56 protein-coding genes and 1 tRNA gene (1 of these 57 cut by a window edge) are annotated in these 57,671 nt (G+C 41.5%); 39 read left to right on the top strand and 18 right to left on the bottom strand.

All coding sequences use genetic code 11. From position 1 onward, the window contains the following. Positions 1-196 precede the first annotated feature (196 nt). Positions 197-1,504: an NAD(P)/FAD-dependent oxidoreductase gene (locus tag O1D97_RS13680; RefSeq protein WP_269126406.1), complete on the bottom strand. Its 1,308-nt coding sequence runs from the start codon at positions 1,502-1,504 to the stop codon at positions 197-199. A 140-nt stretch (positions 1,505-1,644) separates the two neighbouring features. On the opposite strand from O1D97_RS13680, the gene O1D97_RS13675 reads away from it, so the two are divergent. Next, on the top strand, positions 1,645-2,643 hold the full coding sequence (locus O1D97_RS13675) for a LysR family transcriptional regulator (protein WP_269126405.1): 999 nt from the start codon (positions 1,645-1,647) through the stop codon (positions 2,641-2,643). A gap of 215 nt (positions 2,644-2,858) precedes the next feature. Continuing rightward, complete coding sequence (locus tag O1D97_RS13670; protein WP_269126403.1) at positions 2,859-4,070, top strand: Gfo/Idh/MocA family protein; 1,212 nt, start codon at positions 2,859-2,861, stop codon at positions 4,068-4,070. A gap of 67 nt (positions 4,071-4,137) precedes the next feature. On the opposite strand, the gene O1D97_RS13665 is transcribed toward O1D97_RS13670, so the two are convergent. Both O1D97_RS13665 and O1D97_RS13660 read right to left on the bottom strand, forming a co-directional pair. After that, positions 4,138-4,977, bottom strand: coding sequence for a 2OG-Fe(II) oxygenase family protein (locus O1D97_RS13665; RefSeq protein ID WP_269126401.1), 840 nt, complete (start codon positions 4,975-4,977; stop codon positions 4,138-4,140). Between the two features lie 83 nt (positions 4,978-5,060). Beyond that, positions 5,061-5,207: a hypothetical protein gene (locus tag O1D97_RS13660; protein ID WP_269126399.1), complete on the bottom strand. Its 147-nt coding sequence runs from the start codon at positions 5,205-5,207 to the stop codon at positions 5,061-5,063. 380 nt (positions 5,208-5,587) lie between these two features. Here O1D97_RS13660 and O1D97_RS13655 point away from each other — a divergent pair, with 380 nt between their 5' ends. The 11 genes from O1D97_RS13655 (at position 5,588) to O1D97_RS13605 (ending at position 14,200) form a co-directional block, all read left to right on the top strand. Beyond that, positions 5,588-6,154, top strand: coding sequence for a YqgE/AlgH family protein (locus tag O1D97_RS13655; protein ID WP_269126397.1), 567 nt, complete (start codon positions 5,588-5,590; stop codon positions 6,152-6,154). Next, positions 6,154-6,618 (top strand): Holliday junction resolvase RuvX, encoded by a 465-nt coding sequence (gene ruvX / locus O1D97_RS13650; protein ID WP_269126396.1) that lies wholly within the window; start codon positions 6,154-6,156, stop codon positions 6,616-6,618. Before O1D97_RS13655 ends, ruvX begins: the two co-directional genes overlap by 1 nt. A gap of 113 nt (positions 6,619-6,731) precedes the next feature. Next, entirely contained in the window at positions 6,732-7,172 is a 441-nt protein-coding gene (pyrR, locus tag O1D97_RS13645; protein WP_269126395.1) for a bifunctional pyr operon transcriptional regulator/uracil phosphoribosyltransferase PyrR, read from the top strand. Between the two features lie 237 nt (positions 7,173-7,409). Continuing rightward, entirely contained in the window at positions 7,410-8,435 is a 1,026-nt protein-coding gene (locus tag O1D97_RS13640) for an aspartate carbamoyltransferase catalytic subunit (RefSeq protein WP_269126393.1), read from the top strand. Between the two features lies 1 nt (position 8,436). After that, positions 8,437-9,705, top strand: a complete 1,269-nt coding sequence (locus tag O1D97_RS13635) for a dihydroorotase (protein ID WP_269126391.1) — start codon at positions 8,437-8,439, stop codon at positions 9,703-9,705. 167 nt (positions 9,706-9,872) lie between these two features. Next, entirely contained in the window at positions 9,873-10,979 is a 1,107-nt protein-coding gene (locus O1D97_RS13630) for a GGDEF domain-containing protein (RefSeq protein ID WP_269126389.1), read from the top strand. A 107-nt stretch (positions 10,980-11,086) separates the two neighbouring features. Further along, a complete protein-coding gene (locus tag O1D97_RS13625; protein WP_269126550.1) occupies positions 11,087-11,767 on the top strand; it encodes a YggS family pyridoxal phosphate-dependent enzyme in 681 nt (226 codons plus the stop codon). Positions 11,768-11,793: 26 nt separating this feature from the next. Then, the gene (gene proC, locus O1D97_RS13620; protein ID WP_269126386.1) at positions 11,794-12,642 is read left to right on the top strand and encodes a pyrroline-5-carboxylate reductase; all 849 of its coding nucleotides are present in this window, start codon (positions 11,794-11,796) and stop codon (positions 12,640-12,642) included. 12 nt (positions 12,643-12,654) lie between these two features. Beyond that, positions 12,655-13,197, top strand: a complete 543-nt coding sequence (locus tag O1D97_RS13615; protein ID WP_269126384.1) for a YggT family protein — start codon at positions 12,655-12,657, stop codon at positions 13,195-13,197. A gap of 212 nt (positions 13,198-13,409) precedes the next feature. Continuing rightward, positions 13,410-13,901, top strand: a complete 492-nt coding sequence (gene coaD, locus O1D97_RS13610) for a pantetheine-phosphate adenylyltransferase (RefSeq protein WP_269126374.1) — start codon at positions 13,410-13,412, stop codon at positions 13,899-13,901. Between the two features lie 47 nt (positions 13,902-13,948). Then, positions 13,949-14,200, top strand: coding sequence for a YfhL family 4Fe-4S dicluster ferredoxin (locus O1D97_RS13605; protein ID WP_269126373.1), 252 nt, complete (start codon positions 13,949-13,951; stop codon positions 14,198-14,200). Between the two features lie 94 nt (positions 14,201-14,294). Here the strand turns inward: O1D97_RS13605 and O1D97_RS13600 are convergent, their stop codons facing one another. Both O1D97_RS13600 and trmL read right to left on the bottom strand, forming a co-directional pair. Then, complete coding sequence (locus tag O1D97_RS13600) at positions 14,295-15,416, bottom strand: potassium channel family protein (protein ID WP_269126372.1); 1,122 nt, start codon at positions 15,414-15,416, stop codon at positions 14,295-14,297. Further along, a complete protein-coding gene (gene trmL, locus O1D97_RS13595) occupies positions 15,413-15,886 on the bottom strand; it encodes a tRNA (uridine(34)/cytosine(34)/5-carboxymethylaminomethyluridine(34)-2'-O)-methyltransferase TrmL (RefSeq protein WP_269126370.1) in 474 nt (157 codons plus the stop codon). The genes O1D97_RS13600 and trmL overlap by 4 nt, the downstream gene beginning before the upstream one ends. Before the next feature lie 129 nt (positions 15,887-16,015). Here trmL and O1D97_RS13590 point away from each other — a divergent pair. Further along, a tRNA-Phe gene (locus tag O1D97_RS13590) sits at positions 16,016-16,091 on the top strand. Between the two features lie 212 nt (positions 16,092-16,303). Here O1D97_RS13590 and O1D97_RS13585 read toward each other — a convergent pair. From O1D97_RS13585 to O1D97_RS13575, 3 genes are all read right to left on the bottom strand, one after another. After that, a complete protein-coding gene (locus O1D97_RS13585) occupies positions 16,304-17,386 on the bottom strand; it encodes a site-2 protease family protein (protein ID WP_269126368.1) in 1,083 nt (360 codons plus the stop codon). 168 nt (positions 17,387-17,554) lie between these two features. Next, a complete protein-coding gene (locus O1D97_RS13580) occupies positions 17,555-18,166 on the bottom strand; it encodes a TetR/AcrR family transcriptional regulator (RefSeq protein ID WP_269126366.1) in 612 nt (203 codons plus the stop codon). 10 nt (positions 18,167-18,176) lie between these two features. Next, positions 18,177-19,049, bottom strand: a complete 873-nt coding sequence (locus O1D97_RS13575) for a dimethylarginine dimethylaminohydrolase family protein (protein ID WP_269126364.1) — start codon at positions 19,047-19,049, stop codon at positions 18,177-18,179. A gap of 170 nt (positions 19,050-19,219) precedes the next feature. On the opposite strand from O1D97_RS13575, the gene O1D97_RS13570 reads away from it, so the two are divergent. The 13 genes from O1D97_RS13570 (at position 19,220) to O1D97_RS13510 (ending at position 33,252) form a co-directional block, all read left to right on the top strand. Next, on the top strand, positions 19,220-20,008 hold the full coding sequence (locus O1D97_RS13570; RefSeq protein ID WP_269126362.1) for an ATP-binding cassette domain-containing protein: 789 nt from the start codon (positions 19,220-19,222) through the stop codon (positions 20,006-20,008). A 51-nt stretch (positions 20,009-20,059) separates the two neighbouring features. Continuing rightward, complete coding sequence (locus O1D97_RS13565) at positions 20,060-20,836, top strand: transporter substrate-binding domain-containing protein (protein ID WP_269126360.1); 777 nt, start codon at positions 20,060-20,062, stop codon at positions 20,834-20,836. A 172-nt stretch (positions 20,837-21,008) separates the two neighbouring features. Beyond that, positions 21,009-21,740 (top strand): ABC transporter permease, encoded by a 732-nt coding sequence (locus O1D97_RS13560; RefSeq protein ID WP_269126358.1) that lies wholly within the window; start codon positions 21,009-21,011, stop codon positions 21,738-21,740. Then, complete coding sequence (locus O1D97_RS13555; protein ID WP_269126356.1) at positions 21,730-22,533, top strand: ABC transporter permease; 804 nt, start codon at positions 21,730-21,732, stop codon at positions 22,531-22,533. The genes O1D97_RS13560 and O1D97_RS13555 overlap by 11 nt, the downstream gene beginning before the upstream one ends. Before the next feature lie 206 nt (positions 22,534-22,739). Continuing rightward, positions 22,740-25,973 (top strand): ATP-binding protein, encoded by a 3,234-nt coding sequence (locus tag O1D97_RS13550; protein WP_269126355.1) that lies wholly within the window; start codon positions 22,740-22,742, stop codon positions 25,971-25,973. A 30-nt stretch (positions 25,974-26,003) separates the two neighbouring features. Beyond that, positions 26,004-26,363 carry an Hpt domain-containing protein gene (locus O1D97_RS13545; protein WP_269126353.1) on the top strand — a complete coding sequence of 120 codons (360 nt, stop codon included), beginning with the start codon at positions 26,004-26,006 and terminating at the stop codon, positions 26,361-26,363. 330 nt (positions 26,364-26,693) lie between these two features. Then, positions 26,694-27,989: a sn-glycerol-3-phosphate ABC transporter substrate-binding protein UgpB gene (ugpB, locus tag O1D97_RS13540; RefSeq protein WP_269126351.1), complete on the top strand. Its 1,296-nt coding sequence runs from the start codon at positions 26,694-26,696 to the stop codon at positions 27,987-27,989. A gap of 127 nt (positions 27,990-28,116) precedes the next feature. Next, on the top strand, positions 28,117-28,992 hold the full coding sequence (ugpA, locus tag O1D97_RS13535) for a sn-glycerol-3-phosphate ABC transporter permease UgpA (RefSeq protein WP_269126349.1): 876 nt from the start codon (positions 28,117-28,119) through the stop codon (positions 28,990-28,992). Continuing rightward, complete coding sequence (gene ugpE / locus O1D97_RS13530; protein ID WP_269126347.1) at positions 28,992-29,840, top strand: sn-glycerol-3-phosphate ABC transporter permease UgpE; 849 nt, start codon at positions 28,992-28,994, stop codon at positions 29,838-29,840. The genes ugpA and ugpE overlap by 1 nt, the downstream gene beginning before the upstream one ends. Positions 29,841-29,842: 2 nt before the next feature. Beyond that, positions 29,843-30,913 (top strand): sn-glycerol-3-phosphate import ATP-binding protein UgpC, encoded by a 1,071-nt coding sequence (locus tag O1D97_RS13525; protein ID WP_269126345.1) that lies wholly within the window; start codon positions 29,843-29,845, stop codon positions 30,911-30,913. A gap of 7 nt (positions 30,914-30,920) precedes the next feature. Then, positions 30,921-31,658 (top strand): glycerophosphoryl diester phosphodiesterase, encoded by a 738-nt coding sequence (locus tag O1D97_RS13520; protein WP_269126343.1) that lies wholly within the window; start codon positions 30,921-30,923, stop codon positions 31,656-31,658. A 15-nt stretch (positions 31,659-31,673) separates the two neighbouring features. After that, complete coding sequence (locus O1D97_RS13515) at positions 31,674-32,456, top strand: DeoR/GlpR family DNA-binding transcription regulator (protein WP_269126342.1); 783 nt, start codon at positions 31,674-31,676, stop codon at positions 32,454-32,456. Next, positions 32,437-33,252, top strand: coding sequence for an HAD-IIB family hydrolase (locus O1D97_RS13510; protein WP_269126340.1), 816 nt, complete (start codon positions 32,437-32,439; stop codon positions 33,250-33,252). The genes O1D97_RS13515 and O1D97_RS13510 overlap by 20 nt, the downstream gene beginning before the upstream one ends. 119 nt (positions 33,253-33,371) lie before the next feature. Here the strand turns inward: O1D97_RS13510 and O1D97_RS13505 are convergent, their stop codons facing one another. Then, on the bottom strand, positions 33,372-34,019 hold the full coding sequence (locus O1D97_RS13505; protein ID WP_269126338.1) for a peroxiredoxin-like family protein: 648 nt from the start codon (positions 34,017-34,019) through the stop codon (positions 33,372-33,374). Between the two features lie 212 nt (positions 34,020-34,231). On the opposite strand from O1D97_RS13505, the gene O1D97_RS13500 reads away from it, so the two are divergent. Next, positions 34,232-34,765, top strand: coding sequence for a TetR/AcrR family transcriptional regulator (locus O1D97_RS13500; RefSeq protein WP_269126337.1), 534 nt, complete (start codon positions 34,232-34,234; stop codon positions 34,763-34,765). A gap of 72 nt (positions 34,766-34,837) precedes the next feature. Here the strand turns inward: O1D97_RS13500 and phnE (O1D97_RS13495) are convergent, their stop codons facing one another. The 8 genes from phnE (O1D97_RS13495) to O1D97_RS13460 all read right to left on the bottom strand — a co-directional run bounded on the left by phnE (O1D97_RS13495) (position 34,838) and on the right by O1D97_RS13460 (position 44,160). Then, a complete protein-coding gene (gene phnE, locus O1D97_RS13495; protein ID WP_269126335.1) occupies positions 34,838-35,635 on the bottom strand; it encodes a phosphonate ABC transporter, permease protein PhnE in 798 nt (265 codons plus the stop codon). A gap of 21 nt (positions 35,636-35,656) precedes the next feature. Continuing rightward, on the bottom strand, positions 35,657-36,451 hold the full coding sequence (gene phnE, locus O1D97_RS13490) for a phosphonate ABC transporter, permease protein PhnE (RefSeq protein ID WP_269126333.1): 795 nt from the start codon (positions 36,449-36,451) through the stop codon (positions 35,657-35,659). Continuing rightward, entirely contained in the window at positions 36,439-37,224 is a 786-nt protein-coding gene (gene phnC / locus O1D97_RS13485; protein ID WP_269126331.1) for a phosphonate ABC transporter ATP-binding protein, read from the bottom strand. Before phnC ends, phnE (O1D97_RS13490) begins: the two co-directional genes overlap by 13 nt. A 99-nt stretch (positions 37,225-37,323) precedes the next feature. Next, positions 37,324-38,361 carry a phosphate/phosphite/phosphonate ABC transporter substrate-binding protein gene (gene phnD / locus O1D97_RS13480; RefSeq protein ID WP_269126329.1) on the bottom strand — a complete coding sequence of 346 codons (1,038 nt, stop codon included), beginning with the start codon at positions 38,359-38,361 and terminating at the stop codon, positions 37,324-37,326. A gap of 234 nt (positions 38,362-38,595) precedes the next feature. Beyond that, on the bottom strand, positions 38,596-39,948 hold the full coding sequence (locus tag O1D97_RS13475; protein WP_269126327.1) for a sigma-54-dependent transcriptional regulator: 1,353 nt from the start codon (positions 39,946-39,948) through the stop codon (positions 38,596-38,598). After that, positions 39,945-41,852, bottom strand: a complete 1,908-nt coding sequence (locus O1D97_RS13470; protein ID WP_269126325.1) for an ATP-binding protein — start codon at positions 41,850-41,852, stop codon at positions 39,945-39,947. Before O1D97_RS13470 ends, O1D97_RS13475 begins: the two co-directional genes overlap by 4 nt. 306 nt (positions 41,853-42,158) lie before the next feature. After that, the gene (locus O1D97_RS13465) at positions 42,159-42,659 is read right to left on the bottom strand and encodes a DUF1097 domain-containing protein (protein WP_269126323.1); all 501 of its coding nucleotides are present in this window, start codon (positions 42,657-42,659) and stop codon (positions 42,159-42,161) included. A 289-nt stretch (positions 42,660-42,948) separates the two neighbouring features. Further along, positions 42,949-44,160, bottom strand: coding sequence for an aromatic ring-hydroxylating oxygenase subunit alpha (locus O1D97_RS13460; protein WP_269126321.1), 1,212 nt, complete (start codon positions 44,158-44,160; stop codon positions 42,949-42,951). Between the two features lie 246 nt (positions 44,161-44,406). Here O1D97_RS13460 and O1D97_RS13455 point away from each other — a divergent pair, with 246 nt between their 5' ends. Further along, positions 44,407-45,390, top strand: coding sequence for a LysR family transcriptional regulator (locus tag O1D97_RS13455; protein WP_269126319.1), 984 nt, complete (start codon positions 44,407-44,409; stop codon positions 45,388-45,390). A gap of 88 nt (positions 45,391-45,478) precedes the next feature. Here O1D97_RS13455 and O1D97_RS13450 read toward each other — a convergent pair whose 3' ends face one another. After that, on the bottom strand, positions 45,479-47,257 hold the full coding sequence (locus O1D97_RS13450) for a BCCT family transporter (RefSeq protein WP_269126317.1): 1,779 nt from the start codon (positions 47,255-47,257) through the stop codon (positions 45,479-45,481). Positions 47,258-47,759: 502 nt separating this feature from the next. On the opposite strand from O1D97_RS13450, the gene O1D97_RS13445 reads away from it, so the two are divergent. The 10 genes from O1D97_RS13445 to O1D97_RS13400 all read left to right on the top strand — a co-directional run. Beyond that, positions 47,760-48,728 carry a dihydrodipicolinate synthase family protein gene (locus tag O1D97_RS13445; protein WP_269126315.1) on the top strand — a complete coding sequence of 323 codons (969 nt, stop codon included), beginning with the start codon at positions 47,760-47,762 and terminating at the stop codon, positions 48,726-48,728. A 3-nt stretch (positions 48,729-48,731) separates the two neighbouring features. Beyond that, positions 48,732-50,249 carry an aldehyde dehydrogenase gene (locus O1D97_RS13440; RefSeq protein WP_269126313.1) on the top strand — a complete coding sequence of 506 codons (1,518 nt, stop codon included), beginning with the start codon at positions 48,732-48,734 and terminating at the stop codon, positions 50,247-50,249. A gap of 94 nt (positions 50,250-50,343) precedes the next feature. Further along, entirely contained in the window at positions 50,344-51,507 is a 1,164-nt protein-coding gene (locus O1D97_RS13435) for an NAD(P)/FAD-dependent oxidoreductase (protein WP_269126311.1), read from the top strand. Continuing rightward, positions 51,447-51,692, top strand: coding sequence for a hypothetical protein (locus O1D97_RS13430; RefSeq protein ID WP_269126560.1), 246 nt, complete (start codon positions 51,447-51,449; stop codon positions 51,690-51,692). Before O1D97_RS13435 ends, O1D97_RS13430 begins: the two co-directional genes overlap by 61 nt. Positions 51,693-51,757: 65 nt before the next feature. Continuing rightward, positions 51,758-52,867 (top strand): FAD-binding oxidoreductase, encoded by a 1,110-nt coding sequence (locus tag O1D97_RS13425; protein WP_269126310.1) that lies wholly within the window; start codon positions 51,758-51,760, stop codon positions 52,865-52,867. Between the two features lie 62 nt (positions 52,868-52,929). Next, positions 52,930-53,922, top strand: coding sequence for a LysR family transcriptional regulator (locus O1D97_RS13420; RefSeq protein WP_269126308.1), 993 nt, complete (start codon positions 52,930-52,932; stop codon positions 53,920-53,922). A gap of 427 nt (positions 53,923-54,349) precedes the next feature. After that, positions 54,350-55,612: a serine hydroxymethyltransferase gene (glyA, locus tag O1D97_RS13415; protein WP_269126305.1), complete on the top strand. Its 1,263-nt coding sequence runs from the start codon at positions 54,350-54,352 to the stop codon at positions 55,610-55,612. An 81-nt stretch (positions 55,613-55,693) separates the two neighbouring features. Further along, positions 55,694-56,947 (top strand): sarcosine oxidase subunit beta family protein, encoded by a 1,254-nt coding sequence (locus tag O1D97_RS13410; protein WP_269126303.1) that lies wholly within the window; start codon positions 55,694-55,696, stop codon positions 56,945-56,947. Between the two features lie 15 nt (positions 56,948-56,962). After that, a complete protein-coding gene (locus O1D97_RS13405) occupies positions 56,963-57,250 on the top strand; it encodes a sarcosine oxidase subunit delta (RefSeq protein WP_269126301.1) in 288 nt (95 codons plus the stop codon). Positions 57,251-57,260: 10 nt separating this feature from the next. Next, positions 57,261-57,671 carry the 5' portion of a sarcosine oxidase subunit alpha gene (locus tag O1D97_RS13400; protein ID WP_269126299.1) on the top strand. 2,607 nt of this gene lie beyond the right edge of the window, so only the first 411 of its 3,018 coding nucleotides appear in the window; the start codon lies at positions 57,261-57,263; its stop codon lies beyond the right edge, outside the window.

Raw genomic sequence — 57,671 nt, 5'->3', positions numbered from 1 at the left:
TCCCTAGTTGTCTAGTTGTCCTGATTTTATTCCTCCCTTTCCTTATTACTTTCCCATCGTTTTATTCTGTGTTGTGTGTACGTGGCTTAACATAATGGGTTACATCAAGTGTGCTTTGATTGTTATATATAGAAGGGCAAAAAAGCAGGCTAGTTGACTAACCTACTTTTTTGTAACAAAGAGGAAATGGGCGGTTTTAAAACTCGGAGCGACTGATGAAACGTTCATACTCTAATCGTGCTGGTACGCCAATTCTCATTAACGCTTTTGGTGGCAACTTAGATGGGTTTCCTGACACCTTTTCTATAATGGCCAAATCTGGGCTGTTAGTCGCCGCTACTTTTTCCGCTAGCATAAGACCTGAGACAGTGCCTCTTGCTGCTCCCACGCTCTGGTCGCAATTTGCACTAAAAATACCATCCTGTAGCTCGCCAAAGAAGGTTTCAAAATTACGAGATAGAGCACTGGCTCCACCCCAAGTATAGGCGAAAGCAACCTCCTTTAGATGAGGGTAACGAGCATCGAAACTTTTTCTATGACGTTGTTTTACTGTCGGTAAAATATCTTGAGGTGTATTGTAGTCATGAGCATATCGGTATGAATTACGAATAATAATGCGCTTGTCTTGAGTCATGCGTAATGTGGTTCCCCCATGATCGGCAGGCGTAATTCCCCAGTCTAACTGGCCGCCGTAGGCTTGCATCTGGGTATCTGTTAAAGGTGCTGTCATACTAGCGAACGTCATAATAGGTAAAATGCGATCTTTCAGGAAACCAAATTCTTGCGCAAAAATATTATTCGCGAGGATTACTTTCTGACAACGAACACGACCGTTTGGGGTGATCAGTATATAGCCAGATGCTTCCTTATTTATTTCTGACACCGGTGTATGCTCAGCTAAACGAACATTTTCTGGTAGATTTTTCGCTAAGCCCCGCATTAAGGCTGCCGGCTGCATTAAGGTCCCACCCGGTGTGTAGATGGCTTCGGAATAATAGCTTGTGCCAAAGGTGGATTCTCTTTCCTGCTTACTTAAACGGGAATAATTCTCTCCAAAGCCTTTTAACAGTGTTTCATAATGATCTAAAAAGGCTTCCCCTCGAGGTCCGACGGCACCTTGATATTTTCCAGCCCTTGACCATTGGCAATCAATTTGGAATGCGGCAATTTTTTGCTCTAAAAACTGAATCGCAAGACGGTTTAAATGCAGCAGGTGACGCTTATTTTCATCTGATGATAATTCAAGGTCACGTTTATGTGGTTGGTCAATGACAAAGCCCGAGTTCCGGCCAGATGCACCTTGTCCTATTCTAAGAGCATCAAGTAAAACGAATTGCTTATCAGGTAAGAGTTCCGCCAATCTGTGGGCGGCAGCCATACCGACAAATCCCCCACCAATTATTGCGGTATGCACGGTCAAATCCGAAGTGAGTGGGGTGACTTCTTCTGGTTTTGGTAATACTTCGTACCAGCCACAGCCACCATCATATTGTGGAAAAATCATATCTGCCTCGCCTGCGCGTTAAAAGTTACGCTGTTTAGTGTTGTTAAATGACGCTATCAAGGATTTTCTAGGTTTTTATAAAAAATTCTATTTTTTTGTTTATAATTAAGTGAATTTAATTATTTTCATAAGATTAATTTATGACTAGCCATGCCCTTTTAGATACGAACCAGTTACATACTTTTGTGATTTTAGCGGAGTCAAATTCCATTACTGAAGCTGCGCAGAAGTTAAAAGTGACTCAACCAGCGATTTCCCAGTGTCTGCGCCAGCTGGAGAGTCAACTTGGTACTGAGCTTATTGTTAGACGTAAAAAGCCGGTGCAACTGACCATGGCGGGAAGAGCATTGAAGCAAAAGGCGGATGTCATTATTGGCGAGTTAACACGACTGAATGGCTTAGTGCGTGATGCATCCAATCAAAGAGCACTTCAGTGTCGTCTGGGACTGGTGACCTCATGCTCAGAAGTGTTCGGTAGTTTGCTGATAACAGAGTTGTGTGAAACCACAGAGCAAATCATGTTGAAAAGTGGCAATACATCTACTTTGGTCGAACAATTGTTGAATCGAGATATCGATATTCTAGTTTCAGATGATCCGTTATTGGAATTGGATGCCTATAGTCAATGGGAGCTGTTTCGTGACCCTTTAGTTATTGCGGTTCCTGAAAATTATCTAAAAACCTTAGCGTTTGATGCTAAGGGGCGAGTGAATGTACACACATTGGCTAAAAATAAGCCACTTATTAAGTTTGGTAAAAATACCAGTATTGGGACGTTAAGTGAGCTCGCTCTTAGACGGATGAACTTGATGACAGACGTTCGGTTTGAAACGGATGACACTCACACCTTAATGAATTTCGTTAGAGATGGTCATGGATGGGGGATTTTAAGTTCATTGTGTGTCGCACAAAGTATTCATAGTCTCGATCAAGTGCACCTTTTTGAACTGGATTCCAGTCGACATGCTCGTACCCTCTATCTCGTTTACCGAGGTTCTGAAATGGGATCGATTCCAGCTAAAATTGAAGCCAGTATCAAGCAAATATTGACAGAATCTGTTGTCCCTAGCATTCAAAAAAATCCCCTTGGTTTTCTTGTCATGCTTTTGATGTTGTGGCGTAGGTGTGTAATGGTCTAATGATTCTAGGTGCTTATCAACGACGGCCAAAAGCCGTGCTTTTATGGGGAAAGAGACGTGGTTTAGTAAGCTTAGATAATAGTAGGCAAGTGGATGCGCGCTTAATATGTTTTTTATATTAAGCTATGCTGAAAGATATATTAGACATAATGAGAGACTTTTCCTATTGTTAGCCCATTAATACGATCCATTATTTATGTTAATCAGGAATCATCATGAGCAAAGAAAAAATCAACGGCCAATTATTCAGTTACTCAGGCCCTGCATTTCATTACTTAAACGAAGAAGAGCGTCATTTTTTTGCCAAAGCACCGGCTGATTTTCGAGTAAGTTTAATTGGTTGTGGCATGATTGGAATGGAACACATGCGAGTCGCCACTCGCGTGGGTCGTACCTCAATACACGGTGTCTTTGATACCAATGAACGCAGTATTAAAGTGGCGCGAGAGGAGTTTGCTAAAGTCACTGATGAAGATTTTATTGTGTATGATAGCTTGGAAGCCGCTTGTAATGATCCTGAAATTGATGGAATTATGATTTGTACTCCAAATTATACCCATTTAGATATTTTGAAAGTGGCGATTAAATCGGGTAAGCCCATTTTCATGGAAAAGCCAATGGCGACTAAGCTAGAAGACGCTTATGAAATCACCAAAATGGCGAAAGAATACGATTCTGTTCTGCAAATTGGTCTGCAATATCGTTACAAATCCATTTATGCTGAAGCCATTCATGAAGTATTAGAACGTCGTGCTGTGGGTGATGTAAAAATGATTAACATCATGGAGCATCGCATTCCATTCTTGGATAAAGTGAACCAATGGAATAAATTTTCTAAATATTCTGGCGGTACCTTGGTCGAGAAGTGCTGTCATTATTTTGATTTATTGAATTTATTTGCCCAGTCGCGTCCAGTACGTGTTCATGCAACGGGTTCTCAGTCTACTAATTTCATTGGGTTTGAATTTAAAGGTGAGAAGTCTGATATTTTGGATAGCGCTTTTGTGACTGTTGAATATGAAAACGGTGTGCGCGCCGGTTTTAATCTATGCATGTTTGCACCTATGTTTCATGAAGAAGTAGTGATTTGTGGTGATGAAGGTCGCGTGAAGGCGGCAGAAATGGAAGATTTCGGCGAGAGCGAACGCTTAAGAACAGAAATGGAAGTGTTCTGTGGTCAATATCGCCCATCTAAGACATCTAAGCCAAGTTACCCTAAACTGATCGAAGATTCAGGTCATAACGGTGCAACTTGGTTTGAACATATCGCCTTTGCGGATCAAATGGCAGGTAAGAAAACCAATAGTGCAACGGTTGAGGAAGGTTTCTGGTCAATTGTTGTGGGTAGCGCGGCGGAAGAGTCTGTGAATACGGGTAAAATCATTGAGATTAATGAATTCTTGCAATCGAAAGGTATCGATCTGTAATTTATTTCAAGAAGAAAAAAGGGGCTTAACGGCCCCTTTTTTGTGATCGTTACTTTTTTCAGCTTGGTTAGATAACACCTAATTCGACTAAACGTTCATGCAAATAGGAGCCAGCCGTATGGCGTTCTGAAAGCACGACTTCAGGTTTAGGGTGTAAAAATAAAGGTAAGGAAATACGAGATTTGGTTTTGTCCGCTCCATCAGGGTTGATGACGCGATGGGAGGTTGATGGAAAGTAGCCACCAGAGGCTTCTTGCAACATATCACCGATATTCACTATGAGTGTCCCGAAATCACAAGGAACGTCCATCCAACTGCCATCTTTGGCTTTTACCTGTAAACCAGGCTCATTCGCTGAAGGTAAAATTGTCAATAAATTGATGTCTTCGTGGGCTCCTGCTCGTATTGCGCCCAATTCTTCATCGCCTTTCAAAGGTGGATAGTGCAATACTCTTAATAGGGTCTGGTCTGATTGTTCTATCATGCTAGATAACGGTTGAGAATAAAGTGATGCCACTTTTGGTGGTGTACACTGCTCTACCCATGCAAGCAGTTCAGCGGCTAGAGAGTTAGACTCTTGATAATATTGCGCCAGCAAGGCTTTATGTTGATCAGGACACTGTCCCCAAGGATAGTAGTGAAAATATTCTTTTATGTCTTTTTTGGTGCTGCCTTTCGCGGTTTCGGAAACGGTTGGAGGAAAGTAACCGTCTTGTTTGTCTTTGTTATAAAGGTAGTTGTGTTTCTCTGGTGAATCGAAAAATGTTTGCCAATCGGTATAGATTTGGCTGACGAGATGTTTAGAAATAGGGTGGTTTTTTAGTACGCCGAACCCCGTTTCATGTAGGGAGCGAACAAAATCTTCTTTTGCGGTAGCAGATGTGTAGTCAACAGCAATAAGTTTCATATAAAAATAGTCTCTAAAATGTGAGTGTATACTCAATTAAATACGTTATGGATCGTCGTGTTTTGTATTAATCATTTTTGAGACTAAGATGACCAGCCGCTATGGAAAAAGTAACGTAAATCAACCGTCTCTGCAATGTAGTGATCTTGCCATTGAGATAAGCGTAGACGATCAACTCGATTGGCCGTCGTTTGCTGCTCTTGGTAAAATTCAAATTTGGTTAATATCATTTTTTTACTTTTAATTATGAAAAAAAGAATGCTAAGTTAATAACCTCACTTTAGTAAGGAGAAACAAATTAGTACAGATTGTATCGTTTGAAACCAGTGTTTTAAAGTTACTTATTCAGTAATTTTTTATTTGCACTAGTTTAATGTTCAATTTTATCTATACTGATAATGCTGGTGAACTTGATCTTTATAGAATTAATGTCGTTATTTCATTGATTTTATAAATATTCGACACTCTATCTTGCCAGACAATCTAACGTAATTATTATTACGAACACTATTGCACAAGCACAGCTCATTTATTTCACGATTAAAACTTCTATCTTTTAGCCCAGCACACTGCGGCTTAACATTTTTTGTCTAAGAGAGGGTACTAGTCTATGAAAACTGCGTTTGAGTCCTTAAAAAATCATTTTCTTATCTCTATGCCTCAGTTGAGCGATCCACAGTTTCAACAGACGGTGATTTATTTATGCGAACATACCCCTGAGGGCGCTTTAGGTATTACTATTAATAGACCTTCTGAGGTTTTATTTTCCGAACTCGCTGCCCATTTAGAGTTAGCGGTATGTGACCCTACCATTGCCCATACCTCTGTTTACCATGGTGGTCCTGTTGAATCAGAAAAAGGTTTTATTCTGCATTCGAGAGAGATACCTTGTCCTAATGAATTACCTGTTACCGCAGAAGTGGCCTTGTCGGCGTCATTTTCTGTGATTGAAGATTTAGCAAATGGGCATGGCCCTGAGTCGTTTCTTATTGCTTTGGGCTGTTCCGGATGGGATGCGGGTCAATTAGAAGCCGAGATAACTCAAAATCAATGGCTGGTATGTGAGGCCGATTTAGACGTATTATTTAACACTCCAAGCGACTTACAATTTTCAGCCGCCACGCGAGTGTTGGGTTTTGATATGTGTCGTTTATCACCTGATGTAGGACATGGTTAATGGTTCATTCTGAAACAGAGAATACGGGTATATCTGTTGAGTCAAAAACACTTTTAGGATTTGATTTTGGCACCACTCGTATTGGTGTTGCTGTTGGTCAAACATGGCTTGGTACAGCGACGCCTTTAGATCCAATTAAGGCGAAAGAAGGCATCCCTAATTGGGATGTCATCGAAGCACTGGTTGCCGAATGGCAGCCAGATGGCTTTGTTGTCGGTTTACCATTAAATATGGACGGCAGCGAGAATGAAATGTGTCTTCGGGCAAAAAAATTCGCTAATCGCCTGCAGGGACGATTTGGTAAACCACGCTATTTGATGGATGAAAGGTTATCCTCTTATGAAGCGAAAGGAATGGTTATTGAGTCTGGCGGTTCGCGTAACTTTAAAGAGAACTCTGTCGATGGTATTGCGGCTCAAATGATCCTAACCTCTTGGTTTGGTGAGTCTGCAAATACCCTATAACGAAATGAGTCGCGTCACTGATTAGATATTTTATTTGATATAAAGGTAGACCAATACATGAATTTGGATGTTGATAGTGCCTTATCCGTACTAGCCGATAACTTAGTAAAGCATTGCCAAAAAAATCAATCACCAATCCTATCGTGGTAGGTATTCATAGTGGAGGGGTGTGGGTTGCTGAAAAAATACTTGCACACATTCCAACGGATGAGCCTTTGTCTACGCTAGATATTACGTTCTACAGAGATGATTTTTCTCGTATGGGCCTACACCCGAAAGTGAAACAAACGGTATTACCATCAACGGAAGATCGACATGTTATTTTAGTCGACGATGTGTTGATGTCTGGTCGCACGATTCGTGCAGCGATGAACGAAATATTTGATTTTGGGAGACCTGCCAGTATTTCGTTAGCTATTCTGTATGATTTGCAGCAAACCGAATTACCCATTCACGCGGATGCTGTAGGAGAAGTCATCCGTTTAAGCTCAACACAAAGAATTAAATTGTCAGGGCCTCATCCTTTAACAGGGAGTGTGGTGGAATCTAGCTAATTTTGTTACATGCACCTGGCAGTAATCACGCTAGAGACGTAATTTTTGATGCCGTTACTTTCTTTTTATGAAGACAAGTAAGACAATAAGGCATGGAATAACATAGGGTAATAGGAGGCCTACTTCTGTTGCTTATTAATCGGTGCCCAGTTCGTATTTGATACCTCTGGGCATTTTCCTATCTTACATAATGATAGGCGACATTAATGACGCCTTACTGTTTGAGGAAAGCAAATAATGATGCAGTCCGAACCACGAGCATTGCAATTGAATGAACAGGGTCAGCTGAAGCACTTCTTAACCTTAGACGGTTTAGATAAAACGATTTTAACGGAAATACTGGATCGAGCCGATTCTTTCCTCAGTATGGGAGAGCAATCGGTAAAAAAAGTCCCCCTCCTACGCGGTAAAACCGTTGTTAACCTCTTCTTTGAAAACTCCACTCGAACCCGTACTACTTTTGAACTTGCCGCTAAACGCCTTTCCGCTGATGTTATTAATTTAGACATTGCTACTTCTGCTACCTCTAAGGGCGAATCTCTTCTGGATACGTTAAAAAATTTAGAAGCCATGCAAAGTGATATGTTTGTTGTTCGACATGGGGACAGTGGTGCGGCGCATTTTATTGCACAGCACTGCACTCCAAATGTGGCGATCATTAATGCCGGTGATGGTCGACACGCTCACCCAACGCAAGCGATGCTGGATATGCTGACGATTAGACGTCATAAAGGGCGTTTTGAAGGGTTGAAAGTCGCGATTGTTGGGGACATTTTACATTCTCGAGTTGCTCGTTCACAAATACATGCGCTGACAATTCTAGGCGTCGATGAAATTCGCCTCGTTGGTCCGAAAACACTGGTACCAGATTACTTTGAAGAAACGGGAGTCACCATTTGTCATGATCTACAAGCCGGGTTGACGGATGTGGATGTGATTGTCATGTTGCGTTTACAAAAAGAAAGAATGCAAGGTGCATTACTACCAAGTGAAAGTGAGTTTTATCGTTTGTATGGTTTGACCACAGAAAGCATGGCATGGGCGAAATCGGATGTCATTGTGATGCACCCTGGTCCAATAAATCGAGGGGTAGAAATTGCGTCCGAGGTGGCTGATGGAGAGCATTCGGTGATTCTTAATCAAGTTACCAATGGGATTGCTGTGCGTATGGCGGTGATGTCGATGGCAATGAGTGGGCAATTACAAAGCCAAGAAACAGCGGCAAGTAAAGTCGCTGAAACCGCTTCAGGAGAACACATCTAATATGAAATTATGTATCAAAAATGGTCGTATTATTGATCCTAGCCAAGGGCTGGATGCCGTTACCGACTTGTTTATTGAAGATGAAAAAGTGCTGGCTATTGGGGAGAACCCTCAAGGCTTTGTGGCTGACGAAGTGGTAGATGCGACTGGTTTGTGGGTGATTCCTGGCATGGTGGATCTTGGGGTCGCATTAAGAGAACCTGGGTTAACTCAAAAAGGTTCAATTGCATCAGAAACACGTGCTGCCGTGTCTGGTGGAGTAACAACGGTTGTGTGCTCTCCTGAAACCAGCCCTATTGTTGATACACCCGCCGTGGCCGCGCTTATTCAAGATAAAGCCTTAATGGCCGGGCAAGCGAATGTATTTCCTTTAGGGGCATTGACTCAAGGACTAAAGGGCAAAACCTTAAGTAACATGGTGTCTTTAACCGAGGCGGGCTGTGTTGCCTTGTCGAACCATAGACACCCCTTAGAAAGTACAAAAGTGTTATCAAGAGCCTTAGAGTATGCGGCTACTCATGATTTATTGGTGGTTTTCCATCCAAATGAAGAAAGTCTAGCGGATGGTGGCTGTGCTCATGAGGGCGTGATTTCTATTACTCATGGTTTAGCTGGTATTCCCGATATAGCCGAAACGGTTGCCCTAGCTCGAGATCTGATATTGGTAGAACGGACGGGTGTGAAAGCGCATTTTGCTCGTTTGTCTAGCGCCAAATCCATTGAGATGATCGCCGATGCAAGAATGTCGGGTTTAGATGTTACGGCGGATGTGGCCTTGCATAATTTGCTATTAACGGATCAGGTATTGAATGCGTTCGATGGCCATTACCATGTATTACCTCCTTTACGTTCAGAAGATGATCGCTTAACTCTAATTGAAGGCATTAAAAGTGGCGTTATTTCGGCGATTTGTTCTGATCATCAGCCCCATGAAAAAATGGCGAAAATTGCGCCTTTTGCGGCAACAGAGCCTGGGATGGCCAATATTGAAGTGTTATTACCTTTGGCAATGAAATTAGTCGATGATGGCATGATTGACCTAAGCGTGCTTTTGTCTTGTTTAACAATAGGGCCTGCGAGCTGCTTTGGCATTGATGCGGGTTCATTAAGTAAAGGCAGTTTTGCGGACTTCTTCTTGTTTGATAGTACTTGTCATTGGCAGTGGCGGCCTGAAAACAGAAGAACAAAGGGCCATAATTCACCCTTTTTCGGGGATGAAATGATCGGAAAAGTGCAAGCAACGTATGTTTCCGGTAACAAAGTGTTGTAAACTGAATAAATACACTAATTTATAACTTATTGATCTACGACTTTAATATGTATTATTAATAAGTTTTTTAGAACAAGGGCTATATAAGCTGACGGCATTTTTTATCTCAAGAAATACTCTCAGCTTATATAGATAATGTGGATATATAAAGCATAGACTATAGTATTTTGGATAATCTACACGAAAGAATTTCTACTTTAGAAACAGAGCTCACTCTGCTAAAGAAGCAAAAATCGGATTTTGAAGAAATTCAAGCTCATTGCCAAAAAATGATGATGCAGTTAACCCAAGGTGCTTCACAAATAAGCCTTTTAAATGAAATGGTAGAATGCTTTCAAAAAGCGGGGCAACCAAGTCATTTTTGTTTTGTCTCTTGCGATAAAGGTGGTGGTAATTGGCGAATTGATGCTGGAAGTGACTTAGTGAATGAATTGGCAACGCCATCTAAGATGATGGTCAGTGTCCCTGCTGAGCTTTGTTACCTTCAATCGGAGGCAAGCTTTGACATTCATGAAGTAGATTTACTTGAAAATAATAGTTGGACAGTATGGCAGCCGTGGTTAAGTCAGCATAATCTAGATAGTTGCTTACTAAAACCCATTATAAATACGAATAATCATGTGGTTGGGTTCGCCATTATTTTCACCCATTCATCTTATTTAAATGAGCAGCGTTATACTCTTGAGCTCATGTTAAACTCAGTTTGTAGCTTGATCCTGATGACATTTTCTCGAGATAAAATGGAAGAGGAATTACTAAACTCAACGTATGAAGATGAGTTAACGGGTTTAATGCAACCTAAACGCTTTAATTCTAATTTCTCCATAATGATGAAAGATGCTCGTAGATACTTTCAACGATTGGCATTGATTTCCGTTAATATTCACAGTGGTCAAGTCAGTTGGCGGAATCACGATATTGATGATTCTGATATTTTAGAATTAGCTAAAGTGATGAGAAGTTCCATACGAGAGAATGATCTTATCGGTCGATTTTCTCAAAGTGAGTTTGTCATGGGGATTCGGATTCGAAATTTAGAGGATGCAGAAACGGTTGCGGTGAAGTTATTGAGTCAGATTAATTTAATTCGTTCAAAGCTCTCGGAAAACACGCGCGTATCATTAGGCATCAGTTTTTATCCAGAGCATTCTAACTATGAGCCCATGTTTTTAGCCGCGACCAATGCCGCCAAAAATAACGGTAATGAAGACGGTTTTAAAATTGAATATCATGGTCGTTATTGTGGGTCCACTGCAGACTTATACGACTTTTAATATTAGTGCTATCATACCGACTTATAAATAAAGCCTAGACATTCAAACTAGGCTTTATTTTTGTGAAATACTTTATATATCAGTCATTTAAAACGGAGTTACTCAATATGGGAATCGCAACCAATTTAGAGCAAGTTCGTAAACAAATAGAAGATGTAAACTCTCAATACCAAAGGGAGTTAGGGGCGGTCCGTTTATTGGCTGTCAGTAAAACCAAACCAATTGCCGATATTATTACCGCCTATGAGTCGGGGCAGCGCTTATTTGGTGAGAATTATGTACAAGAAGCCATTGATAAATGTGCTGCCTTATCTCACTTAGAACACATTGAGTGGCATTTTATCGGGCCAATACAGTCAAATAAATCTCGTTTAGTCGCTGAAAATCTTGATTGGGTACACACCCTTGATCGAGAGAAAATTGCCATCAGGTTAAGCGAGCAAAGACCTGAGAGCCTTGCTCCACTTAATGTTTGTATTCAAGTAAACATAAGTGGTGAAGAGACAAAATCGGGAGTGCATTTAGAGGAACTACAAGCACTGGTTGATCTGGTGATTTCTTTGCCAAATTTACAATTGAGAGGGTTAATGGCCATCCCTGCGCCACAATCTTCTGAAGATGAGCAAATAAGAGTGTATCAACCCTTGCTGCAAGCGTATAAAAGCTTACAAGCGCAACTTCCTAATATCGATACACTTTCTATTGGTATGTCTGGTGACATGGAGGCGGCCATCGCTTCTGGTAGTACCATGGTAAGAATTGGAACCGCTATTTTTGGTTCACGTTAACAACGAATTTAATATAGGAGCATTGCATGCAAAAAACGTTAGGATCCGCTGTAAAAATTGCCTTTATTGGTATGGGAAATATGGCCAGTGCTATCATGCAAGGTCTTTTAAATAGTGGTGTTTCTGCAGACAATATAACAGGAACGGCTCGTACTGACTCAAAACGGGCTTATTTCTCTGACACTTTCGGTATTAACATGATTGCCGATAATAAAGTCGCCGTAGCAACCGCTAATATTGTTGTTTTATGTGTTAAGCCTATTCAAATGCAGGCGGTTATAGAGGATTTTTCCTCGGTAATTCAACCAAATCAATTATTTATTTCTGTTGCTGCCGGGCTTGAAGTAGCGAGCTTACAAGCTTGGTTAGGTGACGTTGGTATTGTACGTAGTATGCCAAATACACCGGCACAGTTGGGCGCGGGTGTGGCTGGGTTAATCGGCAATGATTTGATCACAAAACAACATAAAGAATGGACTGATATACTCTTTTCTAGTGTTGGTCGCTCTTTATGGGTGAATGATGAGCGTCATATGCATACTGTAACGGCGCTTGCTGGTAGTTCTCCCGCTTATTTCTTCCGTTTTATTGAGTCTATGGTGCGTTATGGTGTTGAAGACGGACTCACTGAGGAGGAAAGCCGATTCTTAGCGGCCCACTCAATGCTGGGTGCGGCAAGAATGGCGACCGAGTTGACTAACATCAGTGTGGAGCAGTTGCGTATTAATATAACCTCTCCAAAAGGCTCCACAGAGCAGGCGCTATTGTCGTTTGAAGCAAATGGTATTGAAAAAATGATGAGCGATGCTCTTTCTGCCTGTGCCAAACGTTCTCAAGAGTTTGCCGATCAACTTTCTGCTAAAGACCATGATTAAAGGAATGCACCAATGACTTCTGATCCGATTATATTTTTATTTAAAACACTGGCTAACTTGTATTTATTTGTGGTGTTGTTGCGTTTGATCTTGCAATTAACAAAAGCGGATTTTTACAACCCAATTAGTCAAGGTGTCGTAAAAGCCACAAATCCTTTATTACTGCCTATTCGTAAGCTAATTCCTTCTATTGGTCGTGTTGATACGTCCTCTATTGTATTGGCCTTAGCTGTCCAGTTCGCTACGATTGCGGTAATTTTGCTGATAAAAGGTTATCAGTTAGGGGCGGCTCAGTATGTGGTTTTTACCCTTGCAGGGACCGTATATCATTTGCTTGATTTATATTTCTGGGCGATGTTGATTTCTGTTATCTTAAGTTGGGTTGCTCCGGGAGCTAATCATCCAGGTGCTATGCTGGTTCATCAGATCACGGAGCCTTTATACAGCCAAGTTCGTAAAGTAATTCCTAATTTAGGTGGTTTGGATATTTCACCTATCTTTATCTTCTTGGCGATTAGTGTATTAAAGCAATTCATTGCACCTTTTGTAATCTAGTCCAGAGACCTCAGTTTAGATATTTTCATCTACACTGTTTTATTGAAAGGCATGATGGGTACGTGCTTATTAAATAGACAATATTCACAGGTGTTAATTGAGAACATGGGCATTATTCGATATGATGCGTGCCTTTGTTAGAAATTAGAGCGTAAAAGTAGGGGTATTCTCTGCTGTTATCGCCTTCTTTAATTACAGTTCGGGTGAGAGCTATGAGTACAATTGCGGTTTATCCAGGGACATTCGATCCTATAACGAATGGTCACACCGACTTAGTAGAGCGTGCAGCAAAGCTGTTTAGTAACGTGGTTGTTGCGGTTGCAGCAAGCCCAAAAAAGCGACCTGTATTGTCTCACGACGTTCGAATAGCTTTGGCGCAACAAGTATTAAGTCACTTACCCAATGTTGAAGTTGTTGGGTTTGATAATTTATTAACTGAATTTACCCGTTCCGTAAATGGTAAAGTAATCGTGCGTGGTCTAAGAGCGGTGTCTGATTTTGAATATGAATTTCAGTTAGCCAATATGAATCGTGTGATTGCGCCTGATGTAGAAAGTTTATTTTTAACGCCATCGGAAAAACATTCTTATATTTCTTCAACGTTAGTGAGAGAAATTGCCTCTTTAAATGGTGATTTCGGGCAATTTGTAAACCCTGAAGTTGAACGGGTGTTACGTGAACACTATAACGTTAAACAGAAATAATATTGAGCGGATCACTCAAGCGTAATGAGTTTGTGAGGAGGTAATATATGTCGTTGATTATTACAGATGAATGCATCAATTGTGATGTCTGTGAACCTGAGTGTCCAAATGAAGCGATTTCTCAAGGTGAAGAAATTTATGTGATTGAGCCTTCAAAATGCACAGAATGTATTGGGCATTATGATGAGCCACAATGCCAGCAAGTCTGTCCTGTTGATTGTATTCCGCTAGACCCTAGTCGTCGTGAAACGGAAGAACAGTTAATGGAGAAGTACTTAGTCTTAACGGGACAGTTATAGCAATACGCATTTATGTAGCTTAAAGTCTATCTACAAAAAAGCCATGTCATGCATGGCTTTTTTGTATCTTCTTAACAGGTTCCCAAATGAAGGGCTAGGCAAAATAGTTTTTAATGATTTGCTTGCTGGGGATAACCTGGTCATCGTTTACTAAAATAATAAGAGAATGAACGGTAACTATCTCTGATGTTTTTGGGTGAGTCGTCACCATTCCATTTTCCCCAACATAACCAAGTGCTGTACCAACATCGTATTGAATGAGAGTGGTAACAATATTAGCCCATGTTTTCCCTTTGATTTCAACGTCTAGACGAATCGTGTGATCCCCTTGGTAGCGAAATAAATCCTCTAATACCTGTTCTGTACCGGGAGCAATTAAGGAGCGTACAAGCATTTCTGGATAAGCTCTGATCGGTCGAATCACCGCATCGGCCCTAGCGTTTCTAAAACGGTCACGATTAGCGTCTTCTACCGATTCGGCTAAAACAAAAGCACTTACTTGTAGCTCCTTAAGGCGATGTAGTATGTCAAACACTTTGCTATCACTGGTACTTTCTTGGCTGTCAGGGCTGAGTACGATAATGTATTTCGCTCGCTGGGCTCCAGCCGATTCTAGCATTCCCGTTGCCGTAGCATCTCCAGTATGATGAACCACTCCATGGGCTCTTAATGACATTGGCAGGCCTTCAGGAAAGTGAGGGGTTAAAATTTGTATTGGTGTCTGTTGTAATTCTGGAGAGTCGCAGATCTGAGAAATTAACCGCTCTAGATAACGTTCAGTATAATGTTTTGGTGTATTTACAATTAATAAATGATCTTGCATTTGATCCCACTCCATGTTGCCTTTGATGCGCATTTCTTTCTTTTGTAGGCGCAATTCGATGTAATCACTGGCGATTTGGGCGAGTAACGCTATTCCCATGCCATAGATAAGTATGATGGTGGCCGCTTGTCCCCAAAAGGTAGCGGCAGAAATATCACCATAACCTGTAGTACTGGCAGACGTCATTGATAACCAGAATGCTTGCCACCAGTCCATTTCTTCAAACAGCACCATCGCTAAACTGTGTAATAAGATAATGCCAGCGAGCAGCACAAACCTAAATTTCAAATCGTTTGAGGCGTGCAGGTAGACACTGTTTTTAAAATCTTGTCGTCTCTTTCTGTGATTTTTTTTAATAGTCCAATGAGAGGCATCATACTGTCCACCGTTCATAAATCTTGATCTGGCATAGCATAATCGAGCTGCCTCCATGATTCGTATACCATTACAGCGACGGTATTAGATAAGTTTAAGCTACGGCTATTTGGCTGCATGGGCAATCGTAAGCGCTGTTCCGGCGGTAAAGCCTGGATAAAGTCCGAGGGCAGTCCTCGAGTCTCAGGGCCGAAGACAAGCACATCATTTGGCTGAAAGCTTGCTTCAGAATGGGGGCGGCTGCCTTTAGTTGTTAAAGCATAGATGGTTTCAAAGGACTGTGAGTCCACAAAAGCCTGCCAATTTTTATGGCGTTTGACCTTGGCGACTTCATGATAATCTAAACCCGCACGACGAAGTTTCTTGTCTTCTAATTCAAAACCAAGCGGTTCAATTAGATGCAGTTGGAAACCAGTATTCGCACAAAGACGAATGACGTTACCTGTGTTCGGTGGTATTTCTGGTTCGAATAAAACGATGTGCAGCATATTTTTTCTTCTATATTGATCAATAGGTTGTCCAATAATAGCAGATAAGAACTTTTTTCTAACTTATTGTAAAAAAAATTAAAAAAACTATTGACCCTTAAATAGATTCCTATACAATGCACCGCACTTGCCCAGATAGCTCAGTCGGTAGAGCAGAGGATTGAAAATCCTCGTGTCGGCGGTTCGATTCCGTCTCTGGGCACCATGATTAAAAAGGCCAGCTTTTAAAGCTGGCCTTTTTTCGTTTAGACTTCTGCAAATAGAGCAATTTGAAGAAGTGGAACCCCCATAAGGTCTATCCTTATGGGGGTTTTTTTATGCCTGTAATAAACTGAAATATTTATATGAAGAGATGGTTTGTGAAAAGAAAGGCTTTAATTGCTTCCTTTTCAAATAGGTAAGGCGGATTGTTTTTGTCTAGGCGCCTAGGATGGCCATAGGAATGGCTAAGGCGTTATTTCCGGTTGTGCCCAGGATGTAGATGATAGAACACAGTAGCCCAACAGTGACAACGTACCATACGGCCGAGACAGCTTGACCATATCTATCTAGTGGTAGCAACTGACTGCGATGACGGTCGCGCCATTCGAACAGGATTTCAAAGGTACCGATAAATAAAATAAAACCTAAAAGCGCAAAGCCAAAGTAATAACAGGCGGCGATGCCGAGTAATGCGCCTAGTACACAGACAATTAAACCAAGCACGGAATTCATGGAGAAAGCGACGCTTTTTAAGATATGTCCTCCGTCTAATGGCAATACTGGTAATAGATTAAATAAATTTAGCAGTGCGTTAAAGGAGGCGATACCGGCGAATAGCTCAATGTCTGTGATCCAATAGATAATAAGACTGACGATGGAAAGCAATAAGCCAAAGAATGGCCCCATAATGGCTATGACGACATCTTGCCAGCGGGTGTTGATTTTACTTTCAGAGAGCGCTAGACCGCCAATAAAAGGAATTAAGTAGATGCCCTTGGTTTTCATACCGAAGTATTTCATGGCACGAATGTGTCCGTATTCATGGAATACTAAACAAGCAATCAGTGCGAGTGCGAACTCGATAGAGAATAGCCAAGAGTAGGCCGCAAGCGAACCTGCAGCAAATAAGACCTTAATGGCTTTTGCGCTTTTGAGCATTTTAAGCGCGAACGAACCGAGACCAATGAAGCTGAATTTTTTCTTTTCAGGCGGACGGTTGATCACTTCTTGTGTTTCTATGTCCTTGGTGGTGATTTGACCTTCTGATATCGGCGTATCATTGACCGTTAAAGCGTATTTTAACAGAAAGGGTTGCCATTCAAGGTCGACATCTAAATGGCATTCAATAGTGCCTTGGTTAGACTGAAGAGTAAAACTGTGTCTTTGCAATGGCAGTGCATCGGCATTCGCATTAATTTGAGAAACCAAGTGACCATCCCAAAATAGTCCTTGCCAACCTGACATGGCCGCTTCTAAGCGAAGTTCTTTTCCAAGACATTCTATTCGTAATAATTGCAAAATAATCTCATTCTTAGCGTTTAAGTTAGCGGTGATTATGGCTAAATTTACTCTGTAATCAAAGGGGGGATCGTCTGTATGGAATCAAATTAGGCGTTAATTAACACTCAGTTTCATGATATTTGGGGTGTTTCCAGACAAGTCGCACTCTTGCCACACGTGGTGTTATTAAATCTTGAGTGAAAGAATCGCCGCAGTAGCCTCGATCCCTAAATTTACTAGCTCGTTTCTTTGGAATTTATTTCCCGCTAAACTGCCTTCAATCCAAAGACCGTCAATGATGGCGTTTACTTGTATCGCATAATTCTTCACTTTTTTGTCGTCTAAAGCGATGCCATTATCTAAAAATGAATCTCTAATAAGAGGCTCTAGTATATTTGTTGTCTCAACGTAGGCCTCGTTACGAATAATAGACATTTCAGTGTCGATGTAAGTCACTGGAAGAAAATTCGCCCAGAGCAATACAGTACGTGGTGCCACAATAGGATAAGAGAGCGTTGCACTAATAAAGTTACGCAGTCTAACTTGTGGCTTGACAGTATCGTCATCTACAGCAATGCGAGCATGGGAATAAATCTGATCCAAAAGAGCGGCATAGGCCGCCCTCATGAGTTCGTCTTTTCCAGAGAAGTAAAAGCGAATTAATCCATTAGTGACGCCTGCATAATCAGCCACTTTTCGGACAGTGGTTCCTTGGAGACCTTCGTTTTCAATGCAATTTAAGGTTGCATCAATCAGCTCCTGACGACGGTTATTGCCTTCTCTTCTGTTGGTAGACATTCCTAAAAAATTAGCCTCGTAATATAGGGTTCGTTAAGCAAGTAGGACCGCCCTCGCAAGCAATACACAATGCATCACCTTCAAAAACCTGGACCTTACAGCCAGCGTCTTCCATCAGTTGTTTTGTTAATGGAAAACCGTCAATCATGATACATTCTTTGGGCTTTACTGGTAATACATTTAGGTTTAAGCCGCCACTGGCTAGATATTCTTCGGGGTTACAATCCAGTAGAGTAAAGCCTTTTTCTAATAATAAGCTATAGAATGCTGTTGGCATCAGTGGAGAATAAATGAGAGCCAGTTTTTCATCCAGAGGAGAAATCATAGACATAAGATGTAGGCAAGCTTCCGCGCCTTGCCAAACAGGTAAATCAAAGCCGATGACTTGGATGTCGAAAGGGTTTAAAAGCGCGTTAAGTTGATCAATTCCTTCTCGGTTTGAACGAAAACCACACCCGACTACAATTGTTTTTTCGTCCAGCCAAATAAAATCGCCACCTTCAATTTTTGCGTTACCTGTTAGCGCGCCTAAAACCGGTATATCAAGAGCTTCATAAGCTTTGCCATGAAGTTCCGGCTCTGGTATACGAAGTGTTTTTCCCATATTCAGTAGCACAGCACCATGATCGGTTACCAAAGAGGCGTCTTGCGTGAACATAGCGTCACACAAGCCATCATTATTATCATCGATCCATGTTATTTCAGCGCCAGAGTCACTAATTAAATCAGCAAAAGCACCGTATTGGGTAATGGCTTTTTCAGCATCAAACATACTACCGTAATGCCATTTATTGGCATCGGCGGCTAATAGGCTTTTTCCTGGGCGGCGCATCAAAACGCGTTTAATAGGGTGTACCATAGATTGGCTGCCAAATAATTTCATCATCTTTTCCTTCATTAAATTTACGTGACTATTTCAGAACGAGAATAACCTTATTGACATCATTATTATGCAAGTGTATAAAATTATGCAAGCGCATAATTTTATATTTTTAAAAAATGTCTATAACCGCGTAGTTAGAAACACGCTCATGAAAAGAGCTGAGGTAAGTTATGGATCGAAATAAGCCGCTAAAAACAAAGTACATACTTGAAGTAAGTGATTTGAAGAAAACCTTCAATGACATTGACGTTCTTAAAGGTATTAATTTCACGGCTCAAAAGGGAGATGTGATTGCGCTTATTGGTGGCAGTGGCTCAGGTAAATCGACGACACTACGTTGCATTAATATGTTGGAAACGCCAACAGCAGGCGAAATAGCCATTTTTGGACAACATATCGATTTAATTCCTGATCATGCGAATGGGCTGAAAGTAAAAAGCAAAGAACAGCTTAGAAGTATCCGTCAAAGAATTGGTATGGTGTTTCAAGGGTTCCACTTATGGAGCCATTTAACTATCGAACAAAACATCATAGAAGTGCCAACTCAAGTATTGAAAATCCCTAGGGATCTGGCTATTGAGGAAGCACATGAGTTGTTAAAGAGGGTTAATTTATTTGATAAACGGCACCAGTATCCATCGTGTTTATCGGGTGGCCAGCAGCAACGAGCGGCGATTGCCCGAGCGTTAGCCATTAATCCTGATCTCATGTTATTCGATGAACCGACTTCCGCATTGGACCCTGAATTAGTAAGCGAAGTATTAGCGGTCATGAAAGATCTGGCGAGTGAAGGGCGCAGTATGATTATTGTGACTCATGAAATGAAATTTGCGGCTGAAGTGGCAAACAAGGTTCTATTCTTAAATCAAGGTGTTGTTGAAGAAGCCGGTACGCCTAACGATATATTTTATGCACCAAGGTCTGAGAAATTAAAACAATTTATTCGTTCAATAAAATAAAAAAACCAAGTGTTTAAATCACAAAAACATAATATTACAAAGGAAAATCACATGATTAAAAAACGCTTTTCTATGATGCTAGTTGCGTCAAGTATGGCCATCTGTTCAACATTGTCTTTCGCTGAAACACTTCGTATCGGCATCGCAACCGAACCGTATCCACCGTTTTCAGTGCCCGATGCGTCAGGCCAATACACTGGTTGGGAAATTGATATTACCAAAGCAATTTGTGCTGAAGCGAAACTAGACTGTGAAATAGTAGCCACCGCATGGGATGGTATTATCCCCGCGCTACTCTCTCGAAAAATCGATGTGGCGGCCGCCTCACTTTCTATTACCGAAGAGAGAAAAAGGGTTATTGATTTTTCTGATAAATACTATCAAACCGGTGCTGCAGTGATTGGACCTAAAAATAAGCCGTTTGGAAGTACGCCATCAGAGTTAGATGACAAGATCATTGGCGTGCAAGGGGCGAGTATTCATGCCAAGTTTGTTAAAAAACATTATAAAAATGCCACGATTAAAGAATACCAAACTCAAGATGAAGCCAATCAAGACCTTTACTCCGGTAGAATTGATGCAACTCAAGCCGATGCATTAACGTTAGAAAGCTTTTTGGCTTCTGCTGACGGTATGAAATGCTGTGAGCTAAAGGGAATGGCTATTAATGATGAAGCCTTATTGGGTGCTGGTATTGGTTTTGGATTACGCAAAGGAAATATTGAATTAAAAGAAAAGCTTAATGATGCCATTCAAGCTATTCGAGACAATGGCCAATACGATACGATTTCTAAATCGTACTTCTCTTTTAATATTTATGGAGAATAATTAGGGTATCTGAGTTTTAGATAGCGCTTAAGAAGGCGCCATTTTACTCGCTTAACCTTAATATTGGCGTTGACAGTAAGCATTTCCACAATGCATGGGTTGAATATGAAATAAACCAATGAATGTCTCTTAGTGTTTTCTCTGAGAGTCATTCTTTCTAATTAGGTAGTGTATGTTAATTGATTATCAATCTATGTCTTTGTGGGAGTTGCTTGCATTTAATTCTCCTGGTTGGGGCGGGGCTTTATTATCGGGTTTAGCGCTTTCTCTTCAAATTGCTGTGCTGGGTTACTTTTTTGGTCTCATAATCGGGCTTTTTGGTGCAATAGGTAAATTGAGTCAAAACCTTTTGTTAACAGATTTGTTGTATTGTTATACAACCGCTGTGCGAGCCATTCCTGAACTTGTCTTGATCCTGTTAATTTACTTTGCCTTACCTAATGTGATTAATGACGTTCTTTACTCATTTGGTTTTGATGGTGTAGAAATTAATGGCTTTTTTGCTGGTGTGTTGGTCATCGCCTTTGTTCAAGGTGCTTATGCCACCGAAGTTATTAGAGCCTCCATTGCGGCCATTCCAAAAGGTCAAATTGAAGCCGCGCACGCATTTGCTATTCCAAAATATAAGATCCTATATCGGATTATGATTCCCTCAATGATTCCTCATGCCTTGCCGGGTTTATCGAATTTGTGGCTTATTGCAACTAAAGATACCGCCTTGTTAGCGGTAGTCGGTCTGACTGAATTGACTCTGGCAGCAAAGCAGGCCGCTGGTGCGAGTAAGCAGCAACTGACTTTTTTATTGGCCGCTGGTGCACTGTATCTCCTTGTTTCTTTATTGTCAGAAGTCTTGTTTAAGTATCTTATTAAGCGAACGGAAAAAGGACAAACTCATGGGTCATGAAACCGCTAGAAAAACCAGGTATCTATTTGGAATACGTTGGCTTTTTCCCCATAGGATGATATTGCTGGTGCTCTTATGTTTGCTCGTTTTTTCTTTAGTCACTAAATTAGATTGGTATTGGATTGCTGAATATAAAAGTGCCATTTTATCGGCCGTATGGAAGACCATACTATTGCTGGTTTCTACGTTTATTGTTGGCTTTATCCTCGCTGTCCCCATTGGTTTAGTTCAAGTGACAGGCCCACGCCCTTTAGCCATGGTGGCACATTCGTTTTGTAGTATTATTCGAGGCACACCTTTATTGCTGCAGATATGGATTTTCTATTATGGCTTTGGATCCGTTTTTCCTGAAATTGAAGGCATTCGAGAATCCTTTATTTGGCCTTTTTTAACCAGTGCCTGGCCTTATGCCTTTTTTGCATTAACCTTGTCTGTGATGGCTTATGAGGGTGAAGTATTACGTGGCGCGTTGTCGGGTGTACCAAAAGGTGAGCTAGAAGCGGCTAAAGCAATGGGGATGAAACCGTTCAAGATTTTAACTAGAATTTGGTTGCCTAGGGCGATTCAAAGGACATTACCTATTATTGGGGGAGAGGTGATTATTCAGCTGAAAGCCACTCCTTTAGTCGCGACAATAACGATTATTGATACCTATGCCATTTTCTCCAACATTCGGTTGGAAACATACATAGTGTATGAGCCTCTGTTATTAATGACTCTGATTTATTTGATTTTAGCCGGTGCCGTTACACTTATATTTACTTTTTTAGAAAGGCAGTATAAAAATCGTTAGAGGGTGACACCCTATATAGCGCGTTAATGAGAAAATAAAGCGTACAATTTCAGAAAAATGAGAGATTAAAACAGTTCTATCTATTAAGAATATCCATTTTGAATAAAGTGAGTAACTGAGCATTCTGAAAATAATACTTATGCTATTCTTATAGCGGAATGTAAAAGGTTATTTGTTACTTCATTTATTAAAAATGGATTTCTCGCATGTACAAATTGTTTTTTCCGGCGTTCTTCACGGCCGTTCTTTATTTTTTGTTAGGGTTTATTAGCCAAAAAATTGCTATTCCTCCCGGTTATTCTACTATTTTATGGCCTTCTTCCGGTCTGGCTTTAGGTGCGGTTCTTGGTTGGTCGTGGCGGGCATTACCAGGAGTATTTATTGGTAGCGCACTGATTAATCTATACATCACCTATGTAACTGTCGGTGAGCCGAATTACCCTTTAGTGACATTAATTGCCCTAGGGGCAACCATTCAAGCGTTATTAGGCTATTTTTTGATTTCGGCATTTCTAAATACGCCATTCGATTTTTATAAATCAAAAAACGTGCTCTTATTTCTTTTTCTTGGTGGGGTGGTTAGCACCTTAGTCGCACCCACTATCGGCAGTATCGGTCTCTTGTATTTTGGTGCTATTGGGATCATCGAATTTTCTGCAAATTGGTTTAGTTGGTGGATTGGTGACTCTATTGGAGTGATTGCTGTTACTCCTTGGATATTGGCGGCGTTTCCTAAGCTGGCTAAGAGTGAGTTGCCTCATATAAAGCAGTTTTCTGCTATTTTGTTTTCTATAACAGTAATAACGGCTGGTATTTCTTTAGTAGCGTTTAATTTTGATCATGCAAAGCAAAAGCAAGAGTTTGACAAAAACTCAAGTATGCTAGCGTTTCACTTTGAATCTAGGTTAAAAAATTCAATCGATTCTTTATATGGCTTAGCGGGCTTTGTTCAAGGCGTTGATCATTTGACTGCGGACAATTTTCGATCATATGCGAGCAAGGTAATGGCTAATGATGCGGCGATTTTAGGACTATCTTGGAATAAAAACGTACCTGCAGAAGAGTTAACATCATGGAACGAGTTTTTACAGCATACCTATTCCGATCCAAGTTTATTTATTTATGAGAGAAATGCACAGCTGAACAGAGTGCCCGTTCAAGCGAGGGATAAACATATTGTTGTCAGTTTTATAGAACCTTTAGATCAAAATAGTAGGGCTCTTGGATACGATGTGTATTCTCAACTCACTCGCAAAGAGGCTTTAGATATCGCCTTTAACACAAATAAAATTGCGTCTACATTGCCCATTAAGTTAGTACAAAAAGAAGGAAAGCAAGAAAATATAGGAGAACTTATTTTCTTGCCCGTTTTTGAAGAGTCCATTGGGTCATCAAAACCAAAGAAATTACAAGGATACGCTACGGCGATTTTATCGGTAACTGAGCTCTCCACTATCTTGCTAGGAGAAGATACGTTGTTGCCTCATACTGGATTATATTTATTACATCATGATACCAAGCTAGATAAATCCCATGTATTAGCACGTTTTGACCCTCAAAAGACATCATTAGAGGGTGTACTTTCTAAACTATCATCGAATGATTTCCCTATGATTAGTCGGCATGATATTACGATTGGAGAATCGCGGTGGGAGCTGGTACAAGTCAGTTATGAGTACAATATATACCACCCTTGGAGTACTCATTTTGTATTTGCAGGCGGTTTTCTTTTAACTGGCTTATTTGGTTGGTTTCTAATCTTAATTGCCAGTAAAACGAGTTATATGGAAAAGGAGGTTTTGAAAAGGACGAAAGACCTCTCATTGTTGAATCAATCTTTAGTTGAAGCAGAAACTGAAAACAGTCGGGCGAAACTCGCTGCTGAGGCGGCAAATAGAGCCAAAAGTGAATTTTTAGCAAATATGAGCCATGAAATTCGAACGCCGTTAAATGGAGTACTTGGCTCTTTGTCGTTGTTAGATCAGGCGTTGTTACAACAAGACCAAAGAAAAATAGTACAGCTCTCTTACAGTAGTGCGGAATCTCTATTGGATATTATTAATGATATTTTAGATCTCTCAAAAATCGAAATGGGTGATATTGATTTTGAGGAGAATGAATTTGATTTAGTTGAACTCATCGAAGGCGTTGGGCAAACATTAGCGATTAAAGCTCATGAAAAAGGCATTGAATTGCATTGTCCATTAACAGTACCTCAACAAACTAAAGTCATCGGAGATAGTTTACGTATTCGTCAAATTTTGATCAACTTAATCAGTAACGCAATCAAGTTTACTCCTAAAGGAAGTGTGAGTGTTGCGGTTTACCTCAAGAGATTGAAAGGAGGCGGTTCACTGGTAGAGCTTTCTATTAAAGATACAGGCATTGGTATATCGTATGCGGACCAACAAAATTTATTTACGCGCTTTAAGCAGGCAGACAGCTCGACAACACGTAAGTATGGTGGAACTGGATTAGGACTAGCTATCACAAAAGAGTTAGTCGATATGATGGGTGGAAATATGGGCATGACCAGCGAAGTTGGCCAGGGCTCAACGTTTTGGGTTAAGTTACGATTAAAAGAGGCATTGTCATTGCCAAATGAAGCCGATCGCCCTCTTGTAGCCGTGACATCATTATTGTTAATTACGAGCAGCCATAAAACGGGTCAATATCTTTCTGAGCTATTGTCGAGTTGGAATATCGATTGTTTAGTTTTAGATAACTTTAGTGCTGCGATCGAGCATTATCAAAATAAAGATATGCCATTTCAAATTGTCATTGAAGACCAAAAGTTGTGTAATAAAACCAATGTTAAACTATTAGAAATTTGGTACTTTTTATGTAAACGTCAAAGTGTAAAACGTGTTTTATTGACTAACGCTTTACCGGCACCGCTGAATACAAAAATGGACTATGACACATACTCATCCGAAATAATGAAACCCGTTCGTAAAGCCGATTTATTGAGTGCTTTGACTGACAATTTAAATAATGAACACGGCGAGTCATCAAATATGAAAAGTAGTACTCATAAGGAACTGGCTCAGTTTAATCATCATGTTTTGCTTGTAGAAGACAATATAACAAATCAAATAGTGGGGCGCGGCTTACTTGAAATGAAAGGTTTGCGTGTTACGGTGGCGAATAATGGTGAAGAGGCGTTACGTTTCGTAAAGGATAATCATTTTGACCTGATTTTTATGGATTGTCAGATGCCGGTTATGGATGGATATGAAGCAACAAAACACATTCGAAAATTAACCGCGTCGTTAACGGAAACCTCTCCACAGGTGCCGATTATTGCATTGAGTGCAAATGCTATGAAAGGTGAAGACTTTGTCTGTCTGGAGGCAGGAATGGATGATTTTATGTCGAAACCGATAGATCAGATGGTTTTGGTTGAAAAGTTATCTCATTGGTTAAATAATAACGAGTAATCGACTCACTTTACTATTCAGGACAATACAATGGAAGAACATGAAAATGTCATATTTGATAAAGAGAGTTTTTATCGCAGAATGGGACACAATGCCCAGTTAATCTCAATTGTCTCTAAAGAATTTATCAAAGAAGCCTCGTCTCAAGTCGAGGAGCTAAAAGCCATCGCGGCGACAGGTAATCGATTAGAACTATCAAGGCAAGCTCATAAGCTTAAGGGGTCATCAGCTGAAGTGGCGGGTAACAGAATGCAACGTATCTCTTTTAGTTTGGAGAAAGCTGCAAAGTTGGATGAGTCAGTCGTTTCTCAAGCTGTACTATTGGAAAAAGTGATCTTGTTAGAAAAAGAATTTCTTGATTTAAAAAAGGAATTAGAATTGTCAGCTTAAATTTTTCCGTAGATATTTATATGAACCCCATTAATAGTAAGCATGGCATTAATGGGGTGTTAGAAAATGGACGATGCTTTTCCTTTCCTTTTTTTCTCCGATTTTGTAAATCATGGACCACATCCTACTCGTCAAATGAAAATATAATAAGTATTTTTTGATTCTATTTGATCAAATATCGAACATTTTTATGTTTTTTGGTTTCATTTGAACTTTATGTATTGTATTTTTAGGTGCGAATGAAATTTTACTTTCATATAATTGAAATATTTCATTGTTATTCTTTGCCTCGATCAAACTAATAATAAAGCTCAAACGAGGAGCCTGAACATGCGTAAACGTAATCTTTCTGCTTTAATACTTGGTGCAACTCTTGCTAGCTCTGGTTATGCGGCTACTGAAATTCAGTGGTGGCATGCAATGGGGGGAGCCTTAGGTGAAAAACTGAATTCAATTGTGGCTGACTATAATGCGTCACAAGATTTATATGAGGTGAAAGCTTCGTATAAAGGTAACTACACAGAAACCATGACGGCGGCGATTGCGGCATTTCGTGCGAAACAACAACCTCACCTAGTTCAAGTATTTGAAGTAGGTACGGCAAGCATGATGTCTGCAAAAGGCGCAATCTATCCCGTTCATAAGTTAATGAAAGAATCTGGCCAATCATTCAATGGCGACGCGTTTTTAAGTGCCGTTACGGGTTATTACACTGATGGCGATGGCAATATGTTGTCCATGCCGTTTAACAGTTCTACACCCGTTCTTTATTTCAATAAAGAGCTGATGGCAAAAGCCGGTGTTCAGGCTCCAACGACTTGGAATGAAATGGACATGGTTGGTAAAAAACTGCAAGACGCAGGTATCAATTGTGGCTTTACAACGGCTTGGCAATCTTGGGTGCATTTAGAAAACCTGAGTGCACGTCATAACGCACCATTTGCCACAAAAGCAAATGGCTTTGGCGGCTTCGATACTGAGCTTGTTTTCAATGGACCGCTTCAAGTGGCTCATGTTAATAAAATGGGTGAATGGCAGAAAAATGGGATTTTCAGCTATTCTGGCCGTACCAATGATGGCGCCGCGAAGTTTTATAGTGGTGAATGTGCTATGTACACAGAGTCATCAGCAGGTTATTCAGGTATCAAACGTAATGCACCATTCGAATTTGGTGTCGCACAACTTCCATACTGGAAAGATCAAGTAACTGAGCCATCCAATACTATTATTGGTGGTGCGTCTTTGTGGGCTCTTCAAGGTAAGCCAGCTGATGATTATAAAGGTGTTGCGTCTTTCTTGAGCTATTTATCAAGAGCAGATGTGCAAGCGGATTGGCATCAGTTTAGTGGTTATCTACCAATCACCAAAGCGGCGTTCGACCTAACGAAAGGACAAGGTTTCTATGAGAAGAACGTGGGAACTGAAGTTGCAGTAAATCAAATGCTGACGGGTACACCAACTGAAAATACGAAAGGTCTACGCCTAGGTAATTTCGTACAAATTCGTGGCGTAATTGATGAAGCTTTAGAATCTGTATGGAACGGTGATGCAGATGCTCAAGCCGCATTAGATAATGCAGTAAAACGTGGTAACGTCTTATTGCGTAAATTTGAGAAAGCAAACTAAGGTTGCTTTTTTAAAACGGTACCAAAAAGGCTTAAGTTACCTGATTTAGGAACTTAAGCCTTTGTGTTTATATCCATTTCCAATAGATCAAAGTATGCGTTTGATCTGTTTTTACTAGGTAACACGCATGAACGTTACTTTCCCTCATAGAGCATTACCCTGGCTGTTGTTACTTCCGCAATTAGCCGTCACTGCCATTTTCTTTTTATGGCCAGCAGAGAAAGCGGTTGAACAAGCTTTCTATCAAGAAGACGCTTTTGGCTTAAGTCGAGAATTTGTTGGCTTAGAAAATTTTATCGATTTACTTACCGACCCTTATTATTACGAATCGATCGTCGTTACGCTTATATTTAGTTTCTCGGTGGCATTTTTAGGCATTGCCGTTGCGTTAGCATTAGCCATCATGGCTAACCGTGTGATTAAAGCACAACTTTTCTACCAAACATTATTGATTTGGCCCTATGCAGTGGCGCCTGCTTTGGCTGGGGTTATTTGGTGGATTATGTTTGACCCCAGTATTGGCCCTGTTGCGCAATGGCTAAAATTTTGGGGTATTCAGTGGAACCATTATTTGAATTCTACTGATGCCATGATTCTCGTCGTCATCGCGGCTACTTGGAAACAAATCAGTTATAACTTCTTGTTTTTTCTCGCAGGATTGCAAGCTGTGCCTAAATCTCTTATTGAAGCGGCCGCGATCGATGGTGCCAGCCCGATTAAGCGTTTCTGGACCATAGTGTTTCCTTTATTATCACCAACGACGTTTTTCTTATTAGTCGTTAACCTAGTTTATGCATTCTTTGACACATTCGGCATTATTGATGCCACTACCGGTGGTGGGCCAGGTCAAAGCACTAAGATCATGGTTTATAAAGTATTTGATGATGGCTTTATTGGATTAGATTTAGGTAGCTCAGCGGCTCAGTCGGTTATTTTGATGGGAATCGTCGGTATCATGACTGTGATTCAATTCCGATTTATTGAACGTAAGGTGCAATACTAATGATTGAAAATCGTCCATGGCTGACGGTACTCAGCCACATTATATTATTGTTAGGTGTATGCGCCGTAGCCCTACCAATTTGGATTGCTTTAGTGGCGTCAACTCATACACCTGAAGCATTTGTGCAGGGTGTTATTCCTTTATGGTTTGGCGACCATGGTGCCGAAACATGGGGTAAAGTGCTATTTAGTGCTGCGGGTAATGGGGTCGATGTCCCTGTTTGGTTTATGATGATGAACTCCTTGATTATGGCGCTTGCTATTGCTTTTGGGAAAATTGCTATCTCTATTATCTCCGCTTACGCCATTGTCTTTTTTCGTTTTCCTATGCGTTCTCTTTGCTTCTGGATCATTTTTATGACCTTGATGTTGCCTGTAGAAGTGCGAATTATGCCGACCTATCAGGTCATTTCAGATTTAAGTTTGTTAAATAGTTACACCGGCTTGGCATTACCGCTAATTGCTAGTGCAACGGCGACGTTCTTATTTAGACAAAGTTTTCTTACCATTCCTGGTGAATTGGTTGAAGCGGCGCGTATTGATGGTGCTGGCCCTTGGCGGTTCTTCTTCGACATTTTGTTACCTATGTCGAGAACTAACATTGCTGCACTGTTTGTAATCTTATTTATTTATGGTTGGAACCAGTATCTATGGCCTTTGCTTATTACAACGGACGATGCTTATTTCACCTTGGTGATGAGTATCAAGCGAATGGTATCCGTCGCAGATGGGGCGATTGAATGGAACAGTGTCATGGCAACAACGATGTTAGCGATGCTGCCCCCCGTTATTGTGGTAGTAGGTATGCAAAAACTATTTGTTAAAGGCTTAGTGGATTCGGAGAAATAAAAATGGCTGAGGTAATTCTTAAAGAGGTCGGAAAGACCTACCCAAATGGCTTTAATGCCATTCCTGCAGTCGATCTGCACATTGCAGACGGTGAGTTTATTGTTTTAGTTGGTCCATCTGGTTGTGGTAAATCCACCTTATTACGCATGGTAGCGGGACTGGAAAGCATTACTTCTGGTGAGCTTACGATTAACGGCACTGTGATGAATAAGAAAGAACCGGCAGATCGTGATATTGCCATGGTTTTTCAAAATTACGCTTTATACCCACATATGACGGTTTTTAATAATATGGCTTATGGGTTAAAAAATCGCGGTGTAGATAAAGCGACTATCTTGAAAAAAGTAAACTCAGTAGGAGACATGCTGGGCTTAGAAGAGTTATTAGATCGTAAACCGAAGCAGTTATCTGGTGGGCAGCGTCAACGTGTCGCAATGGGACGAGCTATGGTGCGTGATCCACAAGTCTTCTTATTTGACGAACCTCTGTCTAATTTAGACGCTAAGTTACGAGTGCAAATGCGTGTAGAGATCCGTCAATTACAACGCAAGTTGGGTACAACCACTTTATATGTAACCCATGATCAAGTGGAAGCCATGACGTTGGCGGATAGATTGGTTGTACTTAATAAGGGGAACGCTGAGCAAATAGGCACACCGCTAGAACTTTATGAACGCCCAGCGACGCCTTTTGTCGCCGCCTTTATTGGTTCTCCGTCAATGAACTTATTAGATGCAAAAGTCGCGGATGGCGTTCTTTCAATTGGTGCGAATATTCGTTTAGCAACGGATCTGTCATTCAATAAAAATGTTGTTTGGGGAATTCGTCCTGAACATTTAGAATGCCTTCCTGAATCAGCGCCAAATGAGGACGCCGATTTTATATTGACAGTGCAAGCTGTGGAATCATTAGGCGCGGAAACGCTTATCTATGGAACTTTAGAAGGCGTTGAAACCATTGTGGTAGTACGTCTTTCAGGTCCCCATAGCCCGGAGCTTGGAAGCCAGATGAAACTGAAAGCACCGTCTGCAAAGTGGCATTTATTTGATGCCTCAACTCAACAACGTTTATGAGTAGATTATGTTAGATGTGAAGGTCGTTGGTCATCGAGGTGCGGCGTTATTAGCACCTGAAAATACGTTGGCAGCCATTAAAGCGGGGGCCGATGCCGGTGTTAAATGGGTTGAAATTGATGTGTACTTGGTGGCGGATGACGGCTTAGTCATTTTCCATGATGAGACGCTTGATCGTTGTACTACGGGTGAAGGAACAACGTCCCAGGCTACCTTATCTTATATTCAAAGTTTAGATGCGGGTAGCTGGTTCGGCGATGAGTTTATTGGTGAAAAAGTCCCCACTTTGGTTGAAGCGTTAACTTATATTCAATCATTAGGCTTAGGCTTGAATCTAGAAATAAAATTCGATCAAGATAATGTGGATGCAATTGTCCCAGGTGTATTAGCTGAATTAGATACGCATTGGCAAGACAATGAAAAGTTGATTATTTCAAGCTTTAATAAATCGGCCTTAGAAATGTGTTATCAATTGTCCCCAACGAGGCATTTAGCGCAATTATATGAAGCCATACCGGATTCCTGGCAAGAAGATTTAGCCTACATAAAAGCGTATAGCTTACATTGTGATTATTCTTTATTGACAGAATCTCAAGCAAAAGCGGTAAAGGCGGCGGGTTATAAGTTGCTTTGCTATACCGCTAATACAATCGATCAGGTTGCTGATCATTGGCATTGGGGCATGGATGCAATAATTACGGACGATCCTAATGTGTTTTTAACGCAGGAATTAATACTCGACTAAATTATAGGAATCGAAATGAGCCTATCGGAGCGTCAGAATCAAATATTAAACTGGGTGCAGCAGGTTGATAATTTGTCGATTGAAGTACTTGTCGATAAGTTCGATGTTTCGGCTCAGACGATACGTAAAGATGTGAATCAGTTAGCTGATTTGCATCTTGTTCGCCGGCAACATGGCGGAATTACACAAATGTCGACGGCTGAAAACTTACCTTTTGATAATCGTCAGTATTTAAATGGGACGGCAAAACAAAAGATCGCACATATGTTAGCTCGTGATATTCCAGATGGCGCTTCCGTGTTCTTAGGAATTGGTACGACAGTAGAGTACGTAGCAAAAGAGCTAATACATCATAAGGATTTGCAAGTCTTTACGAATAACCTCATGGTGGCGGCCATTTTTAGTGGCTCGCCACATATTTGTGTGAAGATGACTGGCGGACGTTTGCGTCATTTGCATCGAGATCTTGTTGGTGCGGATGCGTTAGAGTCCATACGGCAATACTATTTTGATTACGGCATTATTGGTTGCGGTGGTTTGGATATGTCTCTTGGATTGTTGGATTTTGATCCCGACGAAGCGATTTTAAGCCGAGTCATTCTTGAGTCAAGCCGTTGCACTGTGCTCGTCGCCGATCAATTCAAATGGGGTCGTAAGGCGATGGCGAGAGTGAAAGCCTTTTCTCATCTTGATAAATTGTACACCGATTACGTTACTCCTGAGCAATCGGCCCTAATGGCTGAACATAAAGTACATTTAAAAGTAAGTGAGGCTTCCGTTGTTAGTAACAATGCATGAAACTGGCCTGCCGCAGTTGAGTGCGGCGTCCCCTTTGTTGTTTTCTAAGGTGAAATACATTCTGACTGATATAGATGACACACTTACGTGGGAATCTAGTTTACCGACAAAAACCTTTCAAGCGTTAGGGCGACTACAGGGCGCGGGTTACAAGATTATTCCTGTGACGGGGGGATGTGCGGGATGGTCTGATTTAATCGCCCGTTTATGGCCTGTTGCGGGCGTCATTACAGAGGGCGGTGCCTGCTTTTTAAGTAAAGAGCAGGATGGTCGATTAAGGTATCGTTACTGGGATGACCCGGAGCAAATGCAGACCAATAAAATTCATCTTTTGCATACTGTAAATGAAGTATTGAAAGATTTTCCGATGTTAAAACTTGCTCAAGACCAAGCCTATCGATTAACCGATGTGGCGGTCGATTATGCTCAGGACGTCATTCCTAAAGAGGTCACCGCACGAGATCAACTGTTAACACGTTTACATTCACTGGGTGTTCAGGCAAAAGCGAGTTCTATTCATGTCAATATTTGGCAGGGTCAATACGACAAATATGCAATGGCACATAGAGTGCTGACTGAACACTACGGTTTGACGGAAGACGAATTCCAAGACAGTGTTATGTATGTCGGTGATGCACCGAACGATGAAAGTATGTTTGCGAAATTTCCCTTGAGTATTGGGGTGGCGAATATTTCTCAACATTTAGATTCTATGGTGCATCGTCCAGCGATGATCACCTCTCTTTCTGGTGGTTACGGTTTTGCTGAACTAGCGGATTATTTGCTAGGACAATAATAGATTGTTGCTGTAAAGGGAGATAGTTACCAATAAAAAAGCCTCTCTACTAGGTTAGTTGAGAGGCTTTGCTGCTTAGTTAATCTTGGGAGAAATATAGGCAGGCAGTAATCTGTGTTCTATGCAAGCGCTTTAAGCGTATTGATTAGTTCACTTGGCTCTTGACGTGCCGTGTAATCCGCATCAACAAAAGCACTGGCAATGGTTCCATCTTTAGCAACAACAAAGGTGGCCGCTAGTGGCAAATCAAATTGACCTTCACCATTGTGTTTTTCTACGTCGATACCAAAGGACAAGTATATTGAACGTAGCTCTTCTGGCAATGAAAATACCAATCCTAGGCTTTTTGCATATTCTGAATTCACATCGGATAAGACTTCAAATTCAAGTGCGTTCTTCTCTGTTGTTGATAAAGAGGCATCTGGTAACTCTGGTGTAATCGCAATAAGAGTCGCGCCTTGAGCTTTGATGTTCGCTAACTCTTTTTGATAAGCTTGTAATTCGAAGTTACAGTATGGGCACCAACCACCACGATAGAATGTGATGATAACGGGGCCTGATGCCAACAAGTCTTCCAAACTAACGGTCTCTCCTTTTTGATTGGGTAAGGAGAATGCAGGTAATACTTCTGATACTTTTGGTGAGGTACTTTCGATACCAGAGTCTGCCAGTGTTTGAGTGGCTAATTTCATCAGTTCCTGAACATTTTCTGGCGCTTTTTGTTTGAATGCTTCTTTATAATCGGCAATTTTTTCTTGTAAAGACATAGTAAAAACCTTGTTTAAAAATTAACTTGTATGTTCATTCAAGCAAAATTTGAACAATCATTCAACTAAATTGTAGTTTTTCCTTAATATCGCTATAGTTAGGCCGATAAAGCAAATAATGTGATTCACTTGTGAGGCTAAGGTAGGCGCATGGCTAGGGCTCAGTTTGAAAAAAACAAGTATTAAAGAATAGTTCTGACGCTTTTTGGCGTTTGGGATATAACGCAACGTCAATGCAAGTCATCTTTGAAAAAACCGGATTAAAGCCAGGGAGCATCTATCTCGCGTTCGGAAATAAAGAAGGTTTGTTTAAAGAGTCTTTAAATTACTACGCTCAGCAATCAATTTCCAAAGCGACTTCTTTAATGGAAGGCGCGGATTCGATAGGAGAAAGTATCTGTCTTATTTTAGCTGGTTTTGTTGATGATGCGTTCCAAAAAGATTACTGCAGCTGTTTTCTCGTGAAAAGTCAGTTAGAGCTCAGTGGTACACCTGATTTGCAGGCGCATGCGATTGGGCATTTGCGTGATATTGAAGGGGTATATGCCCACTTTCTTGAAAGAGAGTACTCAACGGAAGAGGCCAAAATTAAAGCCACTAGCCTGATGATGCATATTTTTGGGATACGGGTTTATGGTTATCATCAAACTACGAAAGCGCAGATGTTGGCAAGTCTAAAGCTGGGCTTGCCTTGGCTGCCGTGGGACACGCTGCCACAAGTCGCCCTGTTAGAGAGTGTTCAGTAAATAAAAAAGGATAAAAGGGCTGGTGATGTTTTTCAGTAGCCCTTTTATCCATGAAATGATGACATGAGAGGATTAGATTAAGCGCTTACGAATTTGTACCACCACGATTTCTGCAACAATAACCACCGCAAAAATGGCCAGTAACGCAATAGACACTTGTTGCCATTCAAACAAATTCATTGAATCACTGAGTACCACACCAATACCACCGGCACCAACCAAGCCTAAAACGGCAGACTCACGTACATTAATGTCCCAACGGAACAGAATGATGCTAAAAAAGGCGGGTAAGACCTGTGGCCAGTATCCCTTTAATAAAATAGACATCCACGAAGCACCTGTGGCTTTCAAGGCTTCTATTGAACCCATATGAACTTCGTCTATTGCCTCTCCTAATAACTTGCCCACAAAGCCAACAGAGCGTAATGCAATGGCCAACACGCCGGCAATCACCCCTGGCCCGAAAATGGACACAAACAACAGTGCCCATACAAGAGAGTTGACAGAGCGGGATGATACGAGGAAAAACTTCGCTATCCAATGACCCCAACGGGAAGAAGAGATGTTGTGAGAGCTCATCAATGCTAATGGAACCGCAAAGATAAGCGTTACTAGAGTCCCTAAGGTAGCAATATTGAGGGTTTCTATCATGGCATCATGAACGGCTACTTGATAGTAAGCGAAATCAATGGGCCACATGCGGTTAAACATGTCCGCCATTTGTTCCGGTGCATCATAGAAGAATTCTGGGATTACCTCGACAGATTGTATTGATTGCACCATCGCCATAATAAGAACGAGGTAAACGGCATAACGTGACAGCTTTTGTTTTAACGTAAAACGCTGCCAATGGTGATCTATTGTTGTCATTACATATTCTCCTAGACCGAATTATTTGAAAATGCGTCGAACGATATTAGATAAATACTCACCAATCATAATGATCGAAATAATGGTGATGAGGATGGCGGCAACGAAGTCGTAATCAAAGCGTTGGAACGCTGAGAATAAGGTTCCACCAAGGCCACCGGCGCCAACAATACCAACCATGGTTGAGTTACGAAGGTTTGAATCTAACTGATACACTGAGAAACCAATAAAGCGCGAGAACACTTGGGGCATTACTGAGAAAATAATGACACTAATAAAGCTGGCGCCAGTGGCTCTAATCGCTTCAATTTGTTTGAGTGAAATTTCCTCAATGGCTTCGGCAAAGAGCTTGGCGATAAAGCCAATAGAAGCGACAATCAAGGTTAAAATACCGGCTAACGCACCAAAGCCCACGCTCTTGACGAATAGGATGGCGATGATTACCGGATGAAAAGTACGGCATAAGGCGATCAAACCTCGAATGGGAATACTTATCCAGTTTGGCATAAGGTTCCTAGCGGCAAACAAACCTAAGAACAAAGAGAGGATAATGCCCACAAAGCTCGCAATGATTGCAATTTCTAAGCTTTCAGCGAGACCGCTGAGTAACAGTTCCCAACGCTCAAAATTGGGTGGAAACATGCGGCCCATGAGTTTATCCGCATGACCTAAGCCTTCGGCAAAGCGTTCCCAAGTTAGCCCCATCGCATTGAAAGAATATACAACGTAGCCAACAATTAATGTCCAGATCGCGGCTGAAAACCAATTAAACTTAAATGGATTTTCATGGTTTTTTTGAGGATCTATACTAACCATGATTCACCTCCATAAATGGTTTTAAGATGCTCATCAGTGATGCCTTCTGGTGGGCCGTCATACACAACGACGCCATTACTCATACCTATCATGCGTTTCGCAAAGCGGCTTGCTAGTTTCACATCATGAATGTTGACTAATGCGGGAATGTTTTTTTCTGCAGAAAAACGTTCTAAGAGTTCCATTATCTCAACAGCGGTTTTGGGATCAAGCGATGATGTTGGTTCATCTGCGAGCAATATTTTTGGATCTTGCATTACCGCTCTGGCGATACCGACACGTTGACGTTGGCCACCAGATAAACTGTCCGCTCGTTTTTTGGCATGTTCAGTTAACCCAACGGACTCTAGTAGATTAAAGGCGGTGTTAATGTTCTCTTGGCTAAAGTTACGACGCCAAGCGTTCCAGGCGGACATATAGCCTAAGCGTCCAGTGAGCACATTTTCAATAACGGTTAAACGTTCGACTAAATTGTATTCTTGAAAAACCATACCAACTTGGCGACGTAATTTTCTGAGTTGGCTGCCTTTTGCCTGGCAAAGATCGGCGTCATTAAATATGATTTGTCCCGCTGTTGGATCAATTAAGCGGTTAATACAGCGTAGAAGTGTGCTTTTACCTGTACCAGAAGGGCCGATGATAGCGATAATTCCGGGTTCGTTAATATTAATGTCGATTCCCTTAAGAATAGGGTTGCCAGCGGTATATTCTTTTTTTAAACCTTTAATTGCTAGCAAGCTAGGGTTTGTTTGAGCGGCATTGTGTGAGGGCATAGTCGATTTCCTACAAGCAAAGAGATGCCTGCGGCCTAAACGAGTCAGGTCGCAGGTGGTTGTGAGTCTATAAATGAATGGTTGTTTTAAGAATGAAACTTAGTTTGCTGCCGCGGCTTCTTTTGCTCGCTTTTTCGCGGCTTTCGCGGCATCCGCTTCTGCTAAACGTTTAAGACCTGTTTTTGTGTAGGCTGTACCGGATGCATGAGCAATATCTCGAATGACTTTCCAGTCTTCTTTATAAGTAACTGGATAAAAGCGATCGGCGCCACCAAAGGTTTTTTGCATTTCTTCAGGGAAGCGGAAATCTGAGAAGGCCTGTTTGATTTTAGCAACAAGATCTGGATGCAAATCATGGGCATAGCCAAATGAAGAGGTTGGGAAGCGAGGACTCGTATAAATAATACGGAAGTCGGATTCATTAACACGACCGGCTGACACCATACGCTTGTAGACATCGGATGCCACTGGCGCCGCATCATAGTCTCCAGAAAGAACACCCATAATGGATTGATCATGCTTACCAGAATACTTTACTTTGTAATCTTCATCTGGAGTGATGCCTAAAGCAGGAAACAATGCGCGAGGGGCTAAATTCCCTGAATTTGAGGACGCCGAAGTGTGGGCGACTACTTTTCCTTTCAGGTCATTCATTTCATGGATGGCGCTGTCAGCGCGAGCAATGGTAATTAGATTATAGCCTTGGAAAGATTCTGCTGTACCCTTGACGGCAATCGGTACTAATCCACCTAAGTTTACGGCATAGCCTGTTGGGCCTGTTGAAAAGCCAGCAATGTGTAATCTACCAGAACGAAGGGCTTCAACTTCCGCTGCATTTGAATGGACAGTGTAATAGACAACTTTTTTACCGGTTGCCTCACTTAGGTATTTCTGAAAATCGCTAAATGCATCTTTATAGACAGCAGGATCTTCAACGGGAGTATAAGTAAATACTAAGGTACTTGGGTCTCTCCATTTACTGGAATCTTTTGGTGTGTCAGCGACTAAATCCATATTCTCATCACAAAACTTTTCATCTAAAACACCGCGATGATCACAGTCAGCGGCTTGAACCATAGTGGCTCCCATCAGAACTGTACTTGTAAGAAGTAGCTTGTTTAGTAATTTATTAGGCATCTATTTTTCCTCAATATCTATTTTTATTATTATCGCCAATTGGAGTTATCGTCGCAGTTGGGGATGAGTTCGCCTTACATTTTTTGTAGGTCTGATGTGACTAGAGCAAAACTAATACCAATTAAAAAATTCTTTTATAAAACAATGGATTATTTGTATTTCTAGAGATGGGTGTCTTGTTTCTGGACTGATAAGTCCCATTGAAATTCATCTAATGGGACAATTTTGTCTACTTTACTCTGTGATTTTAAAATTCTGTTTGTCTAGTTGGTATTTTTTCATTTTCCGGTACAAGGTTTTTCGTGATAGATCGAGCAGCTCTGCCGCTTGGTTGATTTGACCATCAGAATGCCGTAGCCCTTCTTCAATTATTTTACGTTCAAACTGCTCCATACGTTCTTCATAGCTTCCATTTGAGTCAGGTTCTTGCTTTAACATAGTGAGCGAAGACTCAGTGATGCCAATAACGAATCGATCGACCGCATTTTTTAACTCTCGTACATTGCCTGGCCATGGGTGTTGTAATAGATAGTTGAGGTAATCTTGGGTAAGCGTTGGTAACGGGCGGTTATAATGCTCCGCGGCTTTACGAGCATAATGATGGAATAACGGCAGTATATCTTCCGGTCTATCTTTTAATGGAGGAATAATGAGACTGGCGACATTGAGTCGATAGAATAGGTCTTTACGAAACTTTCCTTCTTCGCCAAGTTGTTCAAGATCGGCTTTACTGGCCGCGATCACAGTTAACTCAACAGCAATAGGGGTTGTGCTGCCAACACGCTCAATAGTTCTATCTTGTAATACTCGTAAGAGTTTGATCTGGACATGCATGGGCATTGTCTCTATTTCATCTAAAAAGAGAGTGCCTCCGTTCGCTGCTTCAATTTTACCTATATGGCGCTTATTGGCTCCAGTAAAAGACCCTGCTTCATGACCAAATAACTCACTTTCAATGAGGCTTTCACTAATCCCTCCGCAATTGATGGCGATAAAGCGGGCTTTATGGCGGTTACTGTATTGATGTAACGCGCGAGCAACAACATCTTTGCCACAGCCTGTGTCGCCATAAATAATCGTGTCGATATTGGCCTTGGCTAATGTGAGAACATGCTGACGAATGCTTTTCATCGCCGCTGATTCTCCAATAATAAAGGTATCTAGATCAGTTTGTTGGGCAAGGTCTTCTTTTAACTTTCGGTTTTCCAGAACCAACCAACGTTTTTCCACGGCTCTTTCTAATTGACTCATTAGATGGGATGGTTGTAGCGGCTTTTCAATAAAATCGTAAGCGCCACATTTGATCGCGTCGAGTGCCATCGGAATATCTCCATGCCCACTCATGAGAAGTACAGGAATCGCTTCATCCAGTGCTTGTATTCGAGATAGAAAGCTGAACCCATCCATCTTGGGCATTTTGACATCGCTGAGAATAATGACAGGGCTGCTTTTATCTAAAGACAATAGAGCCTTGCTCGCTTGATTAAAGGTATTAACTTGGAAGCCTTCTAGTTCTAACATTTCGGTTAGTGCGTCAAGAATTGATTCATCATCGTCAATAATGAGCACTTTAATACCATTATTCATATATTATTTGCCTTTTGTAACACTAATTTAAAACAGCTACCTTGACCCAGAATAGACGTTGCTTGAATGTGTCCGTTAAAATCTTGAATGATATTGTAACTAATGGATAACCCCAATCCTAACCCTTGACCCACTTCTTTTTGAGTGAAAAAGGGGTCAAAAATTTGTCGTATTTTATCGGGCTCTATACCAATACCTGTATCGGACACCTCGATAATCACATGTTTATCTTGCTCCTCTACTCGAATATTGATTTGTTTATAGAGGGTACTTGACATGGCATCAATCGCATTACTGATGAGATTGACCAGTACTTGCTCTAATCGAATCGGCTCCGCTAATACTTTTAGTTCTTGTTGATTAGGCGGAGAACAATAGCGGTAGTCTAGGTGACATCCCTGATCGTTTATTTGGCTCGACATCAATTCAATAGAATCTTGGATAACGTTATGAAGAATAACAGGAGCGAGCTCTGTACCAGCCTCACGAGCAAAGGCTTTTAGGTGTCGCGTAATACTGGCAATTTTATCGAGTAAGGATTTGATTTTTATAATATTTAATTTTGCATTATCGGGCTCATTTCTATCCAAGTAACGTCCCACCGTATGCAAATGGCTAGCGATTGCAGTTAATGGTTGGTTTATTTCGTGAGTAATGCCAACGCTAAGCTGACCTAATGCAGCGAGTTTTCCCGCTTGGATTAATTCGGTTTGAGTGTTTTTGAGTTGCATTTCAGCCATGACTCTTTCTTCTATTTCGGTAGCCAATTTTTGGTTTGTCCGTTCCACTTCGATGGCGGTTTGTTGAAAATATTGCAGATCTCTTGCCATAGCGGAAACTTCATCATTGCCAACCAAGCGAATTTGAGTGTCTAAGTGGGAACTGGCAATCGCCCGCATATTTTGCTGTAACTCAAGAATGCGATGTAATACATTCCTACGGACATAAAACCAAGAGATAGCACAGGCGATCGCAAGGCTAATAAGTGAGAGTAGCAATATACTCTGGGTACTTTGGTTGATGGATTTTATGGCTCTTTCTAAAGAGCTACTGATACTGGCGTTAGTTGTATTGGTGTATTGAATGATTTGGGCGGCTAATTGTTGTATGTGACGTTGGCTATTTTCAAGAAAGAAATCTTGTTGGTAAACCAGGTCTAGTTCTTCATTTTTTAACTGATATAAGGAGCCTTTACGAGAGCTTATGTCTAATAAAAAACGGATAGAGTGTCTTTGTTCTGTAGTGATTTGATTGAGTAGAGGCAATTGTGCTTGTATTTCCTCTCCTAGAGACTCAAGTCGTAAGAAGGTGTAGTCCAACTCGTTAAAGGTCGCATCATTTGCTACCTTTTCTAGCATCCCGGCAAAATAATATAAACGACTGGTGACCTGCTCTAATGGAGGCGATCTTTCCATTTTATCCAAACTACTAATTAGGTTTTGAAATAATGGAAAAATACGTTTTGATTGTTGAGTGATCTTATAACGGGCAATTTCATGACGCTCTACATTCTGATTTAAAAGGACGAGGTTATTTTGAATCTGCCGAATCAGTTCTAAGAAGTAGTGGTTATATTCCGGTAAGTTTCTCATCAAGGCGTCCATATCCTTAATAGCCTCATTTAACGTTGCCATCGCTTTTAAACGGACAATATTGGCATCATTGGTGACGAGTAGTGGGGCCGTGGCCACAATTAAACGGCTTTTATCATTTAACCTAGCCGCGGCATCAAGGCCAGGAATATCTTGTTGTTTGAGTAAGAGTAAGCGATCACTTAGCTGTAAGTAGGTGTTAGTTGCGAGCCCACTAGCAATAATGGTAATGGAAGATATTAAGAAAAAAGCCAAAAAAAGACGGCCTCCAATGCCTAAATGGCGGAGACTAAACATGGTCCGGAGAGTCATTTTGCTATCCCTATTTTTATTATTAGAACACAACCAGAATATTGATTATCTATTTAGACATTAAAATTAATAGATAATCTATTCATCCTAATATATTAAAGGCAGTGTTTGCTATCGCATAATGCAATATAGGCTATTTTCTTAGTAGTAGAACGTAACCGTTGGTAAGCCCCTTCTGTACGTTTACATACTAGATATTTTTTAGGGGAAATCCCCATTTTATCCTTGAAGCGCTTTCTAATAGTAATGTATCTTCTGTGGTTTTAGAGGATCAGCTTTACAGGCCGTACAGCTTAAAAGGAAATATTATTTCGTGACCGCTGAAGACGATGGCACTGAGGATGAGCATTCCTTGCGCTGGTTACCATATTTATGGAGCCATTCGCCTCCATGTAGCATTAAATAACCAAAAATCGCACCAATAAATAAGGCCAAAAACGTCATTTCCCAAGACGCCTCCGTTGCAAAAATAGCCGCTGAGCCAATAAAGGTTCCTGGTATAAATTTGAGCACAGGTAGTTTAGCTTGCATACACATCATAAAAGCGATCACGCCAGTGGTTAAGTAAGCACTCAAGTTACCTGTAAAAAAGTCAGATAAAAACAAAATAGCGATTGCCCATAATGCCCCTGATGCGTTGGCTAACCATACTTGTATGAGTCCTTTTCCACCTTTTTCCTGGGAGGCAAAATAGCTGGTGGCACCTAAAAAAACCAGCCAACTTTCGATTCCCATTGCACTGGTTAACCACACAATAAGAGTCGATAGAATACCTGTCGCGAAGGAAGTATAGAAAAGAGAGTTCATAGAAAATACGGCCTATAGATAAAGGTCAATATAAAATTTTTAGATGATTCAGTCGGCATGAGAATCTAGCTGCCTTTCGAAGGGCGGCATTGTAACAGCTTTTTATTGGTGCTGACTATTTGGTCAAGAATAAAAATAAATTAATTTATAGGAAGGGTAAAAGCAGGGCTGTGTTAGTCAAAAAGGTGAATTTTTATAATGATTAAAGAGTCATGATATTTAAAAAGAACGTTATCACTCAATACAAAATTTGACAGTATTGAGCAATAACGCTAAAGGTGATTCGGGTTTATTCAGACAGTTTTGCTTTCATTGTGTCACAATACCAATCAACAAATTGGCAGACACCGTTTTCAGCAATGTCAGAGAAAGGTCCTGGGATGTAAGAAGGAGAGCTCACTCCTCTAAAGGTTTCTTCAACCAACTCTCTATCTTGATTATTGGTATCAACCCAGACCTTGGTCAGTGTTTCTAGGTCGTAATCTACTCCTTCTACGGCGTCTTTGTGTACTAGCCATTTTGTGGTGACGAGCGTTTCACCCGAGCTTAATGGAAGAACTCGGAAGCTGAGAGCGTAATCGCCCAAAAAGTGATTCCAAGTGGATGGGTAGTGGAAGTAAAGCAAGGCTCCTATGTCTTCTACACCAGATTTATCCAATCGGTGGTTCACTGCAGGCTGTCCTGACATTGTGTAGCTGACGGCTTTTGCCGATAGCGGAATACGAGTCATACGGTATTGACCCTTTTCATCCATAACCAAACGGCTCGGTAAACCTGCGGCTTCACACTTGTCCCAATGGGCAACCAACTCCGGATCGTCATCACCGCCGACACCCGCTACGGACAGGTTCTCAACAAATGAGTTGAGTAGTTCAGGATGGTTACTATCGCAGTGATAACATTCACGGTTGTTTTCAAAAACCAACTTCCAGTTACCTTTTTCAAGCAAATCCGCTTCAAAGGCCACTTTACAGTCTTCTAAACGGTGTGGCTCGATAAAGGGAGAAACATCTTTACGGAAAGCGTCAAAATCAGGCGCTTCTTCAGCGACGCAAATATAAATATAAGTATTCACAACTTCGCAGTGAACTGGCATTAAGTTGTGATCAGACGCAATAAAGTTATCTCCCATATTGCCAGCAAACAACAATTTTCCATCGAGGCCAAATGTCCACTTGTGGTAAGGGCAAACCAACTTGGCAGACTTTCCTTTGGATTTGCTACACAGACGGGAGCCACGATGGCGGCAGGCATTATGGAAGGCTCGGATATTACCTTTATCATCACGAATGATCACCACAGGGTAATCTCCCACCTGTAGGGTCATGTATTCCCCAGACTTGGCTAGCTCGAAGCTATGACCGGCAAAGATCCATTCCTTATGCCATATCTGTTGAAGATCTTGTTGAAAAACGTCTTCATCACGATACAGCTCTCTTGTTAATGCGTGACGAGGTTCACGCAAATGGAGAAATTCTAGTGTTTTGGATTTGCTTGTCATTGTATTTCACTCCCATGGCACTACACTGTGGTAGGTTTTCATTATTATTGTGACATTCATTTGATCCGCATTCTGGTTCTGTCACAGGTGAGGGGAAACGGATCCTGTTTGATGTGTTGTGCTGACCCCCCTAAATAAACTATTTTAGTTAAGGTTCGTCTTTTCTATTCGTTAGTAATTCAGTGTATTGATCGTATTGAAATGGGTAAAGCGACTTTTTATTCGATAAATTGAGTACTTGCAGTTATGGCTAAACATGTAGAACCCGACCAGATTCTGGTTAGAATGCCTTCGTTACGAGCGGTAAAATCTTTTGTTGCCGCGGCTAAATACCAAAATTTTACCCGTGCGGCTGAAGCGCTTTGTGTTACACAAGCTGCCATAAGCCGCCAAATCAGGGAGTTAGAAGCGCATCTTGGCGTCGCTTTATTTAAACGCACAGGTAGAACCGTTGAATTAACCGAAGCCGGAGTCATCTTCTATGACGCCGCTCATCTTTCCTTTGTAAACATTGCGCAGGCGGCCCAAAGGATACAAAACAGTGGCGTAAAAAAACAGGAGTTAGTAATCTGTTGCTCTCCTGCTTTCTCTGCTTTTTGGTTATCTCATAGATTATGGCGCTTTTTCTCCGCCAATCCTGATATTAACGTTAATGTTGTTGCAACGAATAATTTTTTACAAATGGAACCGGGGGTGCGCCCCGATATTTTTATTAATAAAATCAGTGATCCGCGAGAAGGTTATCACTCTGAACCTTTATTTTCTGATCTTATTTATCCTGTATGTTCACCACAATATTTAGAGCAAAACCCAGAGATTAATACATTAGCTGGATTACAACACTCTACGTTATTGAATTTAAGCCCATATGGCCGTTCTCAAATTGCTGAGCATGTTGATTGGCGAGTCTGGTTTAACAGTCAGGAAGCGCAATCTGATTTTGAATTTGAAAGCGACAGTCATATGTTTAACGCAAATGATTACAATATGCTGATACAGATGGCCCTAAATCATCAAGGGGTAAGTCTTGGGTGGAATCATTTAATTTTACCCATGATAGAGCAAGGACGGTTGGTTAAAGTTGGAGACAGTGAAATTTCGTTTAAAGAAAAGAAACACTTTTTAACTTACTCAGAAAGCAAGCAAGACAGTGAGGCTTTTTCTATCTTTAAGGCGTGGTTTTTGAGTGAAATTAAAGATGAGAAAACCTGGTTAGGAGAAGTCGAATAACTAACAAAGTCTGCAAACCGACTTTTATAGTGATGTCGGTTTTTAGCCTTTGTTAGTGATGAATGATCAGTCTGTTGTATATAACGGACTATCTATTGATAAACATGGCCTTGGCAAGAGAGATGCACATTAACACCATGATGAAGGTAAAAGGTAAGGCACCAATGATCATAGCACTTTTTATGGCTTCTAAACCGCCACCGCCAGCAATCAATAATGTTGCGATAACCAATGTTAATAAGACCCCCCAGATGATTCTATGCAAAACCCCCGTTTCTTGAGCACCACCTGACATAATGGTATTCATGACTAAAATACCCGAGTCGGCAGAGGTCACAAGGAAGGTCATAATTAACACAATACACATGATGGAAATGGCCGCCAGTAGATCACCAGAAATCATATGCTGTAAGGTGACAAAGAGCTTTGCTGTAAAGGATGCTCCGGCAATAGCGCCTTCTGCGGTGCCATTTAATTCTAGATCAATGGCTGTACCACCTAATAGTGTCATCCAAGCAAAGCAGACTAAAGAAGGTGCAATCACAGCGCCAATAATGAATTCGCGAACAGAGCGACCTTTTGATATACGTGCTAAAAATAGCCCCACAAATGGAGAGAAGGCAATCCACCAAGCCCAATAAAAGGTCGTCCAACCTGACTGCCAACCAAATAAGCGTCCCGTTGTTCCTGCATCATACACCGCTGAAAGCGTTGCCTCATCTAATAAAGCGACTTCAGCGGGTAAAGCACTTTTAAAGCTGTCAAAAGATCCCCAAGCATTCGTTGCACCACTATACAATTCTGACGCAAAAGGCCGTGCGGCAGACGGTAGGTTAGCAATAAATGCGGATTCACTTTGAGGACTGTAGGCATTAAACCCGAGAGATAGGAAATGGAGAATATAATCGACAAATGCGGTGGCATAAGTGGTCATTGCAAAGGTAAATGACCCAAAGACAATGAAGGTTAATAAGAGCACACAAGACAAAACGAGGTTAAGGTTGGATAGGTATTTTACACCTCGGCCAACACCGGAAACGGCGGAAAGAATAGACATGGCCATAATGGTGACAAGTGCTGTAATCAAGCCAACAGTAGACGGTGCAGGGGCTTCGGTACTGCCATTCATCAACCACCCTATACCTGTAATGGCATATACGCCTTCTACAAATTGACTAATACCAAAACCAATCGTTACGGACACGCCCAGAATAGTCGCAACCACACCTAATACATCAATTAAATGGCCAATAATACCATTAGAAAAACGCCCTAGAAGAGGCGTAAGAGCGGATCGTATTGTGAGCGGCATGTCTTTTGTGTAGGCGTAATAGGCCAAGCATAACCCCGTTACTACGTAGATAGCCCATGCATGAAAACCGTAATGGAGGAAAGTAAAGCGAAATGCGGACTCAATGGTCTCAGTCGCACTCCCAGTGATATTTCGGGCGACGACTTCAGGGTTTGATCCCCATAAACTCAGAGGTTCGGCGGTAGCGTAAACCATAAGGCCTACCCCTAACCCTGCCCCAAACATCATAGAAAACCATGAAAAGTTGGAGAACTCAGGTTTTTCTCCCTCCGGCCCTAAAATCTGTTTTCCAGTACTTGGTAAGACAGCTAGTACCAGCAGAAACATGGCGAAGGCACCCACAGTGATAATATAAAAAGCATTGAAGCCACTTAAAATAGACCACTTCCAGGCGCCTAATTGACCATCCGCTGAGGCTGGCCAAATGAGAGCCCATAAAACCAAAAGAGTCATAGACACTTTGCTAATTAAAGCAATCGGGAGGCTGTATCCTTTGTAAAATCCTGATTTTTCAACCGGGATATCAACATCCGTAAATGTTTCATTAATAGACATGTAATCTCCTTCCATACTGTATAGATATAGATAAAAAAAGAAATAATGAATAAGTTTTTCTCTTGTCTATATTTATTTTTCAGCACGGTTTTTTAGTTATTTTTTTAAAACGCTATATTAATATGCATTATATAAAGTAAAAAACCAACGCTACATAATTGATTGGGATTTAGAATAATATGCGTTTTTTTATACTTGTTTAGATTTTTTATATTTGCTTTTTATTTTTTATAGAATGAGAGAAATATATTAATAATAATTTAATATATTGATTTATATATAATTTATTTTTTTAATAACTTATTTTATTTTTGTTTTTTTATTTTGGTATTTATTTTTTTTCATTAAGAAAGAAAAGCATTGATAACCTGAGGTTATGTTTTGATATCTGAAAAAGTTGATTGTGGAAGACTCTTCACCATCGTTACTATTTTATAAAATTCGGATAGAACATTAATGGTTGTTTCCGGTCAAAATAACAATGATGGCGAGGGTAAGTTCAATGAACTTCGAAGGTATCTATACACCGGTAATTACTCCATTCAAGAGTGACTACACTATTGATTACGATGCATATGCAATTCATGTGAAATATTTACTGGATTCAGGTGTAAACGGCTTAATGATTGGTGGTACAACAGGTGAGTATTATGTTGAAAGCCATGAGGAGCGAGTCGAATTATTAAAAATTGCTCGCCAGATTTGCCAAGATAAAATACAGATCATTTTTGGAACCGGTTCCATTAATCCTGATGCCTCTATTAAGTTGGCGGAAGACGCGGCTAAATATGAAGCGGATGTGATTTTGGTGGCAACGCCTCCTTATTCTCTACCGACTCAGAGAGAGTTAGCCTTGCATGCATTGACCGTTGATAGAGCGGCGAACTTACCTATCATGCTATACAACTACCCAGACCGTATGGGCGTAAACATGGAAGCAGAGTTTCTTGATCGTGTTGGCCGTTCTGCGAATTTTTGCGGCATTAAAGAAAGCTCTGGAGACATCAATCGCTTGCATTTATTGGCTCGTGATTACCCTCATATTCAAGTCGCCTGCGGCATGGATGATCAAGCGCTCGAATTTTTTGCCTGGGGTGCTCGTAGTTGGGTATGTGCGGGTTCTAACTTCTTACCGAAAGAACACATTGCTTTGTATAAAGCGACCGTCTTAGAAAATGACTTCCAAAAGGGGCGCCGTATTATGTCTGCGATGATGCCGCTAATGCGTGTGTTAGAGCAAGGCGGTAAATTTATTCAAAGTGTTAAATATGGAGTGACTTTAGACGGCCGTTTCTCTGGAGAAATGCGTAAACCATTAAGAGGTTTAAACAAAGAAGAGAAATGTGCCATGTCTCAGGTGGTGAAAACATTAAAAACAGCGATCGCCAGTATTGAGTCAGAAGCCCCTAAGCAACTGGTTGGTACGCTGAAGGAAAGCATCAATAACTTACAGACTAAGGCAGGAGAATAAATTATGTCAGATTTATTAACACTTGAAGAGTATCAAGCGATTGCGGCAGAAATGAATCCACCTGCGATGAGTTTTATTGATGGTGCTTTTCGTCCTTCTGTTAGCGGCAACACTTTTGATACAACTAACCCTGCCACAGGGGAAGTGCTGGCGGCTGTTGCTGCCTGTAATGAAGAAGATGTGAACTTTGCTGTTAGTTGTGCTCGTACCGCTTTTGAAGACGGTCGCTGGAGTAAGTTACATCCAAGCGAGCGTAAAGAAGTGCTACGTCGACTATGTAAACTGGTTGCTTTAAATAGCCGCGAACTGGCTGTTCTGGAAAGTTTGGACTCTGGTAAACCGATAGCCGATTGTGAATCGATCGATATTCCTGAGTTTATCCATACATTAACTTGGCATGCCGAGTTTGCCGATAAAATTTATGATCAAACGGCTCCTGTTGGTTCTGAAGCGATTGCTATGGTGGTGCGCGAGCCAATCGGTGTGGTCGGTGCTGTATTGCCTTGGAACTTCCCGTTATTAATGTTGGCGTGGAAAATAGCGCCCGCCTTATCAGCCGGTTGCACCATGGTAGTAAAGCCGGCCGAGCAAACTTCGTTAACGGCTCTGCGTATTGCTGAATTAGCCGCCGAAGCTGGGTTGCCACGTGGAGTGCTAAATATTGTTACTGGCTCTGGAGCGGAAGTTGGTGAGCCTTTAGGTAAACATATGGATGTTGATATGGTGACCTTCACGGGTTCCACTGTCACCGGACGCCGTTTCTTACGTTACTCAGCGGATTCTAATTTGAAAAAAGTGGTCTTGGAGTTGGGCGGAAAAAACCCATGTATTGTACTGGATGATGCAGAAAATTTGGACCAAGTGGCGGAACAAGTCTGTGCTGCCGCGTTCTGGAATATGGGCGAAAACTGTTCAGCGGGTTCTCGTCTAATTGTGCAAAGTGGAATAAAAGACGAACTATTAGAGCGTATTAAAGCCCATGCAAGAAACTGGAAAATGGGGGATCCTCTTGATCCGACAAATCAACTCGGCGCCATGATCGATGGTGGGCATTTCGCCAAAGTGGCAGGTTATTTAGATCATGGTAAAAAATCAGGTCATGGTCTGGTTGTGGGTGGTGAAACCCAGGACGGTGTCTTTATTCAGCCAACGGTTTTTGATGGTATTTTGAATAGCGATAAAATGGCGCAGGAAGAAATTTTTGGTCCAATCTTATCTGTGATTACCGTGAAGAGCTATGACGAAGCCATTCAGGTAGCGAATGATACTGACTATGGTTTAGCCGCCTCTGTGTTTACGGCCAATGGTAAGAAGGCTCTGCGTGCTGCCCAAGCTATCCGCGCTGGCACGGTGACCGTTAACTGCTTTGGTGAAGGCGATATTTCGACGCCATTTGGTGGTTATAAACAGTCTGGTTTTGGTGGTCGTGATAACTCTATTCATGCTCATGACCAGTACACTGAGCTAAAAACCATTTGGGTCGATCTTAGTGATGACGCCGTTGATGGCTGTATAGAATAATTTCCCTTTTTTATCAAGACAGTACCGTTATTTAGAGTGTTTTTAATTAGCGGTACTGCTTCCCAGTGACCATCGGATCTAGCTGAGAAACACAATGACAAAAATAATAAAGGCAAAGAAATTACCGAAAGATCCCGGTCCTGCTGCGTGGAACGAAATCTTAGAACCCGTATCAGGCTATCCAGAATTAAATGAAAATATTCAAGCGGATTGGGTGATTGTTGGCGGGGGGTTTGCTGGTTTAGCGGCTGCACGCAGACTCAGTCAATTAGTTGGAGAGGACGAAACTATCGTGGTTCTGGAAGCGCGTCGTTTAGCTTCTGGACCCGCTGGTAGAAACAGCGGTTTTATGATTGATCTACCCCATGATCTCAATTCAGAAACGTATGCTGGAACACACTCTGCGGATCTTCAACAAATTCGGTTAAACCGTGCGGCTATTAAGTTTGCGGGTGAGATGGCGACGGAATACGGCATGGATAAACATGTCTTTGATCCATGTGGTAAGGTGACGGCGGCGGCATCAGAGAAAGGTATGGCTCATATACAGAGTTACCAAAACCATTTGGATGTATTGGGCGAGAAGTATGACTTTAAAAATACCGCCGACATGAAAGATTGGACTGGTAGTGAGTTTTATCAAGCAGGATTATTTACTCCTGGAACCGTCATGATTCAACCAGCCGCATTTATTCGCTATGCTGCTCAAGGGTTGAGTAATCGAGTCTCATTCTATGAAAATAGTCCGGTTGTTCAGCTGGAAGTGGGTGAAACGCATACATTAAAAACACCAAAAGCCAAGATTACAGCGAAGAATATTATCATGGCCGTTAATGGTCATATTCAGTCTTTTGGTTTCTTTCCCCGCCAGTTATTGCATGTATTTACTTATGCCTCCATGACTCGTGCCTTAAATGAGCGTGAAATTAAGCAATTGGGTGGTGCGTCAGATTGGGGAATATTACCCGCTGATCCTATGGGGACAACGGTCCGACGTTGCTCTAGCTTTAATGGCAGTGGTGATCGAATTGTGATTCGTAACCATGCGACGTTGAATCAGTCTATGGAAGCGAGTGAAAACAATATGAAAAAGGCGGCGGCGCTGCAGGATAGGTCATTTGCCGCTAGATTTCCTATGCTTAACGAGGTTGCTATGGAACATCGTTGGGGGGGAGATTATGTCTTTCTTGGAATTCAATGCCCGCATTTGGAGAGCTTGATAAGCGAGTTTGGTCGGCCTGTTGTCAGAATGGCTTAGGTACAGTGAAAGGAACATTATCTGGCATGATGGCTGCAGAACAGGCGGTGTTAGGCTCATCCGCATTACTAGAGACGTTTTTAAACCATAATGCGCCGAGAGTACTTCCTCCTGAACCATTTTTATCCATTGGCGCCAATGTAACCATGCGCTGGAAAGAGTGGCAAGCTGGCATTGAGCTGTAAACCCTATTAGGCATAAACTTTGATCTTAACAGCACCGAAAGACGGTTTTTTTATAGGAAAAGACAATGAGTGAATTTAATACTTCTGATTTTTTGAATCCCATGGTTTCCCAAACTTGGACTAATGGCCGTCACATGGTGCGGTGTGCAAAGGTGATTGCAGAAACTCATGATGTTACTACCTTTACCTTTAATATGAATCACCCCGTCTTATTCTTATTTAAGCCAGGTCAGTTCGTCACATTAGAGCTTGAAATTAATGGTGAAAGAGTGATGCGTTCTTACACGATATCCAGTTCACCCTCTATCCCTTACAGTTTCTCTATTACCGTTAAACGTGTTCCCGGTGGCTTAGTGTCAAACTGGCTGCACGACAATTTGAAATCCGGTGATCAATTAGCGATTCATGGTCCTGTCGGTCAGTTTAACTGTATGGATTTTCCTGCAGAAAAAGTGCTGCTCTTGTCCGGTGGTGTTGGCATTACGCCTGTTATGTCTATGGCTCGCTGGTGGTTCGATACCGATTCTGAAGTTGATTATGTGTTTGCCCACAGTGCTCGCACACCAAAAGACATTATTTATCGTCATGAATTATCGTATATGTCTTCGCGTATTGATAATTTCAAATCGCATTTAATTTGTGAAAAAACTGAGATAGGACAGGCATGGGATGGTTATCGCGGATACTTAAATATTCACATGTTGAATTTAATTGCCCCTGATTTCCGTGAAAGAGAAGTCTTTTGTTGCGGTCCTACACCTTATATGTCGGCTGTAAAATCCATGTTGGAATCGAATGGTTTTGACATGAGTCATTACCATGAAGAGTCTTTTGGGGCGACGCCGGTGGCGGATGTTGCGCAAGCAGAAAAGCACGCTGAAATGGCGGAAATTCAAGATCAGCAGCCGAAAGACTTAGTCTCTCTACGTTTTGCCGACTCTGATCAAGTGATTGAAGTGGACCGTGGTTCAAACATTAATGAAGCGGCTGCCGAGGCTGGTGTTAATATTTCTAAAGCCTGCGGTATTGGAATTTGTGGTGCCTGTCGAGTGAAAGTCATTTCTGGTGAGTTCGAGATGCTTCAAGGTGGTGGTATTAGTGATGAAGAAATCGCAGAAGGTTATATCTTGACCTGTTGCAGTAGTATTCAAAGTGACTTAGTTATCGAGTCCTAGCCGTGATGGAATGACATCATAAAACCTTAATACAGGCTTATTCATAGGAGAGGCGCGTTATCATGGTCAAACACGTAGAACCGGATCAGATTCTGGTAAAAATGCCTTCTCTTCGAGCCGTTAGGTCTTTCGTCGCGGCGGCTAAATACCAAAACTTCACTCGAGCAGCGGAGGCTCTTTGCGTTACGCAAGCGGCGATTAGTCGGCAAATCAGAGAACTGGAGGCGTCTTTAGGTGTGGCTTTGTTTAAGCGTTCTGGGAGAGCGGTTGAATTGACGGAAGCTGGAGTAACTTTTTATGATGCGGCGTATTTATCGTTTGTTAATATTGCTCAAGTATCGCAGCGAATACAAAATCATAAACAGGGAAAGCAAGAGTTAGTGATTTGCTGTTCCCCAGCTTTTTCCGCGTTTTGGTTATCGACTCGTTTGCCGCAGTTTTTTGCTGAAAACCCTGATATTGATGTGACTGTCGTAACAACCAGTAACTTTCTTCAAATGGAGCCTGGTATTCATCCTGATATCTTTATTAATAAAGTCAGTGATCCGAGGGAGGGGTATCATTCTATTCCTCTCTTTTTCGATTCCATTTATCCTGTCTGTTCCCCGCTTTATTTAAAGCAACATCCAGAAATAACCACATTAGAAGGGCTTAAAAACACCACACTACTGAACTTGAGCCCATACGGACGCTCGCAAATTGCAGAGCATGTTGATTGGGAGGTGTGGCTTGATCGTCAAGCCGGTGGTGGTGAAATCCGCTTTAATCGAGACCGTCATACCTTTAATGCTAATGATTACAATATGTTGATCCAAATGGTTTTAAATCATCAAGGTGTGAGTTTAGGCTGGCATCATTTGGTGATGCCTATGATTGAACAAGGGTGGTTAGTCAGAGTGGGTACTTCAGAAGCCATTTATAAGGAAAAATTGCATTACTTAACTTATGCAGAAAGCAAGCAGGAGCATGAAGTGTTTGGGGTATTTAAGAAATGGTTTTTGGCTGTAATCCAAGAAGAAAAAACCTGGGTTGGACGAGGGACTTTAGAGACATAGTGAACCCAGTTTGTCGTGTCGAATAGGTTTAAGAATATTTACGCCCCATGTCGTTTTCTGCAAATTCATGATAGATCCTTTTGTTTTATTTTTTTGTTACGGTTCAAAAAGCGCTATTACTTGTGTCATGGGCCATAGCCGCTGATTTCATGGAAGCAAGGTAGCTGTCAAAATAAGAGACTTCGGTTATGAATAAAAGAGTTGTTGTCGTTTTCAAAACACGCATTTTTGTCGTATCTGCGCAATAGGGAGTCGTATGCAAGCATAGGGAGGTGAGAGGTAAGCGCTATATTAGGTGAAATCTACTAAGAGATTTTTATCAGTATCCGCTTTGCCTCAGTATGAAAAATCACTGAAATAAGCGTAGCTTTCACGATCACGGTCTTGTCCCTTAAGTGAGGCCTGACATAGAGAATAAGAGGTGAGTATGTTCAATAAAAAAGATCAAATTCAGGGATATGATGATGTTCTATGGAATGCGATGGGTAAAGAAGAGATTCGCCAGGAAGAGCATATCGAATTGATCGCCTCGGAAAACTATACTAGCCCAAGAGTGATGCAAGCTCAAGGGTCAGTGCTGACCAATAAATACGCTGAAGGGTATCCAGAAAAACGCTATTACGGCGGTTGTGAATACGTAGACGTGGTTGAACAGTTAGCGTTAGATCGTGCGAAGGAATTATTCGGTGCGGAATACGCGAACGTACAACCTCACTCTGGCTCACAAGCTAATGCGGCTGTTTATATGGCCCTGTGTGAACCAGGAGATACCGTGTTGGGGATGAGCTTGGCACATGGTGGTCATTTGACTCATGGTTCACACGTTAATTTCTCTGGGAAAATATACAATGCGATTCAATATGGCTTGAATGAAGCAACGGGTGAAATTGATTATGCGGAAGTAGAGCGTTTAGCCGTTGAACATAAACCTAAAATGATTGTGGCTGGCTTCTCAGCGTATTCACGTATTGTTGATTGGGCTAAATTTCGCGAAATCGCAGACAAGGTAGGCGCTTTCTTATTTGTGGATATGGCTCATGTGGCCGGTCTGGTGGCGGCAGGTTTATACCCAAATCCAGTGCCATTTGCTGATGTTGTAACGACCACCACCCACAAAACCTTACGAGGACCGCGTGGTGGCTTGATTTTGTCTCGTGACAGCGTTTTAGAAAAGAAATTGAACTCAGCAGTCTTTCCTGGAGGACAAGGTGGGCCGTTAATGCATGTTATTGCCGCTAAAGCGGTTGCATTTAAGGAAGCATTAGATCCAGAGTTTACGGCCTATCAGACGCAAGTTGTGAAAAATGCGAAGGCGATGGCAGAAGTATTGATTGAGCGTGGCTTTGAAATCGTCTCTGGTGGTACAGACAATCACCTATTTCTATTAAGTTTGATTAAGCAGGGGTTAACTGGTAAAGCAGCTGATGCCGCTCTAGGTAAAGCCAATATCACAGTTAACAAGAATGCGGTTCCAGGTGATCCTCAATCACCGTTTGTGACGTCTGGTCTGCGCATCGGCTCTCCTGTGGTAACAACCCGCGGCTTCAAAGAAGCGGAGTGTCGACAGTTATCAGGTTGGATTGCTGATTTACTGGATGTACTTGATCAACCTGACGCGCTTGAAAGTAAAATAGTTGAAGTAAAAGAGTGTGTAAAAGCCTTGTGTGCTGATTACCCAGTGTATCGATAAACAGCAACACTTATTTATATAAAAGAATCTTAGCCGCTTTACTTTTGCAGTAAGCGGCTGAAATGCATAGGAGCTGACGATATGCAGCATTATTCAGGTTTCGGGTTACTAAAACACAGTTTTTCACACCATGAAAATTGGCAGCGTACATGGCGTAATCCAACGCCAAAGAAAAAATACGATGTGATTATTATTGGCGGCGGTGGTCATGGTTTAGCGACGGCTTATTATCTTGCGAAAGAGCATGGTATTACCAATGTTGCCGTGATCGAGAAAGGGTATTTAGGTGGCGGTAATACGGCTCGTAATACGACAATTGTGCGTTCTAACTATCTGTGGGATGAAGCGGCTCACCTCTATGAACATGCAATGAAATTGTGGGAAGGCTTGTCTCAAGATTTAAATTATAACGTGATGTTTTCGCAACGTGGTGTATTGAACTTAGGTCACACCTTGCAAGACATGCGTGATATCGAACGTCGAGTAAATGCCAATCGCTTAAATGGCATTGACGGTGAAGTTCTGGACCCCCAGCAAATCAAAGAAATTGTGCCGCACATGGATTGTTCGCAGAATACACGTTACCCGGTTATGGGGGCTTCATGGCAGCCGCGTGGGGGCGTTGCTCGTCATGATGCTGTTGCTTGGGGATTTGCTCGGGGTGCAGACTCTTATGGTGTTGATCTTATTCAACAAACGGAAGTAACGGACCTTATTATTGAAGATGGCACGATTACCGGCGTAAAAACCAATCGTTATGGTGACATCATGGCGGATCGAGTGGGCTCTGTAGTGGCGGGTAACTCAAGTGTTATCGCTAAAATGGCGGGTTTTGAATTACCGTTAGAATCGCATCCGTTACAAGCTTTGGTATCAGAACCCATTAAGCCGATCTTGGATACTGTCGTTATGTCTAATCATGTACATGGTTATGTCAGTCAATCCGATAAAGGTGATCTAGTTATCGGTGCTGGTATTGATGGCTACAATGGATATGGTCAACGAGGCTCTTATCAAACGATAGAACACACGGTACAAGCGATTGTTGAGCTATTCCCTATTTTCAGCCGAGTACGAATGAACCGTCAATGGGGCGGCATTGTTGATACGTGTCCAGATGCGTGTCCAATTATTAGTAAGACGCCGGTTAAAAATTTATTCTTTAATTGCGGTTGGGGAACGGGTGGCTTTAAAGCAACGCCTGGTTCTGGCAACGTCTTTGCCGCTTCATTAGCGAAAGGTGAAATGCACCCAATGGCTGAGCCTTTCTCTATGTTCCGTTTCCATAACGGAGCCTTGATCGATGAACATGGCGCCGCTGGCGTAGCGCATTAATAGGAGCTGATAAATATGTATCATATCTATTGTCCGCATTGCGCGGAATACCGTGAAGAAGAAGAATTTCATGCAGCAGGACAGGCGCATCTTCCTCGTCCTCTTGATCCCGATTCCTGTACTGATGAAGAGTGGGGAACGTATTTGTTCTTCCGTAAAAATCCACGTGGTATTCATCATGAGTTGTGGGTACATGCGGCTGGGTGTCGTAAATTTTTCAATATGACACGTGACACCCAAACGTATGAAATAAAAGAAGTTTATAAGATTGGCGAAAAGCCATCTATTGTCGCTGAATCATAGGAGCGGAACCATGACACAGAAAAACCGCCTTCAAAATGGAGGCCGAATCGACCGCTCTCAATCGCTTACTTTTTCTTATAACGGTAAAGAATATCAAGGCTTTAAGGGTGATACATTAGCGTCTGCCATGTTAGCCAACGGTATTGATCTGGTTGGTCGTAGTTTTAAATACAGTCGACCACGAGGCATTGTTGCCGCCGGTGCTGAAGAACCGAATGCGGTTTTGCAGTTGGGGGCAACAGAAGCAACCCAAGTGCCTAATGTGCGAGCAACCCAACAAGAATTGTTTAATGGTCTAGTATCCGCTTCCACAAACGGTTGGCCAAGTGTTGAAACCGATATCATGGGGATGGTTGGTAAACTTGGCGGGAATCTAATGCCACCAGGGTTTTATTATAAAACCTTTATGTTTCCCCAATCC

The organism is Marinomonas phaeophyticola (genome assembly GCF_026966905.1).
GTDB classification, from domain to species: domain Bacteria; phylum Pseudomonadota; class Gammaproteobacteria; order Pseudomonadales; family Marinomonadaceae; genus Marinomonas; species Marinomonas phaeophyticola.
The sequence above is the reverse complement of the archived record's forward strand: the minus strand, read 5'-3'. Positions and strand labels throughout refer to the sequence as shown.

Coding starts and splice junctions, on each gene's coding strand:
- O1D97_RS13555 (WP_269126356.1), top strand. CDS start 21,730: ATGGGTCATGAAACCGCTAGAAAAACCAGGTATCTATTTGGAATACGT.
- O1D97_RS13515 (WP_269126342.1), top strand. CDS start 31,674: ATGAGCCTATCGGAGCGTCAGAATCAAATATTAAACTGGGTGCAGCAG.
- phnE (WP_269126333.1), bottom strand. CDS start 36,451: ATGGTTAGTATAGATCCTCAAAAAAACCATGAAAATCCATTTAAGTTT.
- O1D97_RS13680 (WP_269126406.1), bottom strand. CDS start 1,504: ATGATTTTTCCACAATATGATGGTGGCTGTGGCTGGTACGAAGTATTA.
- ugpE (WP_269126347.1), top strand. CDS start 28,992: ATGATTGAAAATCGTCCATGGCTGACGGTACTCAGCCACATTATATTA.
- O1D97_RS13615 (WP_269126384.1), top strand. CDS start 12,655: ATGACTTCTGATCCGATTATATTTTTATTTAAAACACTGGCTAACTTG.
- phnE (WP_269126335.1), bottom strand. CDS start 35,635: ATGACAACAATAGATCACCATTGGCAGCGTTTTACGTTAAAACAAAAG.
- O1D97_RS13670 (WP_269126403.1), top strand. CDS start 2,859: ATGAGCAAAGAAAAAATCAACGGCCAATTATTCAGTTACTCAGGCCCT.
- O1D97_RS13665 (WP_269126401.1), bottom strand. CDS start 4,977: ATGAAACTTATTGCTGTTGACTACACATCTGCTACCGCAAAAGAAGAT.
- O1D97_RS13660 (WP_269126399.1), bottom strand. CDS start 5,207: ATGATATTAACCAAATTTGAATTTTACCAAGAGCAGCAAACGACGGCC.
- trmL (WP_269126370.1), bottom strand. CDS start 15,886: ATGCTGCACATCGTTTTATTCGAACCAGAAATACCACCGAACACAGGT.
- O1D97_RS13465 (WP_269126323.1), bottom strand. CDS start 42,659: ATGAACTCTCTTTTCTATACTTCCTTCGCGACAGGTATTCTATCGACT.
- phnC (WP_269126331.1), bottom strand. CDS start 37,224: ATGCCCTCACACAATGCCGCTCAAACAAACCCTAGCTTGCTAGCAATT.
- O1D97_RS13445 (WP_269126315.1), top strand. CDS start 47,760: ATGAACTTCGAAGGTATCTATACACCGGTAATTACTCCATTCAAGAGT.
- O1D97_RS13550 (WP_269126355.1), top strand. CDS start 22,740: ATGTACAAATTGTTTTTTCCGGCGTTCTTCACGGCCGTTCTTTATTTT.
- O1D97_RS13640 (WP_269126393.1), top strand. CDS start 7,410: ATGATGCAGTCCGAACCACGAGCATTGCAATTGAATGAACAGGGTCAG.
- proC (WP_269126386.1), top strand. CDS start 11,794: ATGCAAAAAACGTTAGGATCCGCTGTAAAAATTGCCTTTATTGGTATG.
- O1D97_RS13560 (WP_269126358.1), top strand. CDS start 21,009: ATGTTAATTGATTATCAATCTATGTCTTTGTGGGAGTTGCTTGCATTT.
- O1D97_RS13565 (WP_269126360.1), top strand. CDS start 20,060: ATGATTAAAAAACGCTTTTCTATGATGCTAGTTGCGTCAAGTATGGCC.
- coaD (WP_269126374.1), top strand. CDS start 13,410: ATGAGTACAATTGCGGTTTATCCAGGGACATTCGATCCTATAACGAAT.
- O1D97_RS13470 (WP_269126325.1), bottom strand. CDS start 41,852: ATGACTCTCCGGACCATGTTTAGTCTCCGCCATTTAGGCATTGGAGGC.
- O1D97_RS13520 (WP_269126343.1), top strand. CDS start 30,921: ATGTTAGATGTGAAGGTCGTTGGTCATCGAGGTGCGGCGTTATTAGCA.
- O1D97_RS13545 (WP_269126353.1), top strand. CDS start 26,004: ATGGAAGAACATGAAAATGTCATATTTGATAAAGAGAGTTTTTATCGC.
- O1D97_RS13600 (WP_269126372.1), bottom strand. CDS start 15,416: ATGAACGGTGGACAGTATGATGCCTCTCATTGGACTATTAAAAAAAAT.
- O1D97_RS13570 (WP_269126362.1), top strand. CDS start 19,220: ATGGATCGAAATAAGCCGCTAAAAACAAAGTACATACTTGAAGTAAGT.
- O1D97_RS13635 (WP_269126391.1), top strand. CDS start 8,437: ATGAAATTATGTATCAAAAATGGTCGTATTATTGATCCTAGCCAAGGG.
- phnD (WP_269126329.1), bottom strand. CDS start 38,361: ATGCCTAATAAATTACTAAACAAGCTACTTCTTACAAGTACAGTTCTG.
- O1D97_RS13605 (WP_269126373.1), top strand. CDS start 13,949: ATGTCGTTGATTATTACAGATGAATGCATCAATTGTGATGTCTGTGAA.
- O1D97_RS13525 (WP_269126345.1), top strand. CDS start 29,843: ATGGCTGAGGTAATTCTTAAAGAGGTCGGAAAGACCTACCCAAATGGC.
- O1D97_RS13475 (WP_269126327.1), bottom strand. CDS start 39,948: ATGAATAATGGTATTAAAGTGCTCATTATTGACGATGATGAATCAATT.
- O1D97_RS13450 (WP_269126317.1), bottom strand. CDS start 47,257: ATGTCTATTAATGAAACATTTACGGATGTTGATATCCCGGTTGAAAAA.
- glyA (WP_269126305.1), top strand. CDS start 54,350: ATGTTCAATAAAAAAGATCAAATTCAGGGATATGATGATGTTCTATGG.
- O1D97_RS13505 (WP_269126338.1), bottom strand. CDS start 34,019: ATGTCTTTACAAGAAAAAATTGCCGATTATAAAGAAGCATTCAAACAA.
- O1D97_RS13580 (WP_269126366.1), bottom strand. CDS start 18,166: ATGTCTACCAACAGAAGAGAAGGCAATAACCGTCGTCAGGAGCTGATT.
- O1D97_RS13655 (WP_269126397.1), top strand. CDS start 5,588: ATGAAAACTGCGTTTGAGTCCTTAAAAAATCATTTTCTTATCTCTATG.
- ruvX (WP_269126396.1), top strand. CDS start 6,154: ATGGTTCATTCTGAAACAGAGAATACGGGTATATCTGTTGAGTCAAAA.
- ugpA (WP_269126349.1), top strand. CDS start 28,117: ATGAACGTTACTTTCCCTCATAGAGCATTACCCTGGCTGTTGTTACTT.
- O1D97_RS13460 (WP_269126321.1), bottom strand. CDS start 44,160: ATGACAAGCAAATCCAAAACACTAGAATTTCTCCATTTGCGTGAACCT.
- O1D97_RS13625 (WP_269126550.1), top strand. CDS start 11,087: ATGGGAATCGCAACCAATTTAGAGCAAGTTCGTAAACAAATAGAAGAT.
- O1D97_RS13405 (WP_269126301.1), top strand. CDS start 56,963: ATGTATCATATCTATTGTCCGCATTGCGCGGAATACCGTGAAGAAGAA.
- O1D97_RS13410 (WP_269126303.1), top strand. CDS start 55,694: ATGCAGCATTATTCAGGTTTCGGGTTACTAAAACACAGTTTTTCACAC.
- O1D97_RS13575 (WP_269126364.1), bottom strand. CDS start 19,049: ATGAAATTATTTGGCAGCCAATCTATGGTACACCCTATTAAACGCGTT.
- O1D97_RS13440 (WP_269126313.1), top strand. CDS start 48,732: ATGTCAGATTTATTAACACTTGAAGAGTATCAAGCGATTGCGGCAGAA.
- O1D97_RS13430 (WP_269126560.1), top strand. CDS start 51,447: ATGCCCGCATTTGGAGAGCTTGATAAGCGAGTTTGGTCGGCCTGTTGT.
- O1D97_RS13425 (WP_269126310.1), top strand. CDS start 51,758: ATGAGTGAATTTAATACTTCTGATTTTTTGAATCCCATGGTTTCCCAA.
- O1D97_RS13435 (WP_269126311.1), top strand. CDS start 50,344: ATGACAAAAATAATAAAGGCAAAGAAATTACCGAAAGATCCCGGTCCT.
- ugpB (WP_269126351.1), top strand. CDS start 26,694: ATGCGTAAACGTAATCTTTCTGCTTTAATACTTGGTGCAACTCTTGCT.
- O1D97_RS13420 (WP_269126308.1), top strand. CDS start 52,930: ATGGTCAAACACGTAGAACCGGATCAGATTCTGGTAAAAATGCCTTCT.
- O1D97_RS13455 (WP_269126319.1), top strand. CDS start 44,407: ATGGCTAAACATGTAGAACCCGACCAGATTCTGGTTAGAATGCCTTCG.
- O1D97_RS13675 (WP_269126405.1), top strand. CDS start 1,645: ATGACTAGCCATGCCCTTTTAGATACGAACCAGTTACATACTTTTGTG.